This window comes from Corynebacterium sp. KPL3927 (assembly GCF_040225835.1).
Taxonomy (GTDB): Bacteria; Actinomycetota; Actinomycetes; order Mycobacteriales; family Mycobacteriaceae; genus Corynebacterium.
On the sequence record NZ_JBEHGD010000006.1, the window covers coordinates 1 to 55,879 of the forward strand.

Sequence of the window (55,879 nt, forward strand, 5' to 3'; positions counted from 1 at the left end):
CTCAAGAAGAAGACTAAGGCACTAGGGAAAGGCCACAATGGTTCAGCATCTATCTGAGTATCGCCCAGAAATCCAACAAGCGGTGTCTAAGACCCGCCAGCGCGTCAGCGACCTTCACGCCGAACTGCCGCGGTGGGGCCTTGTGTCGTGGACTGCAGGCAATGTCTCTGAACGCATTGTCGTCGATGCCTCCGGTACTCCGAGCACACAGGATCTTTTCGTCATCAAGCCCTCTGGCGTGCGCTACGAGGAGCTAAGCCCAGAATCGATGGTGCTCTGCGACTTAGAAGGCGTGCTTGTCGATGGCGCTTATGCTCCCTCCTCGGATACCGCCGCACATGCCTATGTGTATAAACATATGCCGGAGGTTGGCGGAATCGTCCACACCCACTCGAGCTATGCCACAGCGTGGGCCGCCCGCGGGGAAGAGATTCCATGCGTACTTACGATGATGGCCGATGAATTCGGCGGGCCAGTGCCCGTTGGACCCCTTGCGATCATCGGCGATGACTCCATCGGCCGGGGCATCGTGGAGACCTTGCGGGAGTCCCGTTCACCTGCCGTGTTGATGCAAAATCATGGTCCCTTCACCATCGGTGACGATGCTGAAAATGCCGTGAAAGCAGCCGTGATGGTTGAAGAAGTTGCGCGTACCGTGCACTTAGCCAAGGAGCTCGGCGGCCCTAAGCCCATCCCGCAGGACATTATCGATAGCCTCAATGACCGCTATCAGAATGAATACGGCCAATAAGGCTTCCGGCTGGTATTTATTTATCCGTAATGAATATCTTGATGTGCTCTGGGCTCTTCATAGCCTCGAGCGCTTCTTCGTAGCGGTCAACTGGGAAAGTACCGGTGACTAGGCCATCGAGCTTGTCATAAAGGTGAGCCATCCGCTTGGCCGCAGCGGGGTACATATTAGCCAGGGACTGGGCCCCGATGAGCGAGATTTCCTTCTCGAATAGGTCGAGCGGGCGGAAATCTATCGTGGCATCTGGAGAAGGCACACCCATCTGGATTAAGCGGCCGCGCTTGCCGAGGATACGGATGGCATCAGCAATAGCACCTGCATTGCCGGATGCATCCAAGGTGAGGTCATAGGAATCCTGATCCAAATCTGCGGCTGAGTCCACTGCTTGGACGGCGCCCAGTTTCACAGCTTGCGCGCGCCGGGCCGGGTTGGGTTCAACAACAGAGACGCTTGCTGCGCCCTCATCCAATGCGACGACGAGCGCCACCAAGCCGATGGAACCGGCACCGAAGATGACCATATCCTGGTCTTTCCAATCAGGCGCGAGGTCCAATGCGTGTAAAACGCAAGATAGCGGTTCGGTCAGCGGTGCAACATGGTGAGGAATTTCTGTGGAGAGCTTGTAGACGAATTTGGCCGGCATGGCGATGAATTCCGCACAGGAACCATCCTGCATAATGCCGGCGGGTGAGATGTGCTCGCACAGATTCGTTGCGTTTTGCTTGCACCAGGTGCACTCGCCGCACGTCACGTTGGGGTTAGCGCCAACGTAGTCACCGACGGAAAAATCGGTGACCTCTGCGCCGACCTCCGTGATGTAGCCCGCCATTTCGTGCCCCAGAATGAGTGGGTAGTTGCCGATGACATAGTCACCTCTTACTAAGTGCAGGTCAGTGCCACAGATACCGGTGCCCACCGGTTCGATGATTACCTCGTTGGCTTTTGCGTGGGGAACAGGGACGTCTTGGATTTCAATATCGCCGTGACCAGTGGTAACAACGGCGCGCATGGTATCGGTCATGGGGTATGGCTCCTCTCCGGCGCAGATTGGGCTACGCCGGTACCTGGAATTATCCAGTTGTAGGGTGGGAAGAACTTAGTTTCGAGATGTGTTACCTACGATGTTAAGCGTATCACTTGGACTTGAAGATTTAAGGCAAATAAAATTTTAAAGATAGTGATAGCTACATCATAAAATGACTGGCTAAGCCTCACTTCCTCGTAGTGAGCCAGGCGAGCGAAGTCTCATCATGCGTAATGGCCAAAAGTGCGAGGAACATACACCGTAAAGGGGTTTGTCATTCAAATGGTTTACGCATGATCTGATGTACAGGTTGAAAACGCTAAGAGCACGGGAAGTATCGTGCTCTTAGCGTTTTCCGTGGATTGTTCTATCTCTCTATTGGCACTGACAGTGAAGGCGCATTATTGCGCTTATAGCCTGAAGTCCTCACTAACGCCTTGAAAGGTTCGTATGAAATTCAGTAAACGTATTGTCGCTTCTGCAGCTCTGCCTGTATCTCTCGTTGCTCCGGCCGTCACTCTAGTCGCTGGAGCTGCTGACGGTGAAGCTTGCTTTTAAAACTGTGAAACAGGCACTGTTGATCGATCCAAACTCAGGAATGCGGGCGGATTTGCAGTAGTCGAATACCTGCAAAAGCACTGCGGCATGACCCCAGGTGAGATCTAAAAGTTGAGCCTTCGAAGAGCTGAAGGAAGTAGTTCAACGGCCAAATGATGACGAGGGTAATCCGACTTTCACTGAGTTGGAATTTCTAAGGTATCAAAAACCAATCTCGCGCCTCCCTCCCCAATTCTTGGCGTATCTGGACACGTCAGATAACCGGGCAGGTATTGTGCCGCAGGAGAATGGGGACCTTATTGGAGCTGCAAGGGTCTCCTGCGGAGGTTTCGGGTGATGTGAACGGCATCCAGCTCGGGGCAAGATGATCACCGGTAAAGTGGGCCTAAATTCAGGGCAGAAAGTTGAATGCGCGGTAACTTTCTAGGCAAGGACCCAGTGAAGACTCTTGTTGGACCGTTGCAAGGTGATGAGACTCAGGACATTCCGTTTCAAATTGGCGTTTCAGAAGGCGTTAACTAAAGACCGGTGATGAGGGATTGGTCACCGCAGTGCCAAACTTTTCAGTCTTCAAGACTGGGAAAGGAAACGGCAAAATCGTTGTTGTGAAGGCCACCGAGGAGGCTGGGGCCAAGAGCAAGATCCTGACAATGCCAAGGACTCTAATGTGCCTGAGGTGTTGCCGCAGCCTGAGTACCCAGAGCAGCCGACCGAAACTGGGGGCAATGAGCCTTCGGTTGAGTCGTCTGAGGTTGAGCAGTCCGAGTCTGCGGGTAAGCCGACCCTGGAACCGAAGCCGGGAGACACTCCGGGCAACGGCACTGGCGACAAATTGAAAAAGCCGTCGGTTACGAGCAACGATGGTGCCTCTGATGGCGTAGAAGTCGGCTTTATATTTGGCACGGTCTTTGGTGTAATTGATGGCCTCGGTGGCTTGGTTGCTCTGGTTGTAGGTGCTACCCCACTGAATGAACCAGAACCACGATGTCGCTCACTTGCTGCAGCCACTCCGTGACTTTTTGGCATCGTTCAACATCAAGTTCTAATCACGCCCGGTAGCGCGGAATTGCGGGACAGAAATTCCGATTGCTTTTCGGTGTAGAGACGGAAACCGGAGCCCTCTTTTTCGGAGGTACTCCGGCTCCTCTTGGCTAATAGGGGTAGAGAAGTGGACTTTGGTTGTTTTGCTTCAGTCTCGTGCTACATCATGTACCCGGTGACCGCCCCTATTGAGCGGGGCTCGATACTGGTAATCGTTTCGCTGCACTACAGGCGCGGCTATTAAGTGATCTCGCACACTTTTCAGTAGAGGTACTATTGAATGAAAAATCAATATGATTTACTAATCCTGCGTTTAAAAACGTAAATGGCACGATAAAAGTCGTGCAATCCGACTGACTGCGGGGTTCGCTTGTGCCTTCGAATTCTTGAAAGCGCGACTTTGTATATAGATCCCGTAGCTTGTAGTTCCCCTTGGAAGGTTCGTATGAAACTCAAAAAGCGTGTTCTCGCTTCTGCAGCTATCTCTGCATCTCTCGTGGCTACCGCTGTTACCCCAGTTGCTTGGGCTGCTGGTGAGCATCTTAACTGCGCACAGAACTTCCGAGCCGGCGTCGATTTTGATGCTGGTATCAATGCCAACGTTGCGGAGCATCTGCAGCGTAACTGCAAGTTGAGTGTGGAACAGATTACTGAGCTAAGTGTTGACGATATGACACAGACAGCTAGGGGTCTCCTGGGGAAGGACAACACTCCACTTTATTCTGAAGAAGAGTTGAAGCGTATGTCACATTCTGAGGTTGTCAGGGAAGCGCGGATCAATGGTGTTTCGTCTGACGATGATGGAAAGGGTTCTGCTGAAGACGGACAGCAGTCTGAGGCTCCTCTGATGGTGGATGATGTCAAGGCAGGGGACAGGGAAATTACTGGCTCGGTGTTTTTGCTCCCAGGTCAAAAGAAGAGAGTTCAAGTTAATTTCCCAAACTTCAGGGCTTTAACTACGGACGTACAACTAAAGGAAAACTCTGTTGAGGAGGGTGGATCCTCTAAAGGTAAAGCTGTCACCTTTAAATTCGACGTTCCTGAAGGGATTGACCTAAAGGCAGGTGAAACACTATTTTTTAGTTCGCTATATGATTCCTTGGCTACGGACGATAGTAAGAGCAAATCTATACCAGTAGTCGTTAAACCTGCGGATGTGCCTGAGGAAGAGGGCTCAGATTCTGGGGATTCTGAAGGCGAATTCCCGTTTGCTGTTACTGCGGAAGTAAATGACATCAAGGCAGGAGACAAAAAGGTTACCGGTAAGGTTCGTTTGTACCCGGGCCAAGAGGTGGAAATTGAGGCTTATTTCCCCGGCGGAAGGATTCAGACAACTGTCGTGAAGCTAGAGAAAAAGTCTGCACAGGAGGGCCAAGTTCCTGCAGGTGAGTTTGTCCCGTTCGAAATCGATGTACCTGCAGACGTCAAGCTAATGGCAGGTGACAAGGTATCCGTTTCTCCAATTCCTCACGTCACGGATCCGAAAACCGGTGAAAGCAACAGCGTAGAGCTCATCGTGAAGGCTGCTGATAAGAGCAGCGAGTCGCAACCCGAGCAGACCCCTGGTGACGGTAATGGTAAGGAGGGCGGCAGCGGTTCCACAAAGCCGGCACAGCCATCGGTTCCGGGCGCTGAAGGTACCCCTGGTGCTGGAGAGGGCAGCTCTAAATTCGGCAAGGTCTTTGAAGCTATTCCTGGTCTGGCTGCTTTGGTTGAAGGTGTTGCTAAGTTCTTCAACAAGAACTCAGGCCTCGCTCGAATCTTGCAACCACTGCGTAACTTCTTCTCGCTGTTCAAGTTCTAATCTCGCCCCAATTAGCGGATGAGCGGATTAGTGCGGGCTTGAGGCTCGGACTTGGCTACCGGCAGTGATTAAACCGGAGCCCTCCATGAAGGGGTGCTCCGGTTTCTGTGTTTTCTGGTGAAATTTTACGGGACTTGGCCTAGCGCACCGGGCCGGGCAGGTGGGCGCGCCAGCCGTGAATCACGTTGATGAGGCAGCACATGGCGAGCAGGGAGCCGATGAGGAATAGCGCAGTGAAGCCGATATAGGGTGCGAGAGCGCTAAAAGCCATGGGGATAAAGAAGCCGGTATAGGACACGGAATAGAACACGGCGGTAAGGCCAGCGAGGTCATCTTTTCCGGCGATGCGCTGGACCTCGGAAAGGCCGGCGACAAGTGCTAGGCCGTAGCCGGCGCCCATGACGGCGGCGCTGGTGATGCCGAGCGGGAGGGAGAGCGTGCGCGCGGCGATGGCGCCGAAAATGGTGCCGACGGTAATGACGGCCATGGCAACTGCGGAGGCCCGGGCGGAGCGGTGGGTGTCAATGACCTTGCCAAACATTTGGATGCCAACCCCGCAGCCCAGCGTAATGACGGTCATGAGGCCGGAAAAGGCGATGGGGGCATCGCCGGCGGAATCGGAAAGCAGCTGCGGCAAGAGGGCATAGGCCGCACCCGCGCAGCCGAATACCCAGGGGGCGACGGGAAGGACGACGCGGGAAAAGCGGCGGTGTGCAGCGGATGGAATGTGCAGCATGTGCAGCATATCGCGGATGCTTAAGTCCAAGAATGTGTCTTTGACGGTCTCGCCGCGGGGTGGACGGGTTTCGGGGGTTTTCAGTAGCCAGACCGCGGTGACGACGGTGAGCAGGATGTGCAGGACATAGGCCAGGTGAGTAGGCCACGGGCCCCATTGCGCCAGTACCGAGGCCAGGGCGGCGCCGATGAGGAAGCCCAGGGTAAGGCACATCGATGCCTTTCGGGGGCCTGCGGCCGGGTCACCGCCGGAACGGGTGATGAGCTCGGAAATCCAGGTGGATCCGACCGCCATAACGATGCCTAGGGCGAGGCCGCACAGTACGCGGCCGGCGGCAATGATGAGGGGCTCTTCGGGAGCGATGGACAGCAGGAAGGATCCGGCCAGGGAGAGCGGTGCGGCGGGCAGCATCGTGGGGCGGCGGCCGATATAGTCCGAGAGCGGCCCGGAGATGAGCAGTGCGGGCACGATGCCGATGACGTAGGCCGCTAGGAGGCCATTGACGGTGACTTGTGAGAAGTGGGATTGCTCGCGGTACATCACGAGCAGGGGAGTAAATTCATTGCCGCCCCAGGCAACGGCCACCATGCTGCCTGCGACGGGTAACCAATCGCGATTGGCGGTGTCTTGACTCATAGTTGATCCTTCGAATTTTTCAGGTGCGAGCGGAGTGCGGAGAGATAGTCGGGCAGGTTGGCGGTGAGGAGGGCATCGGCAAGCGTGCGGTGCTGGTCGACGAACGCGCGGGCCCGTGCCACATTGCGCCCGATGGCGGTGGCGGTAAAACGCTGCTGGCGCTCGCGCAGCTGGTGGCCAACATTGGCTAGCAGGCTATTGCCGGCGCTATCCATGATGATTTGGTGGAATTGGGCATCTAGGCGCGTGTATTCGCGAAGGTCTTCGGCATCCAGCGCGGCGTCTTGGGCCGCGATGTTTTCTTGCAGGCGCTTGGCGATGCCCCCGCGTTCTTCCTCGCCCAGCTGGCAGATCTTCTCGGCACTGTGGGCATCGACAAGCAGGCGTGCCTCATAGACCTCGCGGATTTCTTGGGGGCTAATCGGTACGACCAGCGCGCCGCGCTTGGGGTAAAGCTGCAAAAAGCCCTCGAGCTCTAGGCGCAGGAAAGCCTCGTGGGCCGGGGTGCGGCTGACTCCTACCTCGGCCGCGAGTGCGGCCTCTGACAGCATCTGCGAGGAATCGAGGGTGCCGTCGATGATCCTTTCTTTGACTAATTCATAAACCCGCTCCGCGGCAGGCTGCATGCTTGTATCGCTCATGCATACATCTTGCATACAAGTTAGTTTAAGCGTCAACCTATTCCCAATTCTGGGGTTGGCGTGGCTTAGACTGGAGGGCATGCAACGTTGGGTCTTACACATCGATATGGATGCGTTTTTTGCCTCCGTCGAGCAATTGACCCGACCGACTTTGCAAGGCCGGCCGGTGCTCGTCGGTGGGGTCGGCGGCCGCGGGGTCGTCGCCGGCGCGTCCTATGAGGCGCGCGAATACGGCGCGCACTCGGCGATGCCGATGTATCGCGCCCAGCAGTTGGTGGGCCTGCGCGCGGTGGTGGTCAGCCCGCGCCGGGCGGTGTATTCGGCGGCCTCGCGCCGGGTATTTGAGATCATCTCCCAGCACGTGGAGGTGATCGAGCAGCTATCCATCGATGAGGCCTTTATGGAGCCAGAGGCATTGGTGGGTGCGACGGCGGACGAGGTACAACAGTGGGCGGATGGCCTGCGCGCGCTCATCCGTGAGGAAACGGGCCTGCCGTGTTCCATTGGCGCTGGCTCCGGCAAGCAATTTGCCAAGATTGGCTCCGGTGAAGCCAAGCCAGATGGCACCTATGTCATCCCGGCGGAAAAGCAGCTGGAGATGCTGCATCCGCTCGCGGTGGGAAAGCTGTGGGGCGTGGGTCCGGTCACGGAGGCCAAACTCAAGGGCATCGGGGTGGAAACCATCGGCGCGCTGGCCGCCATGACCCAAAAGGAGGTGGAAATCTCCATCGGCAGTGTCGTCGGCGTGCAGCTGTGGCAACTGGCGCAGGGCATCGACGATAGGGAGGTGGCCCCGCGCGCTATTTCCAAACAGATTTCCACGGAGCACACCTATCCCAAGGACCTGCTCACGGTCGCCGATGTCGATGCGGCGATTACCCGCGCTGCCGAGGGTGCGCACCGCCGCCTGCTTAAAGATGGCCGCGGGGCGCGCACGGTGACGGTAAAGCTCCGGATGGCAGACTTCCATATCGAATCGCGCTCGACCACCCTGGCCTATGCCACCGATGACCTGGAGGTATTGACGGCAGCCGCCTTCAAGCTGGCGCGCTACCCGGATGAATTGGGCCCCATCCGCTTGGTGGGGGTGAGCTATTCCGGGCTGGAAGCCGCGCGCCAAGACGTGCTATTTCCGGAGCTCGACCGCGAAATCGTGCGGCCCGTGCTGCCGGATAGTGACTATGAAACGGGCGTGAGCGATGACTCCCCGCCACCGGCGCCGACCACCGTGGTGGTCGAAGACGATGTGGAGGATCAATGGCACGCCACCCAAGACGTCTACCACCCGGAATTCGGCCACGGTTGGATCCAAGGCACCGGGCACGGGGTGGTCAGCGTGCGATTTGAAACCCGCGCCACCGGACCCGGCCGCACGAAATCCTTTGCCGCCAGTGACCCAGATTTGGTGCCGGCCGATCCGCTCGATTCCTTAGACTGGCAGGACTGGTTGGAAACCCAAGACTAGATCGCAACGTAGCGCTTGGGGTCAGGGTTCTGCCGGAATACCTTGGCAGGGGCCGTGCCGGTGGCCAGCGCCGCTGCCAACAAGATGCGCGCCTGGCTGGGGCGGAAGGCCCGCGCGTTGATCGCGCCCAAGCTATGCAGGTTCGCCCCGCCGCCGTCGCCGCCATAGGACAACCCGGTTACCCCGTACGGGGTGCGGGTGGAAATGACGACGGGGAGGCCGTCGCGGAGGGCATCGGCAACCGCGCGGCCCATGTCCCCACTCATATTGCCCGCGCCCATGGCCTCGACGACGAGGCCGGCGGCGGAAGCGCGGGCGGCATCGACAAGCACGCGCCCCGCGCCGGGGTAGGCAGGGATGATTTCTACTGGGTGAGGCGCCAAGGGGCGCGGCCGCAGCCGCGGGGTGGCGTCCGGTATCCGCAGGGACTCGAAAGCGCGCAGGTCGAAGGTGTGTTGCTTGCGGGCCCCGCGCGCCGGGATGGTCATGCCGCCAAAACAGATGAAGACGCCGGGCTGTCCGCTGAGGGCGAGCTCGCGCGCATCGCGGAGATTGCGCGGGCCATCTGGGCGCGGGTGATCGTAGGAGCGCTGCGCGCCGGTGAGCACGATGGGCGTATCACCGGCGCAAAAAATCTCCAGCGCCATCGCCGTCTCTTCCATCGAATCGGTGCCATGGGTGATGATGACGCCGTCAATATCCGAGCGGGCCGTCTGCTCGTTGACCACAGCAATGAGCTCATCGAGGTCAGCGAGCGTAATAGAAGAGGAATCGAGCTGGCGAAATTCCACCACCTCGGCGTCGATACCGGCCGCGAGCTGCGCGCCGGTAACGGTGGGAACGAGGGAACCATCCCGCACCGTGGTGCAGGCAATTGTGCCGCCGGTGGCGATGAGGGCAAGATGAGTCATGCATCCCAGAATAAAAGAAGACGCGCCGAGGCGGCAGGCGCGGACCAGAACAGCTGGGGCAAATGTAAACTGATGGGAGTTTATATCCCAGACGTGAGGAGTGAGAAGTGAAATTCCGCAAATTTGGTGCCGCGTGCCTCGCATTGAGCGCGGCGGCCGCCCTGTCCGCCTGCTCTTCTGATGACGAGCAAGAAGACATCACCAAGAACAGCGAATCCAGCGAATCCGCGTCCGCCGACGGCGACTCCGCGGCCCCCGCACTGCCAACCGCCGCCGATTTGAACGCCATCCTGGCAAAGGCCACGGATCCGGAGGCATCGCAAGAAGAGAAGACCGCCACCGTGGAAGGCGGAGAATCCGCCCCAGAGATCTTTGACACCATGGCGCACTCCAAGGAAGAATCCGGTGCGGAGTTCGCGGTCGTGGATCCGGTTTTGCCCGGCTATGACCCGCAGTCCGTGCTGACCACGGTGAATTTCACCACCGCCGATGGCCAGGAGCAGACCGCGGACCAGGTGGAATTTATTTATCAGGATGGCACCTGGAAGCTGTCGAAGACCTGGGCCTGCACGCTGATTCAAAACACGGTGCCGCCTGAGCAGGTGCCGGAGATGTGCGCCGATACCGGTGCGGGCGCGCTGCCAGGAGATGGAGGCGACGCTGCCCCCGCCCAAGGCGATGCCCCCGCGGCCGGCGCAGAGCAGGCGCCTGCCGAGGCCCCCGTAGAGGCCCCCGCCGAGTAAGTCCTGTTACTCGGAAAACGCCAGCTCCGTCAGGCTTGATTGCACGACGCGCAGGTCTGAATTGGCGGTGCCGTAGGTTACCTTCGTATCGAATGACACGTCACCGCCCACGGGGAGCGGTTTCGACAGATCTACCGTGACGCTTCCCGAGGAATTGGTGGAAGAATCCAGCACGTCGAGTTCCTTATCCTCTAACTCCGTGCCCTCGGCCTGACCTTCGAAGGATAATGCGCCCAGGGTGGGGCGCTGTTCCACCTCGACGGATAGCGTGACGCGGTCACCATCGATGGACTTGACCGTATAGCGGGTCGTCTGCAAGAGCGTGGATTCTCCGGTCACGCGCGAATCCACCGTCCACGTCGCCCCGGTGCCCACTTCTTCCTCTGGGAAGACGATGGGCAGCGCGGTCAGCTTCATGATTGCCTGCTCGACGGTGCCGCGCGCCTCATCGCTCGCGTCCTGCGGGGCGGCCAAGCGCAGGGAATTCATCTGGCCATTGTCTTGGCCGCGCCAGCCAAATTGGAACCCGGACGCAGAAGAGATATCGGTATCGCCGGAGTATTCCGGATCGCCTGCGGTGACAAACGCGTTGCGCGAGGCCGGCAATTGATCCTCGACGTCCTCGGTGGCTTTATCCACGGAAGCCGAAAGCGGCAGGGTAGTGGTCTCCTTATCCACATCGGCGGCCTGGAAATCGGCGGCGGCGGATTTATTCAGCAAGTCCTGCGAAAATCCCTCCGTGGCGCGGTAGGTTACCTCCTGCGAGGAATCGATGTCGTGATATTCCAGCAATTTTTTCTCACCGGTTCCGGCATCTTCGACGGTCAGGCGCGGGGCATCGATAGTCAGGCCGACGGGCTGTTCCACGGCGGGGCCGGGGGTCTCATAAGAACAGGCGCTTAGCGCTACGGCGACGGCGGAAAGGGCTGTAAAAACTTTGACTCGAAACACGCTTACCAAAATACCGGACACTCCAGATTAGAATGATGTGGGTGAGCCAAAAACGAAGGAGTAAGACAGGTCTTATCGCCGCGGTGGTCATCGCCGTGGCGGTTGTGGATCAAGCCGTAAAACAACTCATGCTGACCGTCCTGACGGAGGGTGTGCCGCACTATGTCATCGGGGACTGGTTCAGGTTTACCTTGCTATTTAACCCCGGCGCGGCGTTTTCCATCGGTGGCGAGGGATCGACCTGGCTGTTTACCACCATTCAATTGGCGTTCGTCTTAGGCGTGGCCATCGCCGCCCCGCGCATCCACAATACGGGCCAGGCGCTGGGGCTGGCACTCATTGCCGGTGGGGCATTGGGCAACTTTGCAGACCGCATCTTCCGCGACCCCGGCTTCTGGTTTGGGCACGTCGTGGACTACATCTCGGTCGGCTCGTTCGCGGTCTTTAATATCGCAGATGCGGCCATTACCTGCGGCGTAGTCATCTTCATCGGCGCCATGCTTTTAGCGGAACGGAGGGCGGAAAATGAATAGGCAATTGCGCAGTTTTCCCATTCCAGAAGGCTTGGAGGGCATGCGTGCCGATGCCGCGCTGGCCAAGCTCCTTGGCCTCTCGCGCTCGGCCACTGCCCAGCTCTGCGCCGAAGGCGGGGTCACCGTAGATTCGCAGGAACTGGGTAAATCCGAGCGCCTTGCTTCCGGCCAGGTGGTCTCGGTGCTGCTCCCGGAGCCGGAAAAACCCCTGCTGCCGCGCGAGGAGTTGGTAGAAGGCATGGACGTTTTATATAGCGACGCCGATATCATCTGCGTGCACAAACCCGTGGGCGTCGCCGCACACCCGAGCGTGGGCTGGGATGGTCCGACGGTCATCGGCGGGCTGCGCGCGGCGGGGTATAACGTGGCCTCGCTGGGCCCCACCGAGCGCCAGGGCATCGTCCACCGCCTGGACGTGGGCACCTCCGGGGTTATGGTCGTGGCCTCCTCCGGGCGCGCCTATTCCGCACTCAAACATGCGTTTAAGTACCGGACCGTGAAGAAGACTTATCACGCGGTGGTCCAGGGCCTGCCCGATCCGATTGAAGGCACCATCGATGCGCCCATCGGCAGGCACCCGAAGTCGGGCTGGAAATTCGCCGTGCTTGATGATGGCAAGGCCGCGGTCACCCATTACCGCCTCATCGAGGCTTTTCGCGAGGCCAGCCTCATCGAGGTGCACCTGGAAACCGGCCGCACCCACCAAATCCGCGTCCACATGTCCGCCACCGGGCATCCCTGCGTTGGCGATCCCATGTACGGTTCGAACCCGCAGCTTTCTGCCCGCCTAGGGCTTGAGCGCCAGTGGCTGCATGCGGTGCAGCTGGGCTTTACCCACCCCGGCACCGGAAAGTGGTTCGAGGCCCGCGCGCCGTATCCCGATGACCTGCAACAGGCCCTGGAGCGCCTGCAGGGATGAAGAAGTTTTATCGGCGGCGCCGCCTAGCGGCCTTGGCGCTGGTGCTGGTGGCGATTGTGGTGGCCCTGGTGCTTTTTGGCACGCTGGGCACGCAGGCATCCACGCGGGTGCAAGGCGAACAGCTGGGCCCGGACGGGGAATCCCGCGCGGAGTATATCGAGCGCGTCAATTCCATGGACATCGAACCGGATGCCGCCACGTATGCGCTGGTCACCTTCGATACCGAGCTGCCCCCTGTCGCCGTGGCCGCCGCCCTGACTGATATTCCGCGCATGGACGCCATCCTTATGGGTTCGACCGCGCCCATCGCGGTACCGGAGCCCGTCGCCGGCGAGGATCGCGCCGCGGTGATTAACCGCACCTTCGATCGCATTGGCGCCTCCTACGGCCAGCGGCCCAGCGCGGTGAGCGCCGCCGTGGTGTGGGGCACGGGCACCCAGCTTGCCGATGTCGCCTCCCTCCCCGCCGTCGCCGCCGTCGAGCCCGCGCCTGCCGATGCCGCCTGGGGCAGCTTCGCCGTGCGCCCACCCAGCTAAATTTGCCATCCTGAACGCTTCGCCGCGCGGGGTGAGGGGGTGGCGGCTTAGCATCGGGGGCATGGAACACATTCGGGCATATATTGCGGCTTTAAACTCGGCGATGGATATCCTCGCCGAGGCCGCCGATATGCCCGCCTCCGAGCTGACGGCCGCCGGCATGCCGGATGCCGCCGCCGCGTCGATAGCCCACCTCTCCCAGATCTATTTCGGGCCGACCAGCTTTACGCGCCGCCAGCGCCGAGCGGTCGAGGGGGCGCGGCGCAATGGGCATTCGCTGCCGACGCTGGAGGTCATCGAAAAGCACGCCCGCCGCGCGCCCACCCAAGCCCGGGCCTGGGCCCTGCGCGCGGAGCTTGCCCAGGTATCGGCCGATACCCAGGCGATGGACAAGCTCGCCCGCAAGAAGGTGCGCGCGCTGCGCCCGCCGCGCGAGCCCAAACCCGGGGTGCGGCTGCGCCGCCGAGCCGCCGGCAAACCATGGACGCTGACGATTACGGGCAGCTCCAGCCTCGTCGCGGAGCTGCATAACCAAGCAGGCACGCTTGCCGATGTCGCCGACCTCTTCCATTCCGCCGCCACCTCCACCGTGCGCACCAATGTGGTAATCCCGCTGGATAAGCTGAGCGCCGTTGTGCAGGGCGATAAAGACGTGACGGTCACCATGACCAACGGCGCGCAGATAAGCGGCGCCGAGCTGGCCCAGCGCGCGATGGCGGAAGAAGGCTTTATCACGCTTATCCATCCCGTGGAGGGGCCGGTGAACCTGTACCGCATGCGGCGCGGGGCAACGTGGAAGCAATTTATGATGGCCGCCGCCGAAAACCCCATCTGCCCGGCGCGCGGGTGCCACCGCCCAGCCGATGAGTGCCAGGTTCACCACATCTATAGCTGGGCCGGCGGCGGCTGGACCAATGCCAAGAACCTCACCGTAGCGTGTCCGCACCACAACGGACGCAATGACGACGACCGCGCGGCCCGCCCCCGCAATGGCCGGTTCGAGCGCGTGCACGGCGGCGTGCGGTGGATTAAACCCTGGCAGCCGCCACCGCCGGACCTTGTTGATACTGGCCCCAGTTAACCCACGGCTTTGGGCACAAGACCCGCCCGTCGGCCTCGACTTTTACGCGCCGTTTTCCCGCGCCGCGCACTCTTGTGCACCCCTTTCCACGCCGGACATTCCTGGGTACCGTTTTCCTGCGCGCGCAACCATTTCGCATTCCCCCTCGCCGCGAACTCCTGTGCGCTGTTTTCCTGCGCCGCGCACTCCTGCGCAGCACCCTTCTCCCGTGCCGCGTACTCTTGCGTGCCGCTTACCCGTGCCGCGCACTCTTGCGTGCAGCGCTCTAACACCCTACTCACCGTGCCGGGGACTCCTGTCGGCCGCTTACTTGCGCCGCGCACTCTTGCGCGGCGCGCTTTGGCGAACGCGAATGAGATCCGCAATGTAGATGCTGACCGCCACGCCGATGATGGCGAAGCCAATCCACCGGTGCGTGGAGAAGTGCTCTTGGGTGACAAAGAGCGCCCACAGCATCTGCATGATGGGGGTGAGGTATTGGAGCATGCCGATCGTCGACAAGCGCAGCGTCCGCGCGCCTTGGGCAAAGCACAATAGTGGCAGCGCGGTGATTAGGCCGGCGCTGATTAACAGCAGCATGTGTGGCGTGCCTTCCGCGGCGAACGTGCCGTGGCCCGCCTGCTCGATCCACACGATATAGGCGATGGCGACGGGGGAGACCACCAAAGACTCCGCAGCGACCGAGACCGCCGCCGATACCCGCACCTGCTTCTTGATGAGCCCGTAGATGCCAAACGATGCCGCCAACAGCAGCGAGATATACGGCGCTTGGCCGGTAAAGAAGGTCAGATACAGCACGGCGACTGCGGCAACGGCGACGGCGGTCGCCTGCCACGGTCGCAGCTGCTCCTTTAAGAAGATCATGCCGAGCGCCACCGATACCAGGGGGTTGATGAAATAGCCTAAAGCGGCATCGGCCACGTGATCGGTATTAATCGCCAGCACATAAGTGCCCCAGTTGACCGTGATAAATACGCCTCCGGCGGCAAGCCAGCCCCACGTGCGCTTGTCCATGCGGACCAATTCGCGCCAGCCGCCGCTGAATATTAAAAAGGCCGTGACGATAACTGCGGTCCACAACACGCGGTGGGCGAGGATTTCTAGCGGCGTGGCCGGCAGCAGGAGCGGGAAGAACGCGGGGAAAAATCCCCACATGATGTATGCGGCAAGCGTGTAGATCATCACCGCATAATATCGTCATCTTGACCGCCCCGCTAAGATGACCGCATGGCCAAAAACTCCTCCTTCGTCCACCTGCATAACCATACCGAGTTCTCCATGCTGGACGGCATGGCCAAGGTCGATATGTTGGCTGATGAGGTGGTCAAGCAAAATATGCCCGCCGTGGGCATGACAGACCACGGCAATATGTATGGATCCGACGCCTTTTATAAGCGCATGACCAGTGCCGGGGTCAAACCCATCATCGGCATCGAGGCCTACATGGCCCCGGAATCGCGCTTTAATAAAAAGCGCGTGCTGTGGGGCACCCCGGACCAAAAGCGCGACGATGTCTCCGCCTCGGGCGCGTACTTGCACCAGACGATGATCGCGGAAAACGCGACCGGGTTGCGCAACCTGTTCACCTTGTCCTCGCTGGCCTCCTACGAAGGCCAGCTGGGCAAGTGGCCGCGCATGGACGCAGAGCTCATCGCCGAGCATGCCGATGGCATCATCGCCACCACCGGCTGCCCATCCGGCGATGTGCAGACCCGCCTGCGCCTCGGCCAATTCAACGAGGCCCTCGAAGCTGCGGCCATGTGGCAAGACATCTATGGCAAGGACAACTTCTTTTTGGAGTTGATGGACCATGGGCTGGACATCGAAAAGCGCACGCGCGATGGGCTGCTCGAAATCGGCCGCAAGCTGGACCTGCCGCCGCTGGTGACCAATGACTGTCACTACGTGCTGGAATCCCAGGCGCCGGCGCACGAGGCCATGCTGTGCGTGCAGACCGGTAAGACGTTCATGGACCCGGACCGCTTCAAGTTCGGCGGTACCGGCTACTACATCAAGTCCGCCGCGCAGATGCGCGATACCTGGGATGACCTGATTCCGGATGGCTGCGATAACACCCTGTGGATTGCCGAGCGCGTGCAAGACTACAGCGAGGTCTGGGAGGAACACACCCACGACCGCATGCCCATTGCCGATGTCCCCGAGGGCCACACGCCCACCTCCTGGCTGACCCACGAGGTGATGGAGGGGCTGCAGCGGCGGTTCCCCGGGCGCGAGGTGCCGGAGGACTACATTGAGCGCGCCAAGTACGAGATCTCCGTGATTGAGATGAAGGGCTACCCCTCCTACTTCCTCATCGTGGCGGAGCTAATTAAGTACGCGCGTTCTGTAGGCATCCGTGTAGGGCCCGGCCGTGGTTCTGCGGCGGGCGCGCTCGTGGCCTACGCGCTGACCATTACCAATATTGACCCGCTGGAACACGACCTGCTCTTCGAGCGCTTTTTGAACCCCGAGCGCCCGTCCGCCCCCGATATCGATATCGACTTCGACGATCGCCGCCGCGGCGAGATGATTACCTACGCCGCCGAGCGCTGGGGAGAGGATAAGGTAGCCCAGGTCATTACCTTCGGCACGGTGAAAACCAAGCAGGCCATTAAGGACTCCGCCAAGGTGCACTTTGGCCAGCCCGGCTTCCAGATGGCTGACCGCATCAATGGTGCGCTGCCACCGGCGATTATGGCGAAGGATATCCCGCTGCGGGGCATTACCGACCCCGACCACGAGCGCTATTCCGAGGCCGCCGAGGTCCGCCAGATGGTGGAAACCGACCCGGATGTGAAAAAGATTTATGACACCGCGCGCGGTTTGGAAGGCGTCGTCCGCCAGGCCGGCGTGCACGCCTGCGCGGTGATTATGGCCTCCGTGCGGTTGATGGACCACATCCCGATGTGGAAGCGGCCTGCCGATGGCGCCTATATCACCGGCTGGGATTACCCCGCCTGCGAGGCCATTGGCCTGCTGAAGATGGACTTTTTGGGCCTGCGCAACCTCACCGTTATTGGTGATGCCATCGAAAACATCAAGCGCAACCGCGGCGAGGAAGTGCAACTCGAGCAGCTGCATGCCGATGACCCCAAGGTCTCCAAGGTCTATGACCTGCTCTCGCGCGGGGATACCTTGGGCGTGTTCCAGCTGGACTCCGGCGGTATGCAGGAGCTGCTCAAGCGCATGAAGCCTACCGGATTCAAAGACATCGTGGCCTCCTTGGCCCTGTACCGCCCCGGCCCGATGGGCGTTAACGCCCACTGGGATTACGCCGACCGCAAGAACGGGCGCAAGGAAATTACCCCGATTCACCCTGAGCTCGAAGAGCCGCTGAAGGAAATCCTGGATGAGACGTATGGTCTCATCGTCTACCAGGAGCAGATCATGCGTATCTCGCAGAAGGTGGCGAACTACACCGCCGGCGAGGCAGACGGCTTCCGTAAGGCGATGGGTAAGAAAAAGCCCGAGGTCCTAGCCCAGCAATACGATAAATTTTGGGGCGGCATGCAAGAAAATGGCTACTCCAAATCCGCCATGGATGCCCTGTGGGGGACCATCGAGCCCTTCGCGTCGTACGCGTTTAACAAGTCCCACGCCGCGGGCTACGGGTTGGTCTCGTTCTGGACGGCCTACCTCAAGGCCTACTACGCACCGGAATACATGGCAGCGCTGTTGACCTCTGTGGGCGATAAGAAGGATAAGTCCGCCATCTACCTGTCGGATTGCCGCCACTTGGGCATTAACGTTTTGCCGCCCTCGGTCAATGAATCCGAAGAGGACTTCCAGGCTGTGGGCGAGGATATTCGCTTCGGCATGGGCGCTATCCGCAATGTGGGCTCGGAAGTCGTCGAATCCATCATTGCTTCGCGCAAGGCAAAGGGGGCGTTTACGTCCTTTAGTGATTACCTTGACAAGATCGATTTGGCAGCGTGTTCCAAACGCGTGACCGAGGCGCTGATTAAGGCCGGTGCCTTTGATGATTTCCAGCAGCCGCGCAAGGGCCTCATGCTTATTCACGAGGACGCCGTCGATGCAGTGCAAACCACCAAGAAGGCGGCCGATAAGGGGCAATTCGACCTCTTTGCCGGCTTTGGCGGTGGCGACGATGCCTCCTCGGAGGGCGCCTTTGCCATTGATGTGCCGGACGATTCATGGGATCGCAAGCACGAGTTGGCGCTAGAGCGAGAGATGCTGGGGCTCTACGTCTCTGGCCACCCACTCGACGGGTTCGAAGAGGCCCTGGCTGCACAGACCAATACGCCGTTGACAAAGATCCTAAATGATGAGGTGCACAATGGGCAGGAACTCATCATCGGCGGCATCATTTCCGGTGTGGACCGCCGCTTTTCTAAGCGCGATGGTTCCCCGTGGGCGATTGTCACGGTAGAAGACCACAACGGCGCGCAGGTAGAGATCTTGGTATTCAATAAGGTCTACTCGCTGGCAGCGCCGCATATTGTGGAAGACAACATCATCTTGGCGCGCGTCAACGTGAAGGTGCGCGATGAGCGCCGGTCGCTGTTTTGTTCCGATATTCGCGTTCCCGAGCTGGGCCCAGGCGGTGGCGCGAGCCTGCCGCTGCGCCTGACCATGCGCACGGACCAGTGCACGATGGAAAATATCGCCCGACTCAAGCAGGTCTTGGTTAAAAACCACGGTGAGTCCGATGTCTATCTTGAGCTTGTTGAGGGCGACCAATCCACCACCATGGTTCTCGGTGAGCACCTCCGCGTGGAACGATCGGGCAACCTCATGGGAGACCTGAAGGCCACGATGGGTACAGGTATTTTGGGATAGAAACTCTCCTGCACCTTCTATGGACACTGTTACCGCCGCTCAGAGAAAGCAATTTCGCTGCACCTGCGGTAACGGTGGGCCAATTGTGAAGACCGCTCGCGTGCAGAGGAATAATCGCGTCTGTCTCAGAAGTTGGCGTGCCGTCCACGACTCGGATTTGTGAAATCGCACAAGCTCCCGCGCGATTACCGCTGGCAATGCAGTACAAGCGGAGCAAGTAGGCGGTGGCTGAAGAGCTGATTGCTCGCCCCAATCGCCACCGCTTTAATACCGAAATCTACGGAAGTAGCTGGCGGACCGGTTCTGGAAGCATCTTATAGAACTGATCGGCTACCTGCGGCATGAAGTGCAGAACACCACTCAACATGGCGCCGAGTGCAATGATGCCAGCGATGATTCCAACGCCCTTCGCGATGCTGCTGGAACCGTCATCAGGCAGCCATGCCCCGAGGGCATCGTCAGGAGCCTCGCCGTCTTCATCCTGGGAGCCACCGACAAAATCGGCGACAGAAAAGATCGTAGTGGTCCCGGACACCTCGTTGCCGGCGATAAGGAGGGCATCGTCAGTAGGCGAGTCTTCCTTGCCAACGAACGCCAACCCCTCTGGGCCCAAGTCGCCGGCCAAGCTGGTGGCGGCAACATTGTCCTCGTCGTAGTCCACGGCGAAATCGCGGTTGTTGGTATAGGTGACGAACTCGGCATGAGCCGGGTCGGTGACGTCGTAGACGAAGATGCCGCCCACGCGCTCCATGCCGATGAAGGCATAGGTGCGATCGCCAACTGTTCCAATCGTCAGGGCTTCCGGTTCGGGGCCTTTATTATTCGAGCGATCGTCAAAGTCGGGGTCTTCGTTATCGGCATTGAAGTTAAGTCCCTCGATGTCCTTGGTGATTTCCTCGAAGTCGGAACCGGAATCGAAGACGACGTTGCCCTCAGCATCGTAAATGCTAAAGGAGCGGGACCCGAAGGAATACAGGCCATCGAAGCAGCCCTTTTCCTCATTCCACCCAGAGGCATTGCTCAACTTGAGGTTGCCGGCGTATTTCTTGTCCTCGATGCCTTCTGGCAGATCGACGGAATCACAGACCTGGCCTTCTTCAACGAGCTCTTTCAGTTTGACCTCATCGGTGTAGCCGCCCCAATCGCGGGCATCGCCCTCATTGGCGGTGGCGAAGTAGGTCTGGCCGTTGGTCTGAAAGGCACCGATCGAATCCGGCATGGATAGCCCATGCACAGGGATCGTGCGCAGCTTTGCCTCGCCGTCCTTATTGGAGGGATCGATGGGGACAACGGAGTGATCCGCGATATGGGCGGGCAGCACCTTTTCTACAGTGGCGGAGGCGATATCGACCACGCCGATGGCGTTATTTTCTTGCAAGGTGACATAGGCCTTGCCATCGGCGGAAGAAATATACTCCGGCTCGAAGTCGAGCGAAGGCTTATTGTGGTGGTTTTCTGGGCCAAAGACGCGAATGGACGGGTCGAGTTCTGCATCTGGGCCGTCGAAGGCGCGGAAATCAGCGGTGCGGACATCCGCAGCGGAGGGGGCCTGGACGCCGTCTGGCAGGGAGATGACCGATACAGTACCTTCTGGATCTTTTGCGTATTCGGTGCCATCAGTGGTGAGTTCATCGGAGGGCTCGCCCTCATTCGCGGTCAATGCATAGGCACCGTCTTTGGTGATGTGCACGTTATCTGGCAGCGCGCCGAGCGGTACGCGGCCGAGCTCGTTGCCGGAGGAGGCATCGAAAATCAAGGCTTCACCGTTTTCGGTCTTGTCTGCCTGCTGCACGGCGGCGATGGCGAGGCCATCGGGGCGCACGGCCACGGAGTTGATTTCCTTATCGCCGCCGGCGGAAACCTCAGCAACCTTGGTGGGGTTGGCGGGATCGGAGGCATCCAGGATATCCACCTTGCCCGATTGCGCATTCACCGTGAGAATGCGCTGGGAGTCGGCGTGGTAGGCCACGATTTCCGCTGCTGATTTGCCCATCACCCCAGCCTCATAGGAGCCGATGGGGCTTAGTTTTACCGCAGCATCGTCGGCGGAGCGTTCTAAAACATTATCGACGATATGCGCGTTGGCGGCCGGGGCGCAGCTGAGCGCAAGGCAGGCAGCCACGCCGATGGAGGTGCGCTTAAACATAGAGAGAGTCCTTTCTTGTGGAGCACTCCATTGTCTCCAAACCACGTAACAGTGACGCTAAACCGGAATGAAATCTAGGTGAATCGGTCGAGCACTAGGTAGGGCGGGTAGACTCTGCAATCATGACTGAATCGACCATCCACGCATCCGATATCCAGCAGGCACAGGCACGCATCAGCTCCGAAATCGCGCCGACGCCGCTGCAGTATTGCCCCCGGCTTTCTGCGGAAACGGGCTGTGAGGTCTATTTAAAGCGCGAGGATCTCCAGGACGTGCGCTCGTATAAGATACGCGGCGCGCTCAATAGCATCTCCAGCTTGTCGCAGGAGGAGCGGGAGCGGGGCATCGTGACGGCATCGGCAGGCAACCATGCACAAGGCGTGGCCTATGCGTGCCGCACCATGGGGATTCCGGGCAAGATTTTCGTCCCGGAGCCCACGCCCATGCAAAAGCGCGACCGCATCCACGTGCACGGCGGAGACCAAGTGGAACTCGTAGTAGTGGGTGCCAACTTTGACGAGGCCGCGGCCGCCGCGCATGCCGATGCCTCCGAGCGCCACGCCACCTTCATCGAGCCCTTCGATGCTCGCGATACCATCATCGGCCAGGGCACCGTCGCCGCGGAGGTCTTGGCACAGCTTTCGGCAAAGGGCGCCTCGGTCGATACCATCGTCGTTCCCGTCGGCGGCGGCGGGCTGATTTCTGGCATCACCTCCTATATGGCGGATATGGCACCGCACGCGAAGGTGGTGGGTGTGGAGCCGGAAGGGGCGGCATCGCTAAGAGCAGCCTTCCGCAATGGCGGGCCGGTGGCGCTAGAGAGCGTGGATCCGTTTGTCGATGGCGCGGCGGTCAAGCGCCTGGGCTCGCTGCCGTATGAGATTTTGGAGGCCAACCAATCGCGCCTGCACTGGGACACGGTCTCTGAGGGGGCGGTGTGCACGGACCTGCTCAACCTGTACCAAAATGAGGGTATTATCGCCGAGCCCGCCGGTGCGCTGTCCGTGGCCGGGCTGCAGCGGGTGCCGCTAGAGCCGGGTTCGACGGTGGTCTGCGTGATTTCTGGGGGCAATAATGACGTGTTGCGCTACGCCGAAATCATGGAGCGCTCGCTGGTGCACCGCGGCCTGAAGCACTACTTCTTGGTCAATTTCCCGCAGGAACCGGGCCAGCTGCGCCACTTCCTGTCTGAAATCCTGGGCCCCAGCGATGACATCACGCTCTTCGAGTACCTCAAGCGCAATAACCGCGAAACTGGTGCCGCGCTGGTGGGCATTCAGCTTAGCCGCGCCGAGGACCTGGCGGGGCTGAAGGAGCGGATGGCCGAGTCCAAGATCTCGGTGCAGCACCTGCAGCCGAATACCCCCGAGTACGATTTCTTGGTGGCCTAATGCGCGATACCTATCGGCGCCCCACCGGCCAGGTGGAACACGAAATTGAGATCAAACGCTCGCGGTTTATTACCCTGATCGGCCGAGTCACGAACGAGGAAGAAGTACGGGCGTTTATCGATGCCGCCCGCCAGCGCTTTCCCGATGCCCGCCACCATTGCTCCGCCTATGTCTACCACGTCGACGATGCGAACCCCGTGGAACGTTCCTCCGATGATGGCGAGCCTTCCGGGACGGCCGGAAAGCCCATGTTGGATGTGGTAAAGGGCTCTGGAATGCTCGATATTTGCGCGGTGGTCGTGCGCTACTTCGGCGGCATCAAGTTGGGTGCGGGTGGACTTGTGCATGCCTATGGCGGGGCGGTCAGCGAGGCCATGGAAAAGGTCGAGGCGGTCATCCGGGCGCGCCGGGAGCTTTATACGGTGGAATGCCCACACGCCACGGCCGGGCGCTTCGAAGCGGATTTGCGCGGGCGCGGCATCGATATCACCGATACCGAGTACGGTGCAGCCGTAACCTTTACCGTCGCCGTGCGCCCGGGAAGGCTCGATGAGCTCCAGGCGATGCTCGCCGCGCTTTCCCAAGGCGAAATCAGCGCGCGCGAAGCAGGCTCTGCCTGGGTTGAGGTAGGATCTGGGTCATGACTATGCAGCAGCGACTGAATAACCCCATTGCGCAGCGCAAGCAGCAGGTGCGCAAGCACTCCCGCAACGCCGTTATTTCCGTTGCCGGTGGCCTCGGCGCAGGAGTTGTTTTAGGTGTGCTATCTGCTAATTTGGCCGCTTGGATGGTTTTGGGCCTTATCATCGCCGTGGTGGGTGGCGGATATAACTGGTTGAAGATCCGCAAAATCGTCAACGAGACCATAATAATTATTAATGCCTACCCCGCAGCCAAGCGGCCGCCCCGTCCGCATTGATGCTTGGGTATGGGCGGTGCGCATGTTCAAAACCCGCTCCGCCGCGGCCACTGCGGTGCGCGCCGGGCACGTGAAAATCAACGGTGAAGCGGTCAAACCCGCGCAACAAGTCGTGCCAGGCGATAGGGTGCGCGTGTGGCGCAACCACCATGAGCACGATTTGGAGGTGCTGGCTACCGTCGCCAAGCGCGTGGGCGCGCCGGTGGCGCGCACCTGCTATACCGATCACGCGCCTCCGCCACCGCCCAAGGAGTTCATGCCGTCCGTGCCGGTGCGGCCCCGCGGCGCGGGCCGGCCGACGAAGAAGGAGCGCCGCGATATGGAAAAATTCCGCGGCGGGTTTCGCTAAGAGTTAGCGCGCAACGCCTTAAGGCGCGCATTCAGGCGGCGCCGGCGGCCGGCGCGGTCGCCGGATTCAGCGGTGGCCTCGATGTGCTGCTTGCCAAACTTATTGAGCAGCAGATCATCGATAAGGCGCACTTGGCCGGGCCGAAAGCGATAGCGCATGGTGTCGTGGACGTGGGCAATGGCGTCATCGTCAAGCAGCTGCTCGAGCTGGTCCAAGGACCGGATATCGTTTGCCTCCAAGATTTCCGCGAGGAAGCGGTAGTGCTCCGAGCGCGAAAGCGGGAAGCGGTTGCCCAAAATGATGGCCAGGACGCCAGGTAAGGTTTCCGGAGTGAGCTCCACGTCCGTATCTGCCTCCGTGCGCGGGGCCTTGAGCGCGGCGATTTCATCGAATTGCTGATCTGCTAGCTCGATCAGGCCGGCGGCCAGCGTAAACAGGCGGTCCACCTCAGGCGAGGGCGGCGTAGGTCCCTGCTTATAGCGGATATCGTGCTCGAATTCCGCCCACGCGTGCTGCAGCACGGTGCGGATTTGCACCTCAAAGGTCCAGCCCACGAAATCGGCGAGCTCTTCCATGGCCGCCGCGCTATCGTCCGTCACTGTGAGCACCAGGTGGTGGGAACCGTAACCAAAACCGCCGGAAATGCGGGTCTCGGCCGCCTTATCTACAGAGCGCACGACCTTAAAGGACTCGCCGAGCACGTCTAGTGCATTGGGAATGATGGTGGAGTGGTACAAGGTGACGCGCACGCCCATGACATCGTGGATATCGTCCCACGGGGTGGGGTAGATGAAATCACCGCCCTCGCCCCGCTTCTTGGCCTTGCGCTTGAGTGAGGACCACGTTTTAACGCGGGTCGATACCCGGTCAAAGATGATGCCGGCGTCATTGAGCAGGTCCTCGATGGCGGTGCGAAAATCCTCCGCCGCCGTGGGGTGGCTGCGGGTCCAGGCATGGTACTGATTGCTCAGCCGCGACATCCTGCTTTCCGCCATGGTGCTCCTCTCATAATTCGCGGGGAAATCCGTTAGACCATACTAGCGGGCGCGAATGTAAAACGGTGCGATGGCGGGGAAGTTGTTCGACGGCGGTGCGGGCGAGGTCGCGGGCATACTCATCGGGCAGGTGAGCGAAGACAAAAACCGTCGCGGAATCCGGCACCAGGTAAGTTAAAGAATGCGAACGCATGAGGCGGCGCATGTGTTTATCCAACACGGTGAAGGTTTCTGGGTGGGCCAACCACGAAGAAATCGGGGCGCCGTGGGAGCGAACTTGTAGGCCGCCATAGGGCGCTGCGGCAGGCAGGGCGCAGCGGGCCGGGCGCGTCCAAAAGCGCAGGCCCTGCGAATCGAGCGCGGCGCGCTGCAGATTCAGTGAGGCACAATTCCACGCTTGGCGGGTTGAGACATCCAAGTCCGCGAGGCCGCGGTGGCTGAGCCTGCGAAAAGTGCGCTGCCCGGGAAAGACCAGCGCCATCGACAGGTTGGGTGAAAGCTGGATGGTAGCAAGGGAGTCGCAAAAGCCGTCATCGGAAAGCCGCTGGTGTTTAATCCACGACCGCGCGAAAAGCGCCGGCAGTAAATTAGTGGTGGTGGGGCGGGGTGCGTCGAGCGTAAGGGTCATGGCGATTTCTCCAAGGTAGTGCGTATCCGCCCCTATTGGACTGGAGAAATGGCCGGGTGGTTCCCTGCGGGTTTAAAAAGGCGGCTCGGCGTCGAGCTCCAGCTCAGAAAAGAGCTGGGCGCCGGACCACATGGTGATGTCCTGGCCCTTTTCTTGCAGCTCTTCGGCGCGCTTTTCTTTGGAGGTCTTCTTTGCCCATTCGCCGACGACGAGCAGCGTGGTCTTCTTGGTGACGTTTTTGCCCACTTGCCCGCCGCGCTTGGCGATTCCCTGCCACAGCAGCCCCTTATCGTACGGCTCGAAATCGCCGGTCAGGGTGACGTGCTGGCCGTAGAGCGCGCCCTTTGGATCGGCATCGGGATTGGGATCTGGGATGGTATCCGGGGTGGCCACGGCCTGCCACGGCGCCCGGCCGGAAGAGGCGGGCTTTTTGCTGGTTCCCGCGGACCGGGTGGAATCGCGGAAATCGGTACCGGCGCCCAGATCGTCGCCGGAGGTGGGCGCGGTATGCGCGCGCAGGACCGGCAGAATGGCCGAGGATTCGAGGCGGCCGAGGCTAAATTCCCGGCTGGTAAAGAGATCAGTGATGCTTCCGGTATGCCCGAAGCGTTGGGCCAGCCCGGTGATGATGGTGCCGGCGGCGCGGGCGTCCTCGGTGGCATCGTGGTGGGTAAAAGAGGCGCCGCCAAGGTGTTTCACCACGGTGGGAAGCTTGTGGTTGGCCACCGAAATAACACCTTGCTTTGAAGCGTCGCGGGACAAAGCGAGCGAGCAGGCCAGCGGGACGGTGGGGACATCGGCTCCGGCGGCCAGCAATCCGGAGCGCAGCGCGGAAGAATCGAATTGGACATTGTGCGCGACGATGACATCGCTGCCGATGAAATCAAAGAGCTCTGCGGCCGCTGTGGCAAAGGGCATGGCACCTTCGACATCGGCGGCGGTAATCCCATGGATGGAGATATTGATTTCGGCAAAGTGCTCCAAGCCTGGGGGAGGGGTGCACAGCCACGACTGGGCCGCGGTTTCTTGGCCATCGCGGTAACGCACAGCGCCGATCTGGCAGATGGACCCCCAATTATCATTGGCGGTTTCTACATCTACCGCGACGAAATCAAGCCCCGGGTTTTCTTCGCTAACGGTCGGGGTTGCAGCTGCTGCGGGTTCGGGTGCGGCTGCGGCTTCCGCCGGTGCGTCGCCCTTTTGTGCCGCCTCAATGGCGCGCGCCACGCGGTGGGGATCCTGGTGCGGGGCGAAGGCAATGCTGCCGGCGCTGCCCAGGGACAGCGAACCAAACCCGGTGGCGGTGGGTTCGTGGGCGCGCAGGTCATCGATGGCATCGAGCGCGATTTCTGCGGTGGCAGGCGCGCCCAAGCTGCGGGAGAGCAGGCTGCGGTGAAGCACGATTTTTTCCGCAGTGACATCGATGAATACGCCATGCGCGGGATACGACACGAAAATGGCCTTTCTTCTGAGGTGACAATCTAAGGAGGGCTGCTGCACAGAGATCGTACTCGCTTGTGCTTGTGGGAAATCCGCCGCGGGGGTGAAATGTTTTAATCCGCCCCGCTGTGCTGCAAACCGGCATTGATAATCCGCACGCCATGCACCAAATCGGCGCGGTAGTCGGCCGCGGTGGTCCCACCGGTGGTTTCTAGCAGTTGGCGCTGGGATTGCTCGAGCAGCGTGGCTCCCAACACGAGGTGCACGGCAGAAAGGGCGGCGGCCTTGCGGGCAGTATCATCGAAATCGGGGCAGGTGGCGGAGCTAAACTGCGCGACGAGGTGATCCCAGGCCTGGGAATCCGGCTGGGAGAGGCCGGCAATGGCAACCTCCGCTCCATCGCGCCGGGCTAGGAGCAATTCGCGCAGGTGCAGGCTAATCTCTTCCAGCGTGGAACCGGCGACGGGGGCGATAATATCTTCGGCAAGAGCGGCAATGAGCGCCTGCTTATTGGCGATGTGCCAATACAGCGCCCCCGGAGCAACGCCGAGGGAGGAAGCGACGCGGCGCATGGTGACATCGGCAAGCCCATAAGTATTCAATAGGGTCGTGGCGGCCTCGATGATGCTCTCGCGATGTAGTTGCACAGTGGAAATTGTACGTGTTTCACCGCGGCAAGGAATAGCTCACAGGTACTTTTAAGACTGCAATAATGTCCCTTGCAAACTTGCATTGTTAGGATTGCGGGGACAAAAGAACCCGTCGTGAGGCGGCTTCGCATTCGAAAGAACGATTCAGGAGCTCTCCCTTGTCCTTTTTGACCCCTGCAAAGAAGTCCCTTTTCGCGGTCGCTATGGTTGCCCCGCTTGCCTTAGCTGCATGTAGCTCGGACGATGGGGACGATTCGACGAAGACCACGTCGTCTTCGTCTGCTTCCTCCTCCTCTGAGACCTCCGCGAAGGAATCGGCGAAAAAGTCTGAGGACAAAGACGCCGATAAGGACAAGAAGAAGGAAAAGGAAGAAAAGGGCAAGAAAAAGACTGCCGAGGAGCCTAAGAACAAGGGCGACGAAGGCGGCAATGAGGGCGCCAACGCGAACCCCATTGAGATTGAGGACGATCCCTTCGCCAACGCCCAGGACATCAAGCCCATTGAAGGTGGGCAAGAAGCAAGCGATGGCGATAAGCAGGCCATTGAGCAGCTGGTGCGCGGGCAGCATGAGATTGACAATGTTAAGGACTACTTTGGATACATGCCTGCCCACGCCTGCAAGGCCGTGCGCGAAGGTGAGTCCGGGGATTTCCAGCAGTACCTCAACTACGTCGATAGCCTGCCCAACCAGTCCTTTGCGGAATACGCAAACTCCATGCGCCAGCAAAGCCAGGGCAATGCCAAGATCAACGAGTTCGCCGACCAGCTAGAGGCCATCCCTACCTCCACCAAGCTGGAATCGATCAATGACGTTGTGGTCAATGGCGATGATGCCTCCGCTACCGTGAGCGTGTCGAACCCGGACGGTACCGATACCTCCACCGTTCGTTTCCGCCGCGAGGACGGTAACTGGACCTTCTGTAACTAAATTGTCTTTCCGCCAAGCTCGCTTGCCCCGCACTCTCGGTTTCGGTGCGGGGCTCCTCGCGTGTTCCCTGTTTGTTTTCGGCATCTGTGGCGCGCTCTGGGGGTTTATGCGCCCTACGATGACCGGCCATGCTGTCGACGGTGGCGGCTACGCCATTGAAGCCGCGGGCAACGCGCAATTCGTCGCATTTATGACCTTTGCACTCGTCACGGGTTTCTTGGGGTTGTGCCTCGGACTGGCCGCATTCGCGCAGCGTCGCGGGCGTGGTCTCACGATGCTGCTGTGGGTAGGGCTGTGCGCGCTTACCGGTGCCGCTTCCTTCTACGTCTTTGGTGGCATCACCGCAACGCACCCGCCGGACAACCCCGGGGACGTCGTGGAGTTTGCGCCGAATTTTTCGCCCGCCGTGGCCTGGGCGGTAGCCCCATTTTTGGCCATGTTTTCCTATTGGTGCACCGCGTTTATTAGCTCCGACGCGGACTGGGAGGCTGCTGGCAAAGAGGCCAGTGCGCAAAGGGAAGTAGTTACGCCCACTTGACCGGGGAGCTGCCACAGAATTCCCGCGCGATGTCATCGATTGCGTGCAGGATCGCATCGAGGCTCTGGCTTAAAACCCGCAGCAGCTGGCCTTGGTGAAGGCCCGCCCCGGTCAGGGTCGGCACATCGACGTGGATGTGGAGGCCCTCGTCGGTGGAGCGGCAGTAGGCGGTGGCACTGTGGCTTGCCCGGTTCCAGTCATTGCAGATCAAAAACAAACGGGTGAATTCGTCCTCATCCGCATTCAGGTCCCACCGGCCTGTGATGATGAGGCTAGGCCCAGAGTCGAGGGTAAAGGTGCAGGCGATGGAGTTGACGAGGGCAAATAGGCAGATTTCACCATCGCTATGGAAGCGGTCGATGCCTATTTGCGGTAGAGCGGCCGCGAGGAGATCCAAGGTGAACGCGGGCGGTGTAGCGGTATCGTTTTGAGCCAGCATTAGATCTGGTTCTTGGGCCAGGGCCGGAAACTCGCGCGTTGCCACGCTGATGAGCACCTCTGCGCCGTTGAGTGCGGCAGGCACAAAAGCGGCCAATTGATCGTGCCTTGGTGCAGTTCCAGTACTGAAGTGGCTCTGCCCACACAGCACCAGCGACCCGGCCTCGTCATAGTCCAGCACGGCGGTGGGGTAGAGGCAATCGGCATTCCAACTGGTGATAAATCGGGACAGCGCGGCGGCCTCGCCCAAGTCAACCGCGCCGCGCAGAGTGGTGTGCAGGTGGACAACCACATCGTCGGTCTGCGACACAAAGACCAGCGTGGACCCCGCCTGCCCATGGGAAATGACGAGTTCTCCAGTAGGTAGCGCCCAATAGGAAAAATCAAGCTCGCGGACGATGGCGCGCAGGTGCCGCTCAAGACTGGTGGATTCAAATTCAATCATCATGCACCGCACACTCGCCTTCGCTGGAAGTTGATTTTGAGTCTATCGCCCAAGAAGGTGTCCCCGCGGCGCTTTGGGCGATAGTATATTGATTTGTCTACAGATATAGCCCACGGTGATCAACCAGAAAGTGAGCCAGGAATGCTTCGAACCATCGATCTCCGCGGTCAACAGCTTCGCCCCGCCACGCTGCGCCGCGTTCTTCCGCGCGGCGGCACCGACGTCAATTCCGTCATGGGGACCGTCGTGCCGATGGTCAATAAGGTGTGCGACGAAGGCGTCCAGGCGGCGTTGGATTATGGGGAGCAATTCGATGGGGTGCGCCCACCGTCCCTGCGCGTCCCCCAGGCAGAACTGCAGCGGGCCGCTGACAAACTTGATCCCCAGGTGCGCGCGGCCATCGAGGCCTCCATTGAGCGGGTGCGCCGCGTGCATGCGGATCAAAAGCCGGAGTCGCACAGCACGCAGCTGGCCCCCGGCGCCACCGTGACCGAGGTATTCCGGCCCATCGAGCGCGTTGGCCTCTATGTTCCCGGCGGCAAGGCTGTCTACCCGTCTTCAGTCATCATGAATACCGTGCCCGCGCAAGAGGCCGGTGCCTCCAGCCTGGTGGTTGCCTCCCCGCCGCAAAAGGAGCACGGCGGCCTGCCGCACCCCACGGTCTTGGCCACGTGCCACATGCTGGGCGTGGAGGAAGTCTGGGCCGTCGGCGGGGGCCAGGCGGTAGCGCTTTTGGCCTACGGCGATGCTGACGAAGACCTAGAGCCCGTGGACATGATTACCGGGCCGGGCAATATCTTTGTCGCTGCGGCCAAAAGGGCGGTGCGCGGGGTGGTAGGCACGGACGCGGAGGCCGGCCCGACCGAAATCGCCATCTTGGCTGATGAGACCGCGAACCCCGTCTACGTGGCCTACGATCTCATCTCCCAGGCAGAGCATGATCCGATGGCGGCAAGCGTGCTGATTACGGCATCGGAAAGCGTGGCCCAGCAGGTGCAGCAGGAGGTCGAGCGCCGCTATACGGCAACGGAGAACTCCGCCCGCGCAGCCGAGGCCCTTACCGGCGAGCAATCCGGCATCGTCCTGGTGGATTCCCTGGACGCGGGCATCGCCGTGGCGAATGCGTATGCCGCCGAGCACCTAGAAATCCACACCGCGGATGCGCGCGCAGTGGCAGAGCGCATCAACCACGCCGGCGCCATTTTCGTCGGCGCGTATTCCCCGGTGCCCTTGGGAGACTATTCGGCCGGTTCCAACCACGTGCTGCCCACCTCGGGCACGGCGCGGTTTTCCGCGGGGCTTTCCACCCACACCTTCCTCCGGCCGGTCAATCTCATCGATTATGACCGCGGCGCCCTGGAAGAAATCGCCCCCAACGTCATCGCCTTTGCCAATGCCGAGCGCCTTCCCGCCCACGGGGAGGCCATCCGCGCTCGATTCGAGGAGAAATAAATGGCCCAGCTACATGACCTACCGCTGCGCGAGGAGTTGCGCGGCGAGACCGCTTATGGCGCCCCGCAGCTGCGGGTGGCCTACCAGCTCAATACCAACGAAAACCCTTTCCCGCCTTCGCCCGCGCTTGTCGATGCCCTCGTGGACGAGGTCCGCCGCTGCGCCAGCTCGCTCAACCGCTACCCAGAGCGCGATGCGGTCGAACTGCGCACCGAGCTAGCCCGCTACGTTTCGCAGCAAACCGGCGTGGATGTCACCTACGAGCAGGTCTGGGCAGCTAACGGCTCCAATGAGATCCTGCAGCAGCTGTTGCAGGCCTTCGGCGGGCCCGGGCGCAGCGTGCTGGGATTTACGCCGTCGTATTCCATGCACCCGATCCTTTCTGCCGGAACCCACACCCGTTTTATCGAGTGCCCGCGCGATGAGAACTTCGCCATCGATATGGACCGCGCCTTAGCGGCGGTGGCCGAGCACCAGCCCGACGTCATCTTTGTTACTACCCCGAATAACCCCACCGGTGGGGTAACCGGCCTGGACGATATTGCTGCGCTTATCGATGCCGCCCCCGGCATCGTCATCGTTGACGAAGCCTACGCCGAGTTTTCTGACTCGCCGTCCGCGACGAGCCTGTTGGAAAAATACCCCACCAAGCTCGTGGTCTCCCGCACAATGTCGAAGGCCTTCGACTTCGCCGGCGGGCGGCTCGGTTACTTCGTGGCGGACTCGGCCTTCGTGGAGGCCATCATGCTGGTGCGCTTGCCATATCACCTATCCGTCTTATCCCAGGCCGCGGCCACTGTGGCCCTGCGCCACAGCGCAGATACCCTCGCTACTGTGGCGACCATCGCTGCCGAACGCGACATGGTGGCAGGGCGCCTGCGCGAGATGGGCTATACCGTCATGCCGAGCGAATCGAATTTCCTTTTCTTTGGCAATTTTGCGGATCAACACCGCGTGTGGGAGCAGTTCTTGGATGAAGAGGTGCTCATCCGCGATGTAGGGATCGACGGGTATTTGCGCGTGACCATCGGCCTGCCAGAAGAAAATGCGGCCTTTCTGGCTGCGGCGGAAAAGCTAGCGACTACAGTAGGAGCGGATACTTCAAAGGAGTGATTTATGACAAACCGTGTGGGGCGTGCCCAAAGAGCAACATCGGAATCGGATATCACCGTTTCCATCGACCTTGACGGCACCGGGAAAAGCGACATTTCCACTGGGCTGCCGTTCTTTGACCATATGCTTACCGCATTTGCCACACACGGGCTCTTTGACCTGCAGGTCAAGGCTATCGGTGACGTGGAGGTTGATGCCCACCACACCGTGGAAGATACCGCCATCGTATTAGGCCAGGCCCTGCGGGAAGCAGTGGGGGATAAGGCCGGGATCCGCCGCTTCGGCTCCCAATTGCTGCCCATGGATGAAGCACTGGTAGAGGCGGTAGTGGACTTTTCGGGCCGCGCGTACTTTGTAATGAATGGCGAACCGGAACACCTGCAGTGGCAGGTCATCGGCGGGCACTATGCCACGGTGATTAACCGCCACTTCTTCGAATCCTTGGCCACGCACGCAGCCATTACCCTGCATGTCAACGTGCGCTACGGCCGCGATCCGCACCACGTGACCGAGGCTGAATACAAGGCGGTAGCCCGCGCGCTGCGCGCTGCCGTGGACCACGATCCGCGACAGACTGGAATCCCTTCAACGAAGGGAGCCCTGTAGCCCGTGCAGTTTATGATCCTCATCCTGTTTCTGGTGGCAGGCCTCTTGGTAGGAGGGGCCTGGTCTGCGTATCAGCAGGACTCGAAGTTTTTTACGGTCGTCGCCGCGCTTTTAGCCGTTATCACCGTGGCCGCGGCCATCGCCTGGATGGTTGGAGGCTTTAGTAAATGAGCGAATCCCAAGAGACCAATATTTGGAAGGTGCCCGGATATACGCCGACGATGGTAGCCATCGCCGCTGCCTTTGGCGCTTGGTCCATCCTGCTTCCTGTGGTGCCGCTTGCCGTCATTGATTCCGGCGGTTCCGCGACCTTGGCAGGTGGGTCCACCGGTATCTTCATGGCCTTTACGGTTGCCACGCAGATTATATCGCCGTGGCTATTGCGCCGCTGGGGCTACCGGCGCGTAATGGCGCTGTCCGCTTTTACCCTGGGCGTACCGGCCTTTGGCCACCTGTTGGGTACCGACGCCTGGATCGTCTTGCTATTTTCCGCTATGCGCGGGGTGGGCTTCGGCGCCCTCACCGTGTCCGAATCCGCGCTCATTGCAGAGCTCTCTCCGGTACGTCTGCTGGGCAAGGCTACCGGCATGATTGGTGTATTTACAGGCTTGGGCCAGATGATCTTCTTGCCGCTTGGCCTGTTCATGGCGGATTCCCTAGGCTATGCGTCCACCTATATCACCGCCGGCCTCATCGGCTTCTTGGGCTTTGCCATGTGCCTGCGCATACCCAAGATCAAGGTCACCTTGGCCGAGGATAACGATGAAGAAGTCAATATCATCCGCGTTCCTACCTGGAAGCTGGTTGCAGTCCCGGCCTTGGCCTTGACCACGTTCTCCATGAGCTACGGCGCCATTTCCTCGTTCTTGTCCCCCGCGATGCAGGAGCTCGATGCCGCAAGGGGTGCCAGCCTCGCCGGCATCATGCTATCCATTGTGGGCGGCGCGGCGATGATCTTCCGGTACTTCGCTGGCGTGGTGGCAGACCGCACTGGGGCCCCAGGCAGCCTATACATTCCGAGCCAGATCATGGCGATCATCGGCGTCGGGACGATTTCGCTGACCCTATTTATGGAAAGCTCCATCTGGTGGCTGGTGCTCGGCGCGATTCTATTCGGCGGCGCCTTTGGTATCGCACAAAACGAGGCCTTGCTATCCATGTTTGACCGGCTGCCCCGCGAGCGGGTCTCGGAGGCCTCGGCCATTTGGAATATTTTCTACGATAGCGGCACCGGTCTAGGCTCGACCTTGCTCGGCGCCATGGTGGCGGGCTATGGCTACGACGGCGCCTTTGGAGCGGGGGTTGCGATCCTTATCGCCGGGTTGCTGCTCACCACGGCGGACTTCATCCTGGGCCGGACTCGTATCAGCGAGACCAACGATATCCGCACCCGTTTGCGTCGAATGCGTAAGGTATAGCCCATGACAAAATCGGTGGTGTTATTGGACTACGGCGCGGGCAATATTCGCTCTGCCCAGCGTGCCCTCGAGCGCGTCGGGGCAGAGGTAACCGTCACGGCGGATCCTTATCAGGCCCTCGAGGCAGACGGGCTGCTGGTTCCCGGTGTAGGCGCGTTCGATGCCTGCATGACAGGGCTGAAGGCAGTGAATGGGCCGAGGGTCATCGGCCAGCGCTTAGCAGGGGAGCGGCCGGTCATGGGTATTTGTGTGGGAATGCAGGTGCTTTTCGATGCCGGCGTCGAGCACGGCATCCACTCCGAAGGCTGCGGCGAATGGCCGGGTACGGTCGAACGCCTGCAGTCCGATGTTTTGCCGCATATGGGCTGGAATACCGTCGAGATGCCGGATGACAGCGCGATGTTTGCCGGGCTTAATGCCGATGAGCGGTTTTATTTCGTGCATTCCTACGGAGTTCGCCGCTGGGAATTGGAAACCGTCATTACCCGCCCGCCGCTGGTGAGCTGGTCCACGCACGCTGGCGATTCTTTCGTGGCGGCGGTGGAAAATGGCGCGCTCTGGGCTACGCAATTCCACCCCGAAAAATCCGGGGATGCGGGCGCGCAGCTATTGGAAAACTGGATGCAGACTCTCTAGGTAGGATGAAACCATGACTTTTACGCTTTTGCCCGCAGTCGATGTTGCCGGTGGCAAGGCCGTGCGCTTGGATCAGGGAGAAGCCGGTACCGAAAAGGTCTACGGTTCCCCGCGGGACGCCGCCCTTGAATGGCAGCGCCAGGGCGCCCAGTGGCTGCACTTTGTTGACCTCGATGCTGCCTTTAATCGCGGTTCCAACCACGAGCAAATGGCGGGAATTACTAAAGCACTTGGCATTAATGTCGAGCTTACCGGTGGCATCCGCGATGATGCCGGGGTAGAGCGCGCGCTGGCTACCGGCGCGAATCGCATCAATATTGGCACCGCCGCCTTAGAAAACCCAGAGTGGATAGAAAAAATCCTTGGTCAGTATGGCGAGAAAGTCGCCGTGGACTTGGCGGTGCGCTTAGAAGATGGCGAATGGCGTACGAAGGGCAACGGCTGGGTCTCCGATGGCGGGGATCTCTGGGAGGTGCTCGAGCGCCTCGATGCCGCAGGGTGCCAGCGCTTCGTGGTCACGGATGTGTCCAAGGATGGGACGCTGACTGGGCCCAATGTGGAATTACTGCGCGAGGTAGCAATGGCAACCGATGCCAAGGTCACCGCCTCCGGTGGTATTTCCTCCCTGGCGGATCTTAGAGAGCTGGCCCGGTATGAAAATGAGGGCATCGATTCGGCCATCATCGGCAAGGCGCTGTATGAAGGAAACTTTAGCCTGGAGGAGGCGCTCGCGGCGGTGGCAGAGGTAGAACCGCTGCCTGCAGAAGTTCCCATCGATCTCTATGACCCCGAGGAAGAGTAACCGATGATGGATCCGCGCGAGTTGGTGGCCTTCGCGGAGGCGGCCGTGGACCAAGTCGAGCCCATCTTTCGATCCGGCATCGGGGCGCCACCGGCCCACTTTAAAAGCCGGGGCGATTTTGCTACAGAGGTGGACTTGGCCATCGAAAAGCAGCTGCGCGATATCTTGCAGCAGATGACCGGCATCCCGGTCTACGGGGAGGAATCCGGCGGAAGCATCCACGACACCGTGTGGGTTGTCGATCCAATCGATGGGACCGCGAATTATTCCGCGGGCAATCCCATGGCCGGCATCCTGGTGGCCCTGGTTCACGAGGGCCAGCCTGTCGCGGCCATTTCAGATTTTCCTCTTTTAGGCAGGCGCTTGGTTGCTAACGACGGCTCGCCGCTGCGCTCTGCGGGTGGGCCGGCAGGTGGATTCGGTGGCGGGGAGGAGTCCCCAGAATTCGATAATGCGCGCGGGCACGTGGGGTGTTTTTCCAGCCTGCCCACTGCAGCTTTCCACGAATTGCGCGAAACCGGCTTGCGCCCGCGCATCACAGGCTCGGTGGGGCTAGATAATGCCTTCGTGGCCCAGGGAGTTTTTGACGGTGCCGTCAATTTCTCGCCGCACCCGTGGGATAACGCGGCGGGAGCGCTCCTTATCAAGGCGGCCGGGGGCATCGTCACGGATCCGGAGGGCAATCCGTGGACCGTGCAGTCGCGGGGTATGGTCTCTGGTACCCCGCAGGTGCACGAGACAATCCTGGAAATCCTATCTCACCACTCAAATTAACCCTGACCGACTTGTGAAGGAGTAAGCCCCGCATGGCTGTAGCCGTACGCATAATCCCGTGCCTTGATGTGGATCAAGGCCGCGTAGTCAAGGGCGTGAATTTTGCGCACCTGCGCGATGCAGGAGACCCCGTGGAATTGGCCGCGCGCTATGAGGAATTGGGCGCAGACGAACTGACTTTCCTCGATGTCTCCGCGTCCAAGCATGGCCGGTCCACCATGCTCGATGTGGTACGCCGCACCGCCGATCAAGTCTTTATTCCGCTGACCGTGGGCGGGGGAGTGCGCAGCGTTGACGATGTCCGCGAGCTCCTGCGCACTGGCGCGGATAAGGTATCGGTCAATACCGCCGCGATAGGCAATCCCGGCCTGCTGCGCGAATTGGCGGAAGTCTTTGGCTCGCAGTGCATCGTCTTATCCGTGGACGCGCGGCGCACCGACGCGGCGCACGCACCGTCGGGGTTTGAAGTTACGACACACGGCGGGACGACATCGGCCGGCATCGATGCAGTGGAATGGGCCCAGACCGGCGCCGAGCTGGGTGTGGGGGAGATCCTTTTAAACTCCATGGATGCAGATGGCACGAAGGCCGGATTCGACCTCGAACTTCTGCGCGCGGTGCGGGAAACGGTGAATATTCCCGTCATTGCCTCCGGCGGAGCGGGCGCAGCAGCGGACTTTCCACCCGCCGTTGAAGCAGGTGCCGATGCTGTCCTAGCAGCCAGCATTTTCCACTTTGGGGAGGTAGAAATTGGCGAGGTTAAAAAGGCCTTGGCAGATGCCGGACACGAGGTGCGCCGATGAGCAATCCCGCAGACTATGAGCTAGACCCACAGATTGCTGCGCTACTCAAGCGCAATGAGCAAGGGCTCGTGCCAGCTATTGCCCAGGCCGATTCCGGCGAAGTGCTGATGCTTGCCTGGATGGATGACCATGCGCTTGCCCACACGCTGGCCACGCGCAAGGGCACGTACTTCTCGCGCTCGCGCGGCGAGTATTGGATTAAGGGTGAGACCTCAGGACATACGCAGGAGGTGCTCGGTGTGCGCCTTGATTGCGATGGCGATACCATCTTGCTGACCGTGCGGCAGCGCGGCGCCGCGTGCCACACCGGTGACCGGACATGCTTCGATGCGAAAGTTCTTTTAGGGGATGATTCCTAATGACGAGGCGACTTGGCCCGCTCCTTATTGCGGTGGGTACGGCGGTGCTGTGGTTTTCTTCCCGTAGCACTTGGGTAAAAGCGGTAAGCGAGGACGATAAGTCGGGCTCGGCAACCAATGAGATCGTGGGTTCCGCGTGGTCCCTAGAACTGATGGCATTGACGCTGGTCCTCCTCGCCGGTGTACTCGCGGGGATTGCGCTTCGCCGAACGGGGCGGCGCATCGTGGCCATTGTGTGCGCCCTCGCCGCGGCAGGCGCCGCGTGGAGCCCTATTAGTCTGCTGACCAGCGGCGCTGATGCCGAGCGCGCGCAAAAAATATTGCAGGGCGCTTCCGCAAATGAAAACGCGGTGGATTCTGCCGCAATTTCTGATTGGGCTACCGTCATTTCCACGGAGGTCACTAAGCTGGGCCCCATTGTCGCCATTATCGGGGCCGCGCTGGCATTTTTCGGCTCCGTACTCTTGGCCCAGAACCCGGGCAAGGACAAGGTCAAGGCGTCGAGCAAATACGAAACCCCTGCCGCCCGCCAAGAAAAGCTGGCGGAAGATTTGGAGACCTCATCCGATTCCGGCCGTGTGATGTGGGATGCGCTCGATAGCGATATCGACCCGACCGATGTAGGCCGTAAATAGCCCCGTTCGCGCAGCACAATTTCCGGAAACGCCCCGAATAGCGTTAATCTAAGTGTGATTTTAATCGCGCTTGGAGGGAGGTGCTCATGCCCACACCCATTGCCGTCGATCACCTGGTCGCTGGGGTGCTAGAGGATGTCGCCGCGCGTGAAGCACGCGTTTCCTTTCAAGACATCAAGGCGCGCTCTCGGGATATGGAGCCTCCCCGCGATGCCCGCGCGGCGCTTTTAAAACCAGGTTGTTCGGTCATTACGGAGCTCAAGCGCGCCGTTCCTTATACCGGGGAAATTGCCCACGTGGGCTCGGCCGAGCAGATGGCCGAATGGGCGCGCACCTTTGAGGACTGCGGCGTGCATCTGATGGCCTGCCAGACGGATACGCGGCGCTTTAACGGATCGCTTGAGGATATGGCGGCTGCGCGCGCTGCCATCGATATCCCGATGATGGCGCGCGACCTTATCGTGGATCCGTACCAGATTCACGAAGCCCGCTGCTTTGGCGCCGATGCGATCCCGCTGCAGGTCGAGCTTTTAGAACAAGCCCGATTGGAAGCCCTCCTGGACCGCGCGGAATCGCTGGGGATGACCGCCATCGTGGAGGTGCGAACCTGCGGGGAGGTCAACCGCGCCATCAAGGCCGGCAGCAGCGTCATCGCGATCAATGCGTGGTCGCTTGCCTCGGATGAGATCAACCGAGAGGCCTTCAATGATATCGCCCCGGGGCTGCCGGAATCGCTCCTGCGCATCGCCGTGGGCGGGGTGAATAATGCCCGCAACCTTTTCCACTATGCCTCCCGCGGAGCGGATGCGGTACTGGTCGGCGAATCCGTCATGGCGGCCCAGGATCCCACCGCCTTGGCGCGCTCTCTCGTGGCTGCGGGCCAACACCCAGCGTGCCCCTCGCGTAAAAGTTCCTAGGAAAACTACCCCAAACTAGCTCACGGCCACTCTGATAAGGCACACTATCTACGTGCATACTCAGAATCTTGCAAATATCCCCTCTCCGCCGCAGGGCGTGGTGTGGCATCTTGGCTCCATTCCAATCCATGCGTATGCGCTGTGCATCATCGCCGGCATCCTCGTGGGCATGTGGATGACGCTGAGGCGATACACAGCCCGAGGCGGTAATCCCGATACCGTGTGGGATGCGACCATCGTCGTTATCCCCGCGGGCATCGTGGGCGGGCGGCTCTATCACGTCATCACGGATAACCAGAAGTACTTCTGTGATACCTGCAACCCAGTCGATGCCCTTAAGGTCACCAATGGTGGTCTCGGCATCTGGGGTGCGGTCGCCTTAAGCGCCGTAGCGCTGTGGGTAATGTTCCGGATCAAAAAGATCCCCTTGGCGCCGTTTGCGGACGCGGTGGCGCCTGGCCTCATCCTTGCCCAGGGCATCGGCCGGTTGGGAAACTGGTTTAATCAGGAGCTCTACGGTCGACCGACCGACGTTCCGTGGGCGCTGGATATTTACTACCGCGTCGATGAGGCAGGGGAGTACGCGCCGGTTTCCGGGCATTCTACCGGTGAGGTCATCGCTTCGGTGCATCCGACGTTTTTGTATGAGCTCATCTGGAACGTCCTGGTCTGCCTGTTCCTGTTGTGGGCGCACAAGGCATGGAAGTTGGGGCGCGGACGAGTATTCGCCCTCTACGTCGTGGGATACACGCTGGGCCGCTTCTTTATCGAGGGCATGCGTTCAGACGAAGCCACCCATATCTTCGGTGTCCGCGTGAACCTCATTGTTTCTGCCGTTGTGTTTATTGCCGGCCTCATCGTCTTTTTCTTGCTGGACAGGCGGCGCAAGGGCCCCGAAACTCCAGAAGAAGTCGACCCGCGTTACTACCGCGAGCAGGCCGAAGGCGCTGCAGAAAATGGCGGCGAGGACGACGATAAACGCGTGGGAACCCCTCGTACCCAAGGCATCTCGGGCACTGCTAGCGGCCGCGAATGACCGGTTATGTGTGATCGTGTCCGATTGCCGTAGTTAAAGCGCCAAAAAATTGTGGCCTGTCGGCGCGCGAGGGAGTAGGTTGGGGGTTGTTCAATTTCCCCGATGGAATAGGCCAATAATGCTGGATAGAAGAACCAAAATTGTCTGTACTCTCGGCCCCGCTGTAGCCAGCGGGGACGGAATTTTGCGCCTTGTAGAAGACGGCATGAACGTCGCGCGCCTTAACATGTCGCACGGCGAGCATGCGGATCACGAAGCCAATTACAAGTGGGTCCGCGAAGCCACCGAAAAGACCGGCAGGAACGTAGGCATCCTGGCCGATCTCCAGGGCCCTAAGATCCGCCTCGGCCGCTTTAAGAACGGCAAAGAGCAGTGGGATAACGGTGAAATCGTCCGCATCACTGTAGACGATGTCGAAGGCACCCACGACCGCGTATCCACCACCTACAAAGGCTTGGCAGAAGACGCGAAGCCTGGCGATCGCTTGCTTATCGATGACGGCAAGGTCGCCGTCGTCTGCAAGGAAGTAGACGGCAACGACGTGGTGTGTGAGGTCACCGAGGGCGGCCCCGTATCCAATAACAAGGGCGTCTCCCTACCCGGCATGAGCATTTCTGTGCCGGCCCTGTCTGAGAAGGACATCGAAGACCTGCGCTTTGCCCTGCAGCTCGGCGTGGACTACATCGCGCTGTCCTTCGTGCGTTCGCCTGCCGATGTCGACAAGGTCCACGAGATTATGGACGAGGAAGGCCGCCGCGTGCCGGTCATCGCCAAGCTGGAAAAGCCCGAGGCCGTCGATGCCCTCGAGTCCATCATCTTGGCCTTCGACGCCGTGATGATTGCCCGCGGTGACTTGGGCGTTGAGGTTCCGCTGGAAGAGGTGCCACTATTCCAGAAGCGCGCCATCCAGATTTCCCGCGAGAACGCGAAGCCGGTCATCGTGGCCACCCAGATGCTGGATTCCATGATTGAGAACTCCCGCCCGACCCGCGCGGAGGCCTCCGACGTGGCCAACGCCGTGCTCGACGGCGCCGATGCGGTGATGCTCTCCGGCGAGACCTCCGTGGGTGCGGATCCGCACAACGTGGTGCGGACCATGTCGCGCATCGTCAAGCGTTCTGAGACCGATGGCCAGGTCCCGCCGCTGGCGCACGTCCCGCGCACCAAGCGCGGCGTGATGTCCTATTCCGCCCGCGATATTGCAGAGCGCCTGAATGCCAAGGCCATTGTTGCCTTTACCTCTTCCGGCGATACCGCAAAGCGCGTTGCTCGCCTGCACTCTGACCTGCCACTGCTGGTATTCACGCCGCATGAAGATGTGCGCTCCCAGCTGGCGCTGACTTGGGGTGCTGAGACCTTCTTGAGCCCCGACGTCAAGTCCACGGATGAGATGATGGAGGCTATCGATAAGTACCTGCTGGATTTGGACGAGTACGACGAGAATGACTTGGTCGTCGTCGTTGCAGGTACCCCTCCGGGAATCTCCGGCAATACCAACATGATTCAGTGCCACATTTTGGGAGAAACCATCAAGGACTAGCGCACTGAAAAATCCGCCGCGCCTCCACACTCCAGTGGAAAGGGGACGCGGCGGATTCTTTATGCCAGAAGGCGCAAGGTTTACGCGCCCAGGTACGCCAGCACCGCCGCATGGGCGGCCTGGGTGGAAGCCTTGACCGTGGGCTCGTAATCCGGCAGGAAGTTGGCCTGGTGATTGACCGGGGGATCGGCCAGCTCTGCTTCGGGGGTGCACCCTACGTGCCAAAAGACGTACGGCACGCCCCACGCCTGTGGCAGGTAACAAAAATCTTCGGAAGCGGTCGAGGGCGAGGCGGTAACGGATGCTTCCCCGAAGGTGGCCGCAAAGACCTCGTCGATGGGCGAATACGCGGCGGCGTCGTTATCGGTGACCTCGCCGTGCGCGTAGTACTCGAAGGTGGGGTCCTTCTCGCAGCCGGAGGCCACGCACTCGGCTTTTACCATGCGCTCTAAGGAGGCATAGACCTTCTCCGCCAGGGCTGGATCATAAAAGCGGGTATTGAGCACAAGCTCGGCGGAATCCGGGATGATGTTGTTTTTATCGCCAGAATGCAGCTCGCCCACGGAGATGACGAAGAACTCGTGCGGGGCTACCTCGCGGCCCACGATGGCCTGGAGCCGGGTGACGATCATCGCCGCAATATAGGTTGGGTCGATGGAATTATGCGGCATGGAGGCGTGGGCGGACTTGCCAAAGATGCGAATGCGCAGGGAGTCGCAGCCCGCCATGATGGGGCCGGCCGTATGGCGAACGGTGCCGGCACGACCGGGCATGACGTGTTGGCCTAAGCAAATATCGGGGCGTGGCACGCGCTCGGTGAGGTTATCGGCGATCATGTATTTCGCACCCATGGATGATTCCTCCGCTGGCTGGAACAGGGCGAGGAAGGTGCCGGACCAGGTATCGCGGGAGGCATCGAGAAGCGCACAGGCACCGAGTAAGGCCGTGGTGTGCATATCGTGCCCGCAGGCGTGCATGTAGTCATTGGTCGAGGAATACTCCACGCCGGTGGCCTCCTTGACCGGCAGGGCATCGAAATCGGCGCGCATGAGCGCGGTGGGGCCATCGCCGTTGCGGAAAATGGCGACCATGCCATGCCCGCCAATGTTTTCTTCTACCTCGCAATCAAACTCCGCTAACTTGGCGCGGATGCGCGCCGCGGTGCGTTCCTCCTCGTGGGAAAGCTCGGGGTGGCGGTGCAGATCTTCGTAAAAATCCCGCTGCCATGCTAAGTCAGTATCCGCAGAGTGGACCACGGAAGCGATGTTTGTGGAATAAGACATAGTTTTCATCCCTTTGGTTAGGGTAGGGTCAGCTATATGCCGACTATTCAATTCGATGTATTGGTTCCAGATGAGCAAGCGGACCGCGTGGAGGAAATTTTCACCACTGCCACCGATAAGCTGGTAGCGGGCGGATCGCTTACCTCCGCCGAGGTTACTCGCCCGGCAGATCCCCAGTTCCCTGAGGGCTTGGAGGAACAACTGCAGCAAAATTACCGCGATGAACATGAAGAGCGCGATTTAGAAGGAGCGCACGCCCACCGCTATAACATCGCGGTGGAGGGGGCGACCGGCTCCGTGAACCAGCTGGCTATGGTGCTGTCGCGTTTGCTCACGCCGCACGCCGTATTGCCCAAGGATCATGTGCTGCTGGAGGATGAGTTGGCGCATGAGCGCCCCGCCATCTTTCCGTGGACGGTCGAGATTCGCCCTTAGCCCAGCTGCTTGACGATGTCCCGGGCGGCCCTAGCCAGCTGCTCCGGCATCCCTCCTTCTTGATCTAGCTCCGCGGTGAAGTGCTCGGTGTCCTGATTGATGGCCCCGGCAATGATGCCAACCGGGGTAGAGGACTCCGCCGCCAGGTCCGCGACGGTGCCGACGACCTTGCCGGTTAAGGATTGCTCGTCAAACGCGCCTTCGCCGGTGATGACGAGGTCCGCCTGAGAAATGGCATCCGCGAGACCAAGGGCCTTCGCCACGTGGGCCCCGCCAGAAACGACGCGGGCGTGCTCATCGGTGCCCCATAGCGTGCGAGAAAGCCAGGTAAGGCCGATGGGGATGCCGCCTGCCGCACCGGTAAATTCAGTCTCTGGATCTGTGCCGGTGACCTTGCACAATTGGAGAAGTGCACCTGCAAGCAGGGCAACCTGCTCGCCCTCTGCGCCTTTTTGTGGCCCGTACATGGTGGCTGCCTGCATGGCCTTAGCCCGGGTATCGGCCAAGAGCGTGAAATCAACCATGCCCGCTTTGATGTTTAATTGCGCGGTATCGATGGAATCGAGCTGCACCAATGGGGCGCCGCCCTTGGGCAGGGCATAGCCGCGTGCATCGTGGGCGGCGGCGCCGAGGGCCGCAAGGATGCCCATGCCACCGTCGATGCTGGCCGTGCCGCCAAGGCAGAGCACGATGGAGGTGGCGCCGCGGGATTGGGCATCGGCAAGCAGCACGCCGGTGCCATAAGAATCCGCGTGGAGGGGATCGAGCGCGTCGCGGACCGCGGGCAGTCCGGTGGCGGCGGCAACGTCGATGAAGGCCGTGTGCCCAGCGAGGAAATACTGCGCTTCGGTCAAGCGCCCCACCGCATCCGTGGTGGGAAGGGTAATGGTCTGGGTTTCTTGCCCGCCCGCCGCGGCGGCCTGGGCCAGCACCTGTGCGGTGCCTTCGCCGCCATCGGCCATTGGCAAGGTGGTGACGGTGGCGGTGGGGCAGTGCTGGCGAATTCCGTTGGCGATTCCGGCTGCGGCTTCTGTGGCAGAAGCGGTACCTTTAAAAGAGTCAGGCGCGACGACAATATGCATGCCCGCGATTATAAAAGCCCGCGACCCGCACCGCGGCTTTTTGCTAGGAATCCGAACGTCCTACAGAAAATATTTATCTTTATTGCCGCAGGTGAAAGCGGGTAATTGGGGGACTGAGAAATAATTGTACTTGCATTATCGGTAGATTGATAGGAAACTAGTTCCTGCTAGTCAAACTCCACGAGAATGGGATTTATACACTATGTCTGTTGATAGCCAGATTTCTGAGTACTACGACAAGCTACTCAAGCGCAACGCCGGTGAGCCGGAATTCCACCAGGCGGTGTCCGAGGTGCTGGATTCGCTCAAGATCGTCCTGGATAAGGACCCACACTACGCAGACTACGGTCTGGTTGAGCGCCTGTGTGAGCCAGAGCGCCAGCTCATCTTCCGCGTCCCATGGGTTGATGACAACGGCGAGGTGCAGGTCAACCGCGGCTTCCGTGTGCAGTTCAACTCCGCGCTCGGCCCGTACAAGGGCGGTCTGCGTTTCCACCCCTCGGTAAACCTGGGCATCATTAAGTTCTTGGGCTTTGAGCAGATCTTTAAGAACTCCCTGACCGGCCTGCCCATCGGTGGCGGCAAGGGTGGCTCCGACTTTGACCCGAAGGGCAAGTCTGAGCAGGAAGTTATGCGCTTCTGCCAGTCCTTTATGACCGAGCTGCACCGCCACATCGGCGAGTACCGCGACGTTCCTGCCGGCGATATCGGCGTTGGCGGCCGCGAAATCGGCTTCCTGTTCGGTCAGTTCCGCCGTCTGACCACCCAGCACGAGTCCGGCGTCCTGACCGGCAAGGGCCTGACCTGGGGCGGTTCCTTGGTACGTACCGAGGCCACCGGCTTCGGTGCCGTCTACATCACCGAAGAAATGATGAAGACCCACGGCGAGTCCTTCGACGGCGCCAAGGTCATCGTGTCAGGTTCCGGTAACGTTGCCATCTACGCCGCCGCAAAGGCACAGGAACTCGGCGCTACCGTCGTCGCAATGTCTGACTCCTCCGGCTACATCACCACCCCGAATGGCGTGGACGTTGACCTGCTTCGCGATGTCAAGGAAGTTCGCCGCGAGCGCATCTCCACCTACGCCAAGGAAGCTGGCAACGGTGTGGAGTTCCACGAGGGCGGCAATATCTGGGACGTCCAGGCTGATGTTGCACTGCCGTGTGCAACCCAGAACGAGCTCGACGGCGAGTCCGCCAAGAAGCTCGTCGAGGGCGGCGTCCGCTACGTTGCAGAGGGCGCCAATATGCCGTCCACCCCGGATGCGGTACACGTATTCCAGGACTCCAAGATCAACTTCGCACCCGGCAAGGCTGCCAACGCCGGTGGCGTGGCAACCTCTGCACTGGAGATGCAGCAGAACGCATCCCGCGACTCCTGGTCCTTCGAGTACACCGATGACCGCCTGCGCGGCATCATGAGCAACATCTTCAAGAACATCGACAACACGGCCAAGGAATACGACCGTGAAGGCGACTACGTGGCTGGCTCCAATATCGCCGGCTTCAAGAAGGTGGCTGACGCCATGCTGGCACAGGGCGTTATCTAAACTCCCTTAACCCACGGCTCCCCATTTCCCCGCACCCGCGGGGAGACGGGGAGCTTTTGCATTGCTGCGGCACGTGCTTTCGCCCTTTGGTGGCTCGGTGGCCAGCCCTAGAAGGATCGGGTTGGTCTTGAGTTAGAGCCACGCGGACAATGCGGCTGAATGCGCCAGTGCCGCAGGTATGTGGAGGGAAAATGGGTTAATCGCACACGGGAAGCGAATTGAACTCGGAGAGCTTTAGCCTTCGTTGCATTGGCCTGAGGATCCAGGGCGCGCCCTCCACACAATGCGGGGTGGCGCGTTGTAGAATTCCCAGCATGTACCGTGTCTTTGAATCCCTTGATGAATTAGTTCAGCATTTGGAGCAGGCTTCTGGCTTTCCCATGACCTCCAATTGCTTGGTTCCCCGCCATGAGATGCTGGCGCTTCTCGATGACCTGCGCAACGCGCTGCCCGTAGAAATCGACGATGCGCAGGATGTTTTAGACAAGCAAGACGAGATTATCCGCGGCGCCGAAGAGCGTGCGGATAACACCATTAATGAGGCGTCTGCGGAGGCCACCGACATGGTGAGCCAGGCGCGCCAAGAGGCCGATACCACGGTTGCGCAGGCAGAAGAACATGCGCAGCGGCTAGTGGCCGATGCCGAGGCACGCGCCCAGTCCACCGTTGAGCAAGCCCGCGCAGATGCAGACCGCACCATTGCTCAGGCCAACGAGGAATACGAACGCTCGGTGGCTGAGGGCCGCCAAGAACAAGAACGTTTGGTCTCTGAGTCTGAAGTCGTCCGCCGTGCCAACGAAGAAGCCAACCGGATCGTGGAGACCGCATACACCGAATCCAACCGGCTGCGCACGGAGTGCGATGACTTTGTAGATAGCAAGCTTAGCGAATTTGAAAGTTCCCTCAGCGGCCTCCTGCGCACCGTAAACTCCGATCGTTCCGCGCTGCGCGGTGGGGCCGGCGTGCGCTCTCGCGGCGGCGACTACCTGCCGTCCACGAACGCCGGTTCTTCCCGCGGTGGTGCTAGCGCCCCGCGCTATGGTGAGGGCGACGGCTACGAGCGCCGATATACCGAGCGCTAACCGCTCTGGCGAAAAGGCACGACGCTTAAAAAGTCCTGCTGCACGGGTGATTTGCGAACACCGCGTCGCCGTGCAGCAGGACTTATTGTGCCTGTGGGAGGCTAGACCGAGCTGCGCGAGTTGGAGTAGCGCGGGGCGGGGGACGATGAGGGGGCATCGGCAAGCGTGGCCTCAGCAGCATTCGTAGCAGGGTGAGGGCGCTGGCTTTGGACCGCCACGAAGGCGACGATTCCCGCGCTGACCAGGCCGGGGAAGAGGAAGGTGACCAAGGCCGTGGTGAAGTAGGAGGAGAGCGAGGTCACCGAACCGTTCATAAAGTCTTGAGGGAAGAACATCGCGCTAAGACTAATGACCGCGCCGGTGGTAAGGAACATGGCGCCGACGCTAAGCAACGCGCAGGCAAGGGCTTCACGTGAGAGCCACGTGATGGCGGCGGCGCTGGCAGAAAATGCAAGGGCGCCGGTAAGCACCGTGAGGTCGAGGCCGGAGGGAATGACCAAAATCGCGCCGGCGATAAGCCCGGCGCACATACTGAGGATGAGGGCGGAGGAAAGGCGCAGGCCCTTGTCGCCGTAGATGCCAGAGTGGTCAGCCTTGGGCAGGCGATGGAGGACTGCCCCAGAGATGACCAAGAAGGTGGCGGGAAGGCAGCACAACACTCCGAATCTAGGAGCGATAGCGCTCAAATCTCCTGAGGCCGCGGCCAAGTTGTAAGTCATGCCTTCAGGCTAAGGCCGCCGCGGCCTGCAGGAAAGGGAAAACCGGCAAGCCATAGCGCTTTATGCCCAAACCTTCAGTTTCTTGCCAGAAAATGCGGTCGTGCCAGCAACTACGCGGAGTTGGCGAGGCAGGGTAGACTACCAACTGTTATGACATCTCCATTGAAGTTCGATGTGGGCGAATTATTAAACGCCCAAGGCGCTGACGCAATGCCGGAACAACGCACCCAGACGGGGCCTGCACCGGAAAGGATTGGCGTGGAAATGATCGCCATCCCAAAGGGCGAAGATCTCACCGTTGCCGCGACCCTGACCCCGCTGGGTTCAGGCGTTCTGGTTGATGCGGATATCTCGGGCGTTCTCACGGGCGAGTGTGCGCGCTGCTTAAAAGAGCTCCACCCGCAGCTGGATTTGCACGTGACCCAGGTTTTTGCCGCCGATGAATCCTTTGTCAGCGGCGATGAAGCCGATTCTGACGATGCCGGTTCGGGCGATGAAATCCCCGAAATCCAAGACGATGAGCTGGATCTTCTCCAGGCGGTGATTGATGAAGTCGGCCTGAACCTTCCCTTCGCCCCCGTCTGCGAAGACGGCTGCGATATTCAGACCCCAGAGGGTGTGACCACCGGAATCTCCGGGGAAGAAGAGGAAGAGGAGAAGATAGACCCGCGCTGGGCAGGTCTGGAGAAATTCCTATGAGCCGCAAGAAGAAGCTAACCGGGCAAGAGGCGTGGGACGCCACCTTCGCGGCGGTCGATCACACCCCGCTCTTGGAATCGCTCGGCGTTGCCCTGGAACCGGACAATCTGCGGTTGGCGCTGACGCACCGTTCTTTTGCTAATGAAAACGGGCACCTGCCTAATAATGAGCGCCTTGAGTTCTTGGGCGATGCCGTCTTGGGTCTATCGGTGGCGGCGAAGCTATACGTGACGTATCCATCGCGCCCCGAATCCGATATCTCGAAGATGCGTGCGTCCATCGTCTCGCGCTATGGGCTTTCCGATATCGCGCGTGAAATCAACCTGGGCCCGCATATTCTGCTGGGCAAGGGCGAACAGTCCACCGGTGGGCGCGATAAGGATTCCATCCTTGCGGATACCACCGAGGCGATTTTCGGCGCCATTTACCGCGAGCACGGCTTTGAAACCGCCCGCGATGTTATCCTGCGCCTATTTGCAGAAAAGATCGATAATGCCTCCGTCAGCGGGCGCCACTTGGACTGGAAGACCACCTTGCAAGAGCTGTGTGCTGAGTTGAAGGCACCCATGCCGGTCTATTCGGCTACGGCTACCGGCCCAGAACACGATCAAACCTTCAGCGCGGTTGCCACCGTCGCTGGGCTGACCGTGGGAAATGGGCAGGGCCACAATAAGAAATTAGCGGAGCAGCAGGCTGCGCAAGAGGCGTGCCAAACTCTGCGCGAAACCCCGTTGCTGGTGCAAGGGACCGCCCATAAAGAAGGCTAAGTAATGCCAGAGTTGCCCGAAGTAGAATCGGTGCGCCGCGGGGTGGAAACCTACGTCGTGGGCAAAGAAATTACGGTGGTAGACATTGCGCACCCGCGGGCGAACCGCGGCCAAGATGAACCGCTAGCGGGCCTTGTAGTGGGTAAGGAAATCGCAGCGGTCGCCCGTCGCGGCAAATTCATGTGGCTGGAATTCGTGGGGGAGGACCCGATGGATAGCCACCGCGACGTGCTTTTTATTCACTTAGGCATGTCGGGCCAACTGCGCATCGGCCCTACCGATTCGCCGCATCGCCGCATCACGGTAGGGCTCAGCGATGGCACCGAGCTGCACTTTGTGGATCAGCGCACCTTTGGATACTGGCTGTATGCGCCGTGGTCCACGATCTCGCATATCGGTTTGGACCCTCTGGAACCCGATTTTGATATCGCCAGCGCCGCGCGCCGCCTGCGGCAGAAGAAAACCGCGGTAAAGACGGCGCTATTGGATCAAACGTTGGTATCTGGCATTGGCAATATCTACGCCGATGAAGCGCTGTGGGCAGCGCGCATTTCACCGCGCAAGAAGGCTTCGGCACTGCGGCAGAAAGATGCCGTGGCGCTATTGGCCGCGGCACAGACCGTGATGTCTGCCGCCCTCAAAGCGGGGGGAACGAGCTTTGATTCTTTGTACGTCAACGTCAACGGTGAATCCGGCTATTTTGCGCGCTCGCTTGCGGCCTATGGCCGTGCTGGCCAGCCATGTTCCCGCTGCGGCTCGCTCATTGCGCGCTCCGTCATCGGGGGCCGCTCGAGCCATTATTGCCCCCACTGCCAATAGTGCTTTACCTGTGAGGTTCACGTTGTAGACCTTCAGGCAGTAAATTAATCCGCATGGAATTTCTCGAAAATGTCGTCACGACATTTAACGATGGCGTGTGGACATACATCCTGCCCTGGCTGCTCATTGGAGCGGGCCTTCTATTCGGTGCGCGCACCGCAGTGGTGCAGATCCGCAAGGTGCCCGATATGCTGCGCGCTGTGGTCGAGCGCCCCAAAACCGACGATGAGGATGAGGGCGCAGGAAGCGGGGGAATCTCCGCATTTAAGGCATTTACCATCTCTGCTGCCTCGCGCGTGGGCACCGGCAACGTGGCCGGCGTCGCGGTGGCCATTTCGCTGGGCGGTCCTGGTGCCGTCTTCTGGATGTGGATCATCGCCCTCCTCGGCGGCGCTACCGCCTTTGTGGAATCCACCTTGGCGCAGCTGTGGAAGGTCCGCAATGGCGATACGTACCGCGGCGGGCCGGCCTACTACATGAAGCGCGGGCTGGGCTGGGGCCCGCTCGGCGTTCTTTTCTCTATCGCCATCGTCTTTACCTTCGGCTTGGTCTATAACTCCTTCCAGACCAACGCCATCGCTGAGGCCGTGGCCTTTTCCTTCGGCCGCGAAGACGATGCCACCTTTGGCTCCATCATTGGCATCATCATCGCGATTGCCGCGGGCCTCATCATTTTTGGCGGCGTAAAGCGCATTGCCAATATCACCCAGGTGGTCGTTCCGTTTATGGCCCTGGCGTACCTGCTCATCGGCGGCTTCGTGGTCATTACGAACTTTGACAAGGTCCCGGGCATGCTGGGCGATATCATCGGCCACGCGCTCGGCTTTAAGGAAATCGCCGGCGCGAGCATCGGCGCCGCGATGATGAAGGGCATCCAGCGCGGCCTGTTTTCCAATGAGGCCGGCGAGGGTTCTGCCCCTAACGCGGCGGCTACCGCCACCGTTTCCCACCCGGTCAAGCAGGGCCTGGTGCAGACCTTGGGCGTGTACTTCGACACCATCGTGGTCTGTACCATTACCGCCTTCCTGATCCTGCTCGGCCCGGAAGTAGCCTACGGCGAAAAGGCCGAGGGCGTTTCCCTTACCCAGGCGGCCTTGTCCGCCGAGGTTGGCCACTGGGGCATTCACTTCGTCAGCTTCATCTTGTTCTTCCTGGCCTTTTCTTCCATCTTGGGCAATTACTACTTGGCAGAAGCCAACCTGGAATACCTCACCACCAATAAAACGGTGCTGAATATCTTCCGCCTTGTGGTGCTGTTCTTCGTCTGGTTCGGTGCCGTCGGCTCCTTGCCCTTGGTCTTCGCCCTGGCGGATACCGGTGCCGCGACGATGGTGATCCTGAATATCATCGCTATCGTCCCGCTATCCGGCGTGGCCATCCAATTGCTGAAGAACTTCAACGAGCAGCGCAGTAAGGGAGTCGATCCGGTCTTCCACCGCGATATGCTTCCGGATGTGCCCGGTGTGGAGTGCTGGGACGGCTCCGACCCCGTGACCCGCCGCAGCGATGCTGACCGCAGAATCTTGCGCGATCGCGGCGAGGCCGATCGCTATTAATATCGCTATTAATGAGGAAGGTGCAGTGACATGGAAAGAATGACCGCCTTTGTGCACGGCAACGTGCAAGGAGTGGGCTTTCGCTGGTGGACGCGCTCGCGCGCCCTGGAACTAGGCCTCGCTGGGCATGCAACCAACCTGGCAGATGGCCGCGTGCAGGTTGTTGCTGAGGGACCGCGCACCGAGTGCGAGAAGCTTTTGGAACTGTTGCAAGAGGAACCAAGCACCACCCGCCGTCCGGGTAGCGTCGATCTCGTGGTTGAGCAGTGGGCGGCTGCGAAGGGCGAAAGCGGCTTTGTGGAGCGCTAATAGCCAACCCAATGCTGGCTGCAACTCGTTTCTTAAAGGCTTGCTACACTATCCAAAATGCACCTGAAATCGCTGACGCTCAAAGGCTTTAAGTCATTCGCGTCGGCGACGTCTCTCAAATTTGAGCCGGGCATCTGCGCCGTCGTCGGACCGAATGGTTCCGGTAAGTCCAACGTGGTTGATGCCCTTGCGTGGGTCATGGGAGAGGCTAGCGCAAAGACCCTGCGCGGCGGCAAGATGCAAGACGTCATCTTTGCTGGGGCTGGCGACCGCAAGCAATTGGGCCGGGCCGAGGTCACACTCACCATCGATAATGCCGATGGTGCCCTGCCCATCGAGTACTCCGAGGTCTCTGTGACCCGCCGCATGTTCCGCGACGGCGCGAGCGAATACGAAATCAACGGGGCAAAGGCCCGGTTGATGGATATCCAGGAACTGCTTTCTGATTCCGGCATCGGCCGAGAGATGCACATCATCGTGGGGCAGGGCAAGCTTTCTGAAATCCTGGAGTCGCGCCCCGAGGATCGCCGCTCCTATATCGAGGAAGCCGCAGGTGTCCTCAAACACCGCCGCCGCAAAGAAAAGGCCCAGCGCAAGCTTACGGGCATGCAGGCTAATTTGGACCGCCTGCAGGATTTGACCGATGAGCTGGGAAAACAGCTCAAGCCCTTGGCGCGGCAGGCAGAAGCTGCCCAGCGCGCGGCTACGGTGCAGGCGGATGTGCGCGATGCGCGCCTGCGCCTGGCCGGAGACCGCATCGTCGGCTTGCGGCAGAAGCTTTCTGCTGCCGAGCAGACCGCGACGGTCCTATCTACCCAGGTGGAAGAGACCACGGCGCAGCTCGAAGCGGCGACCGAGCATCAAATGGAGCTGGAAACCCAGCTTGAGGAGGTCAACCCGCAGGCAGAGGCTGCCCAAAAGCTGTGGTTTGATCTGTCCACCTTGTCCGAGCGCATTGCGGCGACCCAGCGCATCGCGGAGGAGCGGGCGGATAACGCCGGGTCCCAGGTCGCCTATGCCGGCCAGGATCCGGATGATCTTGAGGCCAAGGCGACGCGCGCGGACGAGGAGCACGAGGAGCTCCTGGTAGCGGCAGAAGAAGCCGCGGAGCGGTTAGAAAGCATCCGGGAGGAAGTGGCGGAGCGTCGGCAAGCATTTGAGGCCGCCGAGCACGAACATATGGCGCAGGTGCGCGCCATTGCGGACCGCCGCGAGGGCGTGGTGCGCCTTTTTGCCGCCGAGGAAAAGGCCGCGGGGCAGGTGGCCAGCGCAGAAGAGGAGTTGGCGCGGCAGGAAGAGGCCGTGGCTTCGCTGCAGCGACGCACCCAGAATGCGCAGGCAGAAGCCGCTGAGGTAGCGCAGAAGCTGGATAATTATGCTGCGGAGCGCCAGCCTTTGGAGGAGGCGCATACGCGGGCCGCCAGCGAGTCGGGCGCTGCCGATAAGCGCTTGGATCAGCTCCGCGATGCCCAGCGCGAGCGCGAGCGCACTGTCTATACGCTGCGGTCCCGCATCGATACGCTGTCCCAGACCATCCCCGAGTCGGTCGAGGTGGGCGAAGAATTCCAGCCATTGGCCGCGTATATTTCCACCACCTATGAATCGGCGGTTGCGGCCGCGTTGGGCACCTTTGCGGAGGCGCAGGCGGGGCAGTTGACCGAAGGGTTGATTGCGGATTTGGAAAAGGGCCCGCGCTCGGCGCTGTTGGATGCGGCGGCGACCGCGCCTGCGAGCTCGTGGCGCGTCGATGCCGATTTGCCGCCGCAGACCTCCTGGCTGCTGGACCACATATCGGTCCAACCTGCGGTGTCGGCGGCGTTGCACCGGCTGCTTGCCGATGTCGTCCTCGTCCCCGATTTTGCCCACGGCCGGCGCCTCGTCTCCGAGGATCCGCGCCTGCGCGCCGTGACCGCTTCGGGCGTCGTCATTGGCGAAGGGTGGGTCGAGGTCGGTACCGGGTCCTCGTCTACCGTGGAAGTCACCGCCCGCATCGCGGAGGCCGAAGAGGAGCTAGAGCAGGCCAATCAAGCACTACACGAACTCTCCGGCACCCTGGAGGGAGCGAGGATTGCTGCCGAAGATGCCCGCGTGACGGCCGCGTCTGCGAAGGCGGCATTGCGGGAGCACGATACCGAGGTTGATGCCTGGAAGCGCGATCACCACCGCTTGGAAAAGCAGTACGAGGCCAATAAAGCGGAGCTGGAAAAGTCCGCGCAGCGCGCCACCGAGATTGAGGTGCGGCTGCAGAAGGCTAACCAGGAGCTTGCCGATGCCCGCGATAGGCTCGCCCGCGTCGATGCCGACGATCAACCAGACGAGCCCTCGTCTGCCGATAGGGATGCCGCCTCGGCTGCGCTCGAAGAAGTAAAATCCATGGAAATGGAAGCCCAAGTTGCCGCCCGCTCGGCGCAAGAGCGCGTGGGCCAAGTTGCCGGCAAGGCCGATAATCTGCGGCGCCAGGCCCAGCACGAACGCCAAGCGAAGGCCCGCCATGAACAAGCCATGGCCCGCCGCAAGGCCCAGGGCCAATTGGCCGCTACAGTGGCGCGACACGCACAGGACTTGGCCGCGCGGGCCAACCAACTCTTAACCCGCGCCACCTCTGAGCGCGATGAGTTTTTGCATGAGCGCAACTCCTTAAATTCCCAATTGCAGCAAGCCAAGCAGGCGGTATCGGTCGCACGCCAAAATAGCGACCGGCTAACCGCACGGGCGCATGAAGCAGAACTGGCGCGCTCGCAGGCGCAGGTGCGCCTGGATGAAGCGGAGAAAAAGATTGGCGAGCAGCTGGGCATCGCCATCGCTGACCTGCTGCGCGATTTCACCCCGGGCGAAGACTTTGACCGCAGCGCGGAAAAGTCGCGGCTGCAGCAGGCGGAAAAGGATCTGAACTCGCTGGGCAAGGTTAACCCCTTGGCCCTTGAGGAATATAAGGCGCTGGAAGAGCGATACAGCTACCTGTCTACGCAGCTAGACGATGTCATCCAAGCCCGCCAGGATCTCGCCGGGGTGATTTCGGACGTGGATAAGCAGATCCTGCAGCTGTTTACCGATGCCTGGCGGGACGTCGAAGCAGAGTTTCCCAAGGTATTCAACACCCTCTTCCCAGGTGGAGAGGGCCGGCTGATCCTCACCGAGCCAGAAGACATGCTCACCACCGGCATCGAGGTAGAAGCACGCCCGCCCGGTAAGAAGGTCAAGCGCCTGTCGCTGCTTTCCGGCGGCGAGAAATCCCTTACCGCACTGGCCATGCTCGTGGCTATCTTCCGCGCACGCCCCAGCCCGTTCTACGTCATGGATGAGGTCGAGGCAGCGCTTGATGATGTCAACCTGCGCCGGCTCATCGCCTTATTCGAGGAGTTGCGGAAGGATTCCCAGCTCATTGTCATCACGCACCAAAAGCCCACCATGGATGTGGCCAACGTCCTCTATGGTGTGACCATGCGCGGTGACGGCATCACCCGGGTCATCTCCCAACGCATGAATCCAG

At 60.5% G+C, this 55,879-nt stretch carries 54 protein-coding genes (1 of these 54 cut by a window edge); 39 read left to right on the top strand and 15 right to left on the bottom strand.

Going from position 1 to position 55,879, the window contains the following annotated elements; translation table 11 throughout:
* The first annotated feature begins 37 nt into the window (after positions 1–37).
* Positions 38–751, top strand: a complete 714-nt coding sequence (locus tag ABRP86_RS04525) for an L-ribulose-5-phosphate 4-epimerase (RefSeq protein ID WP_349862716.1) — start codon at positions 38–40, stop codon at positions 749–751.
* A 16-nt stretch (positions 752–767) separates the two neighbouring features.
* On the opposite strand, the gene ABRP86_RS04530 is transcribed toward ABRP86_RS04525, so the two are convergent.
* Positions 768–1,772, bottom strand: a complete 1,005-nt coding sequence (locus tag ABRP86_RS04530) for a zinc-dependent alcohol dehydrogenase (RefSeq protein ID WP_023023043.1) — start codon at positions 1,770–1,772, stop codon at positions 768–770.
* Positions 1,773–3,000: 1,228 nt separating this feature from the next.
* Here ABRP86_RS04530 and ABRP86_RS04535 point away from each other — a divergent pair.
* Both ABRP86_RS04535 and ABRP86_RS04540 read left to right on the top strand, forming a co-directional pair.
* The gene (locus ABRP86_RS04535) at positions 3,001–3,348 is read left to right on the top strand and encodes a hypothetical protein (RefSeq protein WP_349862718.1); all 348 of its coding nucleotides are present in this window, start codon (positions 3,001–3,003) and stop codon (positions 3,346–3,348) included.
* A 471-nt stretch (positions 3,349–3,819) separates the two neighbouring features.
* On the top strand, positions 3,820–5,178 hold the full coding sequence (locus ABRP86_RS04540) for a hypothetical protein (RefSeq protein ID WP_023023038.1): 1,359 nt from the start codon (positions 3,820–3,822) through the stop codon (positions 5,176–5,178).
* A gap of 139 nt (positions 5,179–5,317) precedes the next feature.
* On the opposite strand, the gene ABRP86_RS04545 is transcribed toward ABRP86_RS04540, so the two are convergent.
* Together ABRP86_RS04545 and ABRP86_RS04550 are read right to left on the bottom strand one after the other, a co-directional pair.
* On the bottom strand, positions 5,318–6,550 hold the full coding sequence (locus ABRP86_RS04545) for an MFS transporter (protein WP_284771388.1): 1,233 nt from the start codon (positions 6,548–6,550) through the stop codon (positions 5,318–5,320).
* Positions 6,547–7,191, bottom strand: a complete 645-nt coding sequence (locus ABRP86_RS04550; RefSeq protein WP_349862721.1) for a GntR family transcriptional regulator — start codon at positions 7,189–7,191, stop codon at positions 6,547–6,549. Before ABRP86_RS04550 ends, ABRP86_RS04545 begins: the two co-directional genes overlap by 4 nt.
* 79 nt (positions 7,192–7,270) lie before the next feature.
* Here ABRP86_RS04550 and ABRP86_RS04555 point away from each other — a divergent pair, with 79 nt between their 5' ends.
* The gene (locus tag ABRP86_RS04555; protein WP_349852688.1) at positions 7,271–8,656 is read left to right on the top strand and encodes a DNA polymerase IV; all 1,386 of its coding nucleotides are present in this window, start codon (positions 7,271–7,273) and stop codon (positions 8,654–8,656) included.
* Here ABRP86_RS04555 and ABRP86_RS04560 read toward each other — a convergent pair.
* Positions 8,653–9,567: an asparaginase gene (locus ABRP86_RS04560; RefSeq protein ID WP_349862723.1), complete on the bottom strand. Its 915-nt coding sequence runs from the start codon at positions 9,565–9,567 to the stop codon at positions 8,653–8,655. The genes ABRP86_RS04555 and ABRP86_RS04560 overlap by 4 nt on opposite strands.
* A gap of 107 nt (positions 9,568–9,674) precedes the next feature.
* Here ABRP86_RS04560 and ABRP86_RS04565 point away from each other — a divergent pair, with 107 nt between their 5' ends.
* Positions 9,675–10,310 carry a WKL family lipoprotein gene (locus tag ABRP86_RS04565; protein ID WP_349862724.1) on the top strand — a complete coding sequence of 212 codons (636 nt, stop codon included), beginning with the start codon at positions 9,675–9,677 and terminating at the stop codon, positions 10,308–10,310.
* 6 nt (positions 10,311–10,316) lie between these two features.
* Here ABRP86_RS04565 and ABRP86_RS04570 read toward each other — a convergent pair whose 3' ends face one another.
* Positions 10,317–11,261 (bottom strand): hypothetical protein, encoded by a 945-nt coding sequence (locus tag ABRP86_RS04570; RefSeq protein ID WP_349862726.1) that lies wholly within the window; start codon positions 11,259–11,261, stop codon positions 10,317–10,319.
* A gap of 32 nt (positions 11,262–11,293) precedes the next feature.
* Here ABRP86_RS04570 and lspA point away from each other — a divergent pair, with 32 nt between their 5' ends.
* From lspA to ABRP86_RS04590, 4 genes are all read left to right on the top strand, one after another.
* Positions 11,294–11,794, top strand: a complete 501-nt coding sequence (gene lspA, locus ABRP86_RS04575) for a signal peptidase II (RefSeq protein ID WP_349862728.1) — start codon at positions 11,294–11,296, stop codon at positions 11,792–11,794.
* Complete coding sequence (locus ABRP86_RS04580; protein ID WP_349862730.1) at positions 11,787–12,713, top strand: RluA family pseudouridine synthase; 927 nt, start codon at positions 11,787–11,789, stop codon at positions 12,711–12,713. Before lspA ends, ABRP86_RS04580 begins: the two co-directional genes overlap by 8 nt.
* Entirely contained in the window at positions 12,710–13,249 is a 540-nt protein-coding gene (locus ABRP86_RS04585) for a hypothetical protein (RefSeq protein WP_349862732.1), read from the top strand. The genes ABRP86_RS04580 and ABRP86_RS04585 overlap by 4 nt, the downstream gene beginning before the upstream one ends.
* Positions 13,250–13,310: 61 nt before the next feature.
* Positions 13,311–14,330, top strand: coding sequence for an HNH endonuclease signature motif containing protein (locus ABRP86_RS04590; RefSeq protein WP_349862734.1), 1,020 nt, complete (start codon positions 13,311–13,313; stop codon positions 14,328–14,330).
* Positions 14,331–14,636: 306 nt separating this feature from the next.
* On the opposite strand, the gene rarD is transcribed toward ABRP86_RS04590, so the two are convergent.
* Positions 14,637–15,512, bottom strand: coding sequence for an EamA family transporter RarD (gene rarD / locus ABRP86_RS04595; RefSeq protein WP_349862846.1), 876 nt, complete (start codon positions 15,510–15,512; stop codon positions 14,637–14,639).
* A 45-nt stretch (positions 15,513–15,557) separates the two neighbouring features.
* Between rarD and dnaE the strand changes: the two genes are divergently transcribed.
* Positions 15,558–19,130, top strand: coding sequence for a DNA polymerase III subunit alpha (gene dnaE, locus ABRP86_RS04600; protein ID WP_349862736.1), 3,573 nt, complete (start codon positions 15,558–15,560; stop codon positions 19,128–19,130).
* Between the two features lie 277 nt (positions 19,131–19,407).
* On the opposite strand, the gene ABRP86_RS04605 is transcribed toward dnaE, so the two are convergent.
* On the bottom strand, positions 19,408–21,276 hold the full coding sequence (locus ABRP86_RS04605; protein WP_349862738.1) for a choice-of-anchor I family protein: 1,869 nt from the start codon (positions 21,274–21,276) through the stop codon (positions 19,408–19,410).
* A 122-nt stretch (positions 21,277–21,398) separates the two neighbouring features.
* Between ABRP86_RS04605 and ilvA the strand changes: the two genes are divergently transcribed.
* From ilvA to ABRP86_RS04625, 4 genes are read left to right on the top strand one after another with little or no spacing between them, the layout of a single operon-like run.
* On the top strand, positions 21,399–22,667 hold the full coding sequence (ilvA, locus tag ABRP86_RS04610; protein WP_023023009.1) for a threonine ammonia-lyase IlvA: 1,269 nt from the start codon (positions 21,399–21,401) through the stop codon (positions 22,665–22,667).
* Complete coding sequence (locus ABRP86_RS04615) at positions 22,667–23,311, top strand: YigZ family protein (protein ID WP_023023007.1); 645 nt, start codon at positions 22,667–22,669, stop codon at positions 23,309–23,311. Before ilvA ends, ABRP86_RS04615 begins: the two co-directional genes overlap by 1 nt.
* Positions 23,308–23,586: a hypothetical protein gene (locus ABRP86_RS04620; RefSeq protein WP_349862740.1), complete on the top strand. Its 279-nt coding sequence runs from the start codon at positions 23,308–23,310 to the stop codon at positions 23,584–23,586. The genes ABRP86_RS04615 and ABRP86_RS04620 overlap by 4 nt, the downstream gene beginning before the upstream one ends.
* Positions 23,546–23,935, top strand: coding sequence for an RNA-binding S4 domain-containing protein (locus ABRP86_RS04625; protein WP_005283779.1), 390 nt, complete (start codon positions 23,546–23,548; stop codon positions 23,933–23,935). The genes ABRP86_RS04620 and ABRP86_RS04625 overlap by 41 nt, the downstream gene beginning before the upstream one ends.
* On the opposite strand, the gene ABRP86_RS04630 is transcribed toward ABRP86_RS04625, so the two are convergent.
* The 4 genes from ABRP86_RS04630 to ABRP86_RS04645 all read right to left on the bottom strand — a co-directional run bounded on the left by ABRP86_RS04630 (position 23,932) and on the right by ABRP86_RS04645 (position 27,645).
* Positions 23,932–24,930 carry a GTP pyrophosphokinase gene (locus ABRP86_RS04630; protein ID WP_023023005.1) on the bottom strand — a complete coding sequence of 333 codons (999 nt, stop codon included), beginning with the start codon at positions 24,928–24,930 and terminating at the stop codon, positions 23,932–23,934. The genes ABRP86_RS04625 and ABRP86_RS04630 overlap by 4 nt on opposite strands.
* A 10-nt stretch (positions 24,931–24,940) precedes the next feature.
* The gene (locus ABRP86_RS04635) at positions 24,941–25,558 is read right to left on the bottom strand and encodes a hypothetical protein (RefSeq protein ID WP_349862743.1); all 618 of its coding nucleotides are present in this window, start codon (positions 25,556–25,558) and stop codon (positions 24,941–24,943) included.
* A gap of 72 nt (positions 25,559–25,630) precedes the next feature.
* A complete protein-coding gene (locus ABRP86_RS04640) occupies positions 25,631–27,010 on the bottom strand; it encodes an exonuclease domain-containing protein (RefSeq protein ID WP_349862744.1) in 1,380 nt (459 codons plus the stop codon).
* Between the two features lie 101 nt (positions 27,011–27,111).
* Positions 27,112–27,645, bottom strand: coding sequence for a TetR family transcriptional regulator (locus tag ABRP86_RS04645; RefSeq protein ID WP_349852696.1), 534 nt, complete (start codon positions 27,643–27,645; stop codon positions 27,112–27,114).
* Positions 27,646–27,806: 161 nt separating this feature from the next.
* On the opposite strand from ABRP86_RS04645, the gene ABRP86_RS04650 reads away from it, so the two are divergent.
* Both ABRP86_RS04650 and ABRP86_RS04655 read left to right on the top strand, forming a co-directional pair.
* Complete coding sequence (locus ABRP86_RS04650) at positions 27,807–28,577, top strand: hypothetical protein (protein WP_349862746.1); 771 nt, start codon at positions 27,807–27,809, stop codon at positions 28,575–28,577.
* A 118-nt stretch (positions 28,578–28,695) separates the two neighbouring features.
* Positions 28,696–29,115, top strand: a complete 420-nt coding sequence (locus tag ABRP86_RS04655) for a hypothetical protein (protein WP_349862748.1) — start codon at positions 28,696–28,698, stop codon at positions 29,113–29,115.
* Here ABRP86_RS04655 and ABRP86_RS04660 read toward each other — a convergent pair.
* Positions 29,102–30,001: a YbjN domain-containing protein gene (locus ABRP86_RS04660; protein WP_349862750.1), complete on the bottom strand. Its 900-nt coding sequence runs from the start codon at positions 29,999–30,001 to the stop codon at positions 29,102–29,104. The two genes, ABRP86_RS04655 and ABRP86_RS04660, sit on opposite strands and share 14 nt — an antisense overlap.
* Positions 30,002–30,139: 138 nt before the next feature.
* Between ABRP86_RS04660 and hisD the strand changes: the two genes are divergently transcribed.
* From hisD to pyk, 14 genes are all read left to right on the top strand, one after another.
* Entirely contained in the window at positions 30,140–31,450 is a 1,311-nt protein-coding gene (gene hisD, locus ABRP86_RS04665; protein ID WP_349862752.1) for a histidinol dehydrogenase, read from the top strand.
* Complete coding sequence (locus ABRP86_RS04670) at positions 31,451–32,563, top strand: histidinol-phosphate transaminase (protein WP_349862754.1); 1,113 nt, start codon at positions 31,451–31,453, stop codon at positions 32,561–32,563.
* A gap of 3 nt (positions 32,564–32,566) precedes the next feature.
* Positions 32,567–33,169 carry an imidazoleglycerol-phosphate dehydratase HisB gene (gene hisB, locus ABRP86_RS04675; protein WP_349862756.1) on the top strand — a complete coding sequence of 201 codons (603 nt, stop codon included), beginning with the start codon at positions 32,567–32,569 and terminating at the stop codon, positions 33,167–33,169.
* Between the two features lie 12 nt (positions 33,170–33,181).
* The gene (locus tag ABRP86_RS04680) at positions 33,182–33,340 is read left to right on the top strand and encodes a CG2302 family histidine operon protein (protein ID WP_034659193.1); all 159 of its coding nucleotides are present in this window, start codon (positions 33,182–33,184) and stop codon (positions 33,338–33,340) included.
* Entirely contained in the window at positions 33,337–34,587 is a 1,251-nt protein-coding gene (locus ABRP86_RS04685; protein ID WP_349862758.1) for an MFS transporter, read from the top strand. Before ABRP86_RS04680 ends, ABRP86_RS04685 begins: the two co-directional genes overlap by 4 nt.
* 3 nt (positions 34,588–34,590) lie before the next feature.
* The gene (hisH, locus tag ABRP86_RS04690) at positions 34,591–35,223 is read left to right on the top strand and encodes an imidazole glycerol phosphate synthase subunit HisH (RefSeq protein ID WP_349862760.1); all 633 of its coding nucleotides are present in this window, start codon (positions 34,591–34,593) and stop codon (positions 35,221–35,223) included.
* 13 nt (positions 35,224–35,236) lie between these two features.
* Entirely contained in the window at positions 35,237–36,025 is a 789-nt protein-coding gene (gene priA / locus ABRP86_RS04695; protein WP_349862762.1) for a bifunctional 1-(5-phosphoribosyl)-5-((5-phosphoribosylamino)methylideneamino)imidazole-4-carboxamide isomerase/phosphoribosylanthranilate isomerase PriA, read from the top strand.
* Between the two features lie 3 nt (positions 36,026–36,028).
* A complete protein-coding gene (locus ABRP86_RS04700; RefSeq protein ID WP_349862764.1) occupies positions 36,029–36,799 on the top strand; it encodes an inositol monophosphatase family protein in 771 nt (256 codons plus the stop codon).
* Between the two features lie 32 nt (positions 36,800–36,831).
* The gene (gene hisF / locus ABRP86_RS04705) at positions 36,832–37,602 is read left to right on the top strand and encodes an imidazole glycerol phosphate synthase subunit HisF (RefSeq protein WP_023022975.1); all 771 of its coding nucleotides are present in this window, start codon (positions 36,832–36,834) and stop codon (positions 37,600–37,602) included.
* The gene (hisI, locus tag ABRP86_RS04710) at positions 37,599–37,961 is read left to right on the top strand and encodes a phosphoribosyl-AMP cyclohydrolase (protein WP_023022973.1); all 363 of its coding nucleotides are present in this window, start codon (positions 37,599–37,601) and stop codon (positions 37,959–37,961) included. The genes hisF and hisI overlap by 4 nt, the downstream gene beginning before the upstream one ends.
* Positions 37,961–38,596, top strand: a complete 636-nt coding sequence (locus tag ABRP86_RS04715; RefSeq protein ID WP_023022971.1) for a TIGR02234 family membrane protein — start codon at positions 37,961–37,963, stop codon at positions 38,594–38,596. The genes hisI and ABRP86_RS04715 overlap by 1 nt, the downstream gene beginning before the upstream one ends.
* An 86-nt stretch (positions 38,597–38,682) precedes the next feature.
* Entirely contained in the window at positions 38,683–39,513 is an 831-nt protein-coding gene (locus tag ABRP86_RS04720) for an indole-3-glycerol phosphate synthase TrpC (RefSeq protein ID WP_239269984.1), read from the top strand.
* Positions 39,514–39,565: 52 nt separating this feature from the next.
* Entirely contained in the window at positions 39,566–40,549 is a 984-nt protein-coding gene (gene lgt / locus ABRP86_RS04725) for a prolipoprotein diacylglyceryl transferase (protein ID WP_023022967.1), read from the top strand.
* A 121-nt stretch (positions 40,550–40,670) separates the two neighbouring features.
* On the top strand, positions 40,671–42,089 hold the full coding sequence (gene pyk, locus ABRP86_RS04730; protein ID WP_198010487.1) for a pyruvate kinase: 1,419 nt from the start codon (positions 40,671–40,673) through the stop codon (positions 42,087–42,089).
* 80 nt (positions 42,090–42,169) lie between these two features.
* Here pyk and ABRP86_RS04735 read toward each other — a convergent pair whose 3' ends face one another.
* Positions 42,170–43,372 carry an amidohydrolase gene (locus ABRP86_RS04735; protein WP_349862767.1) on the bottom strand — a complete coding sequence of 401 codons (1,203 nt, stop codon included), beginning with the start codon at positions 43,370–43,372 and terminating at the stop codon, positions 42,170–42,172.
* Positions 43,373–43,408: 36 nt separating this feature from the next.
* Here ABRP86_RS04735 and ABRP86_RS04740 point away from each other — a divergent pair, with 36 nt between their 5' ends.
* The gene (locus tag ABRP86_RS04740; RefSeq protein WP_239269987.1) at positions 43,409–43,807 is read left to right on the top strand and encodes a hypothetical protein; all 399 of its coding nucleotides are present in this window, start codon (positions 43,409–43,411) and stop codon (positions 43,805–43,807) included.
* Here ABRP86_RS04740 and ABRP86_RS04745 read toward each other — a convergent pair.
* Positions 43,804–44,889, bottom strand: coding sequence for a glycerate kinase (locus ABRP86_RS04745; RefSeq protein WP_349862769.1), 1,086 nt, complete (start codon positions 44,887–44,889; stop codon positions 43,804–43,806). The genes ABRP86_RS04740 and ABRP86_RS04745 overlap by 4 nt on opposite strands.
* Positions 44,890–45,091: 202 nt before the next feature.
* Here ABRP86_RS04745 and gdhA point away from each other — a divergent pair, with 202 nt between their 5' ends.
* Both gdhA and ABRP86_RS04755 read left to right on the top strand, forming a co-directional pair.
* Positions 45,092–46,438: an NADP-specific glutamate dehydrogenase gene (gene gdhA, locus ABRP86_RS04750; protein ID WP_023022958.1), complete on the top strand. Its 1,347-nt coding sequence runs from the start codon at positions 45,092–45,094 to the stop codon at positions 46,436–46,438.
* A 314-nt stretch (positions 46,439–46,752) separates the two neighbouring features.
* Positions 46,753–47,520 (top strand): SPFH domain-containing protein, encoded by a 768-nt coding sequence (locus tag ABRP86_RS04755; RefSeq protein WP_349852713.1) that lies wholly within the window; start codon positions 46,753–46,755, stop codon positions 47,518–47,520.
* A gap of 101 nt (positions 47,521–47,621) precedes the next feature.
* On the opposite strand, the gene ABRP86_RS04760 is transcribed toward ABRP86_RS04755, so the two are convergent.
* Positions 47,622–48,239 carry a hypothetical protein gene (locus ABRP86_RS04760; RefSeq protein ID WP_349862771.1) on the bottom strand — a complete coding sequence of 206 codons (618 nt, stop codon included), beginning with the start codon at positions 48,237–48,239 and terminating at the stop codon, positions 47,622–47,624.
* Between the two features lie 150 nt (positions 48,240–48,389).
* On the opposite strand from ABRP86_RS04760, the gene ABRP86_RS04765 reads away from it, so the two are divergent.
* The 6 genes in view from ABRP86_RS04765 to smc are tightly spaced (at most 57 nt apart) and all read left to right on the top strand, a layout consistent with a single transcriptional unit that may run on beyond the window.
* Positions 48,390–48,938: a YceD family protein gene (locus ABRP86_RS04765; protein ID WP_349862773.1), complete on the top strand. Its 549-nt coding sequence runs from the start codon at positions 48,390–48,392 to the stop codon at positions 48,936–48,938.
* Positions 48,935–49,705: a ribonuclease III gene (gene rnc / locus ABRP86_RS04770; RefSeq protein WP_349862775.1), complete on the top strand. Its 771-nt coding sequence runs from the start codon at positions 48,935–48,937 to the stop codon at positions 49,703–49,705. Before ABRP86_RS04765 ends, rnc begins: the two co-directional genes overlap by 4 nt.
* Positions 49,706–49,708: 3 nt before the next feature.
* On the top strand, positions 49,709–50,524 hold the full coding sequence (gene mutM / locus ABRP86_RS04775; RefSeq protein ID WP_349862777.1) for a bifunctional DNA-formamidopyrimidine glycosylase/DNA-(apurinic or apyrimidinic site) lyase: 816 nt from the start codon (positions 49,709–49,711) through the stop codon (positions 50,522–50,524).
* 53 nt (positions 50,525–50,577) lie between these two features.
* Positions 50,578–52,080: an alanine/glycine:cation symporter family protein gene (locus ABRP86_RS04780; RefSeq protein WP_349862779.1), complete on the top strand. Its 1,503-nt coding sequence runs from the start codon at positions 50,578–50,580 to the stop codon at positions 52,078–52,080.
* Between the two features lie 30 nt (positions 52,081–52,110).
* A complete protein-coding gene (locus ABRP86_RS04785) occupies positions 52,111–52,389 on the top strand; it encodes an acylphosphatase (RefSeq protein ID WP_023022945.1) in 279 nt (92 codons plus the stop codon).
* Between the two features lie 57 nt (positions 52,390–52,446).
* Positions 52,447–55,879, top strand: partial view of a chromosome segregation protein SMC gene (gene smc / locus ABRP86_RS04790; protein WP_349862781.1) — the 5' portion only. It continues 80 nt past the right edge of the window; only the first 3,433 of its 3,513 coding nucleotides appear in the window; its start codon is at positions 52,447–52,449; its stop codon lies beyond the right edge, outside the window.

Bases quoted from the DNA above. Each gene is read 5' to 3' on its own strand.
- ABRP86_RS04555 (WP_349852688.1), top strand. From the start codon at position 7,271: ATGCAACGTTGGGTCTTACACATCGATATGGATGCGTTTTTTGCCTCC.
- ABRP86_RS04525 (WP_349862716.1), top strand. From the start codon at position 38: ATGGTTCAGCATCTATCTGAGTATCGCCCAGAAATCCAACAAGCGGTG.
- ABRP86_RS04615 (WP_023023007.1), top strand. From the start codon at position 22,667: ATGCGCGATACCTATCGGCGCCCCACCGGCCAGGTGGAACACGAAATT.
- ABRP86_RS04765 (WP_349862773.1), top strand. From the start codon at position 48,390: ATGACATCTCCATTGAAGTTCGATGTGGGCGAATTATTAAACGCCCAA.
- ilvA (WP_023023009.1), top strand. From the start codon at position 21,399: ATGACTGAATCGACCATCCACGCATCCGATATCCAGCAGGCACAGGCA.
- ABRP86_RS04780 (WP_349862779.1), top strand. From the start codon at position 50,578: ATGGAATTTCTCGAAAATGTCGTCACGACATTTAACGATGGCGTGTGG.
- ABRP86_RS04635 (WP_349862743.1), bottom strand. From the start codon at position 25,558: ATGACCCTTACGCTCGACGCACCCCGCCCCACCACCACTAATTTACTG.
- ABRP86_RS04745 (WP_349862769.1), bottom strand. From the start codon at position 44,889: ATGCATATTGTCGTCGCGCCTGACTCTTTTAAAGGTACCGCTTCTGCC.
- lspA (WP_349862728.1), top strand. From the start codon at position 11,294: ATGATGTGGGTGAGCCAAAAACGAAGGAGTAAGACAGGTCTTATCGCC.
- ABRP86_RS04785 (WP_023022945.1), top strand. From the start codon at position 52,111: ATGGAAAGAATGACCGCCTTTGTGCACGGCAACGTGCAAGGAGTGGGC.
- hisD (WP_349862752.1), top strand. From the start codon at position 30,140: ATGCTTCGAACCATCGATCTCCGCGGTCAACAGCTTCGCCCCGCCACG.
- ABRP86_RS04605 (WP_349862738.1), bottom strand. From the start codon at position 21,276: ATGTTTAAGCGCACCTCCATCGGCGTGGCTGCCTGCCTTGCGCTCAGC.
- ABRP86_RS04660 (WP_349862750.1), bottom strand. From the start codon at position 30,001: ATGATGATTGAATTTGAATCCACCAGTCTTGAGCGGCACCTGCGCGCC.
- ABRP86_RS04540 (WP_023023038.1), top strand. From the start codon at position 3,820: ATGAAACTCAAAAAGCGTGTTCTCGCTTCTGCAGCTATCTCTGCATCT.
- ABRP86_RS04580 (WP_349862730.1), top strand. From the start codon at position 11,787: ATGAATAGGCAATTGCGCAGTTTTCCCATTCCAGAAGGCTTGGAGGGC.
- ABRP86_RS04530 (WP_023023043.1), bottom strand. From the start codon at position 1,772: ATGACCGATACCATGCGCGCCGTTGTTACCACTGGTCACGGCGATATT.
- ABRP86_RS04685 (WP_349862758.1), top strand. From the start codon at position 33,337: ATGAGCGAATCCCAAGAGACCAATATTTGGAAGGTGCCCGGATATACG.
- ABRP86_RS04740 (WP_239269987.1), top strand. From the start codon at position 43,409: ATGCCGACTATTCAATTCGATGTATTGGTTCCAGATGAGCAAGCGGAC.
- dnaE (WP_349862736.1), top strand. From the start codon at position 15,558: ATGGCCAAAAACTCCTCCTTCGTCCACCTGCATAACCATACCGAGTTC.
- hisI (WP_023022973.1), top strand. From the start codon at position 37,599: ATGAGCAATCCCGCAGACTATGAGCTAGACCCACAGATTGCTGCGCTA.
- priA (WP_349862762.1), top strand. From the start codon at position 35,237: ATGACTTTTACGCTTTTGCCCGCAGTCGATGTTGCCGGTGGCAAGGCC.
- ABRP86_RS04585 (WP_349862732.1), top strand. From the start codon at position 12,710: ATGAAGAAGTTTTATCGGCGGCGCCGCCTAGCGGCCTTGGCGCTGGTG.
- hisB (WP_349862756.1), top strand. From the start codon at position 32,567: ATGACAAACCGTGTGGGGCGTGCCCAAAGAGCAACATCGGAATCGGAT.
- ABRP86_RS04735 (WP_349862767.1), bottom strand. From the start codon at position 43,372: ATGTCTTATTCCACAAACATCGCTTCCGTGGTCCACTCTGCGGATACT.
- ABRP86_RS04620 (WP_349862740.1), top strand. From the start codon at position 23,308: ATGACTATGCAGCAGCGACTGAATAACCCCATTGCGCAGCGCAAGCAG.
- ABRP86_RS04655 (WP_349862748.1), top strand. From the start codon at position 28,696: ATGACCGGCCATGCTGTCGACGGTGGCGGCTACGCCATTGAAGCCGCG.
- rnc (WP_349862775.1), top strand. From the start codon at position 48,935: ATGAGCCGCAAGAAGAAGCTAACCGGGCAAGAGGCGTGGGACGCCACC.
- ABRP86_RS04625 (WP_005283779.1), top strand. From the start codon at position 23,546: ATGCCTACCCCGCAGCCAAGCGGCCGCCCCGTCCGCATTGATGCTTGG.
- ABRP86_RS04545 (WP_284771388.1), bottom strand. From the start codon at position 6,550: ATGAGTCAAGACACCGCCAATCGCGATTGGTTACCCGTCGCAGGCAGC.
- ABRP86_RS04630 (WP_023023005.1), bottom strand. From the start codon at position 24,930: ATGGCGGAAAGCAGGATGTCGCGGCTGAGCAATCAGTACCATGCCTGG.
- ABRP86_RS04670 (WP_349862754.1), top strand. From the start codon at position 31,451: ATGGCCCAGCTACATGACCTACCGCTGCGCGAGGAGTTGCGCGGCGAG.
- ABRP86_RS04700 (WP_349862764.1), top strand. From the start codon at position 36,029: ATGATGGATCCGCGCGAGTTGGTGGCCTTCGCGGAGGCGGCCGTGGAC.
- ABRP86_RS04720 (WP_239269984.1), top strand. From the start codon at position 38,683: ATGCCCACACCCATTGCCGTCGATCACCTGGTCGCTGGGGTGCTAGAG.
- gdhA (WP_023022958.1), top strand. From the start codon at position 45,092: ATGTCTGTTGATAGCCAGATTTCTGAGTACTACGACAAGCTACTCAAG.
- ABRP86_RS04550 (WP_349862721.1), bottom strand. From the start codon at position 7,191: ATGAGCGATACAAGCATGCAGCCTGCCGCGGAGCGGGTTTATGAATTA.
- hisH (WP_349862760.1), top strand. From the start codon at position 34,591: ATGACAAAATCGGTGGTGTTATTGGACTACGGCGCGGGCAATATTCGC.
- hisF (WP_023022975.1), top strand. From the start codon at position 36,832: ATGGCTGTAGCCGTACGCATAATCCCGTGCCTTGATGTGGATCAAGGC.
- ABRP86_RS04715 (WP_023022971.1), top strand. From the start codon at position 37,961: ATGACGAGGCGACTTGGCCCGCTCCTTATTGCGGTGGGTACGGCGGTG.
- rarD (WP_349862846.1), bottom strand. From the start codon at position 15,512: ATGATCTACACGCTTGCCGCATACATCATGTGGGGATTTTTCCCCGCG.
- ABRP86_RS04755 (WP_349852713.1), top strand. From the start codon at position 46,753: ATGTACCGTGTCTTTGAATCCCTTGATGAATTAGTTCAGCATTTGGAG.
- mutM (WP_349862777.1), top strand. From the start codon at position 49,709: ATGCCAGAGTTGCCCGAAGTAGAATCGGTGCGCCGCGGGGTGGAAACC.
- ABRP86_RS04680 (WP_034659193.1), top strand. From the start codon at position 33,182: ATGATCCTCATCCTGTTTCTGGTGGCAGGCCTCTTGGTAGGAGGGGCC.
- ABRP86_RS04560 (WP_349862723.1), bottom strand. From the start codon at position 9,567: ATGACTCATCTTGCCCTCATCGCCACCGGCGGCACAATTGCCTGCACC.
- ABRP86_RS04760 (WP_349862771.1), bottom strand. From the start codon at position 48,239: ATGACTTACAACTTGGCCGCGGCCTCAGGAGATTTGAGCGCTATCGCT.
- ABRP86_RS04590 (WP_349862734.1), top strand. From the start codon at position 13,311: ATGGAACACATTCGGGCATATATTGCGGCTTTAAACTCGGCGATGGAT.